Origin of the sequence: Tenacibaculum discolor, from assembly GCF_003664185.1 — a bacterium.
Taxonomy (GTDB): domain Bacteria; phylum Bacteroidota; class Bacteroidia; order Flavobacteriales; family Flavobacteriaceae; genus Polaribacter; species Polaribacter discolor.
The window spans coordinates 172,466-230,136 of record NZ_RCCS01000010.1 but is presented as its reverse complement, the minus strand read 5'-3'; the positions used below and the strand labels follow the sequence as shown (position 1 = coordinate 230,136).

The 57,671-nt window shown below is 31.7% G+C and carries 56 protein-coding genes and 2 tRNA genes (2 of these 58 running past the window's edge); 26 read left to right on the top strand and 32 right to left on the bottom strand.

Translation table 11 applies throughout. From position 1 onward, the window contains the following. The 11 genes from C8N27_RS14610 to C8N27_RS14560 form a co-directional block, all read left to right on the top strand. A protein-coding gene (locus C8N27_RS14610) for a nuclear transport factor 2 family protein (protein ID WP_121148412.1) crosses the window boundary here: on the top strand, positions 1-336 show its 3' portion. Its footprint begins 42 nt before the window's first position; only the last 336 of its 378 coding nucleotides appear in the window; its start codon lies off the left edge, out of view; its stop codon occupies positions 334-336. 46 nt (positions 337-382) lie between these two features. Then, positions 383-1,009, top strand: a complete 627-nt coding sequence (locus C8N27_RS14605) for a hypothetical protein (protein WP_147431749.1) — start codon at positions 383-385, stop codon at positions 1,007-1,009. Between the two features lie 164 nt (positions 1,010-1,173). After that, entirely contained in the window at positions 1,174-1,650 is a 477-nt protein-coding gene (locus C8N27_RS14600; protein WP_121148408.1) for a hypothetical protein, read from the top strand. 249 nt (positions 1,651-1,899) lie between these two features. Beyond that, the gene (locus tag C8N27_RS14595; RefSeq protein ID WP_208639326.1) at positions 1,900-2,718 is read left to right on the top strand and encodes a bifunctional helix-turn-helix domain-containing protein/methylated-DNA--[protein]-cysteine S-methyltransferase; all 819 of its coding nucleotides are present in this window, start codon (positions 1,900-1,902) and stop codon (positions 2,716-2,718) included. 115 nt (positions 2,719-2,833) lie between these two features. Next, positions 2,834-3,310, top strand: coding sequence for a DUF1203 domain-containing protein (locus C8N27_RS14590; protein WP_121148405.1), 477 nt, complete (start codon positions 2,834-2,836; stop codon positions 3,308-3,310). Between the two features lie 134 nt (positions 3,311-3,444). Beyond that, positions 3,445-3,891, top strand: a complete 447-nt coding sequence (locus C8N27_RS14585) for a MarR family winged helix-turn-helix transcriptional regulator (RefSeq protein WP_208639325.1) — start codon at positions 3,445-3,447, stop codon at positions 3,889-3,891. Next, positions 3,866-4,297 (top strand): organic hydroperoxide resistance protein, encoded by a 432-nt coding sequence (locus tag C8N27_RS14580; protein ID WP_394342571.1) that lies wholly within the window; start codon positions 3,866-3,868, stop codon positions 4,295-4,297. Before C8N27_RS14585 ends, C8N27_RS14580 begins: the two co-directional genes overlap by 26 nt. An 11-nt stretch (positions 4,298-4,308) precedes the next feature. Next, positions 4,309-4,944: a nitroreductase family protein gene (locus C8N27_RS14575; RefSeq protein ID WP_099214121.1), complete on the top strand. Its 636-nt coding sequence runs from the start codon at positions 4,309-4,311 to the stop codon at positions 4,942-4,944. A 184-nt stretch (positions 4,945-5,128) separates the two neighbouring features. Continuing rightward, positions 5,129-5,599, top strand: coding sequence for a DinB family protein (locus C8N27_RS14570; RefSeq protein ID WP_121148401.1), 471 nt, complete (start codon positions 5,129-5,131; stop codon positions 5,597-5,599). A 3-nt stretch (positions 5,600-5,602) separates the two neighbouring features. Then, positions 5,603-6,310, top strand: coding sequence for an ArsR/SmtB family transcription factor (locus C8N27_RS14565; protein ID WP_317125081.1), 708 nt, complete (start codon positions 5,603-5,605; stop codon positions 6,308-6,310). A 14-nt stretch (positions 6,311-6,324) separates the two neighbouring features. Then, positions 6,325-7,002: an SGNH/GDSL hydrolase family protein gene (locus C8N27_RS14560; protein WP_121148395.1), complete on the top strand. Its 678-nt coding sequence runs from the start codon at positions 6,325-6,327 to the stop codon at positions 7,000-7,002. Here C8N27_RS14560 and C8N27_RS14555 read toward each other — a convergent pair. Both C8N27_RS14555 and C8N27_RS14550 read right to left on the bottom strand, forming a co-directional pair. Next, positions 6,999-7,625 (bottom strand): tetratricopeptide repeat protein, encoded by a 627-nt coding sequence (locus C8N27_RS14555; protein WP_121148393.1) that lies wholly within the window; start codon positions 7,623-7,625, stop codon positions 6,999-7,001. The two genes, C8N27_RS14560 and C8N27_RS14555, sit on opposite strands and share 4 nt — an antisense overlap. A gap of 101 nt (positions 7,626-7,726) precedes the next feature. After that, the gene (locus tag C8N27_RS14550) at positions 7,727-9,883 is read right to left on the bottom strand and encodes a TonB-dependent receptor (protein WP_121148389.1); all 2,157 of its coding nucleotides are present in this window, start codon (positions 9,881-9,883) and stop codon (positions 7,727-7,729) included. 235 nt (positions 9,884-10,118) lie between these two features. Between C8N27_RS14550 and pdxH the strand changes: the two genes are divergently transcribed. The 3 genes from pdxH to C8N27_RS14535 are packed head-to-tail and all read left to right on the top strand — an operon-like array spanning position 10,119 to position 12,190. Beyond that, positions 10,119-10,766: a pyridoxamine 5'-phosphate oxidase gene (pdxH, locus tag C8N27_RS14545; protein WP_099214116.1), complete on the top strand. Its 648-nt coding sequence runs from the start codon at positions 10,119-10,121 to the stop codon at positions 10,764-10,766. A gap of 30 nt (positions 10,767-10,796) precedes the next feature. Then, entirely contained in the window at positions 10,797-11,285 is a 489-nt protein-coding gene (locus C8N27_RS14540; RefSeq protein WP_099214115.1) for a SixA phosphatase family protein, read from the top strand. Between the two features lie 8 nt (positions 11,286-11,293). Beyond that, positions 11,294-12,190 carry a Ppx/GppA phosphatase family protein gene (locus tag C8N27_RS14535; protein WP_099214114.1) on the top strand — a complete coding sequence of 299 codons (897 nt, stop codon included), beginning with the start codon at positions 11,294-11,296 and terminating at the stop codon, positions 12,188-12,190. Positions 12,191-12,313: 123 nt separating this feature from the next. Here C8N27_RS14535 and C8N27_RS14530 read toward each other — a convergent pair whose 3' ends face one another. The 9 genes from C8N27_RS14530 to C8N27_RS14490 all read right to left on the bottom strand — a co-directional run bounded on the left by C8N27_RS14530 (position 12,314) and on the right by C8N27_RS14490 (position 20,156). Then, positions 12,314-12,601: a YciI family protein gene (locus C8N27_RS14530; RefSeq protein WP_121148386.1), complete on the bottom strand. Its 288-nt coding sequence runs from the start codon at positions 12,599-12,601 to the stop codon at positions 12,314-12,316. Positions 12,602-12,609: 8 nt separating this feature from the next. Next, positions 12,610-13,020 (bottom strand): winged helix-turn-helix transcriptional regulator, encoded by a 411-nt coding sequence (locus C8N27_RS14525; protein WP_241210205.1) that lies wholly within the window; start codon positions 13,018-13,020, stop codon positions 12,610-12,612. A gap of 29 nt (positions 13,021-13,049) precedes the next feature. Beyond that, positions 13,050-14,498 carry a DUF389 domain-containing protein gene (locus C8N27_RS14520; protein ID WP_121148384.1) on the bottom strand — a complete coding sequence of 483 codons (1,449 nt, stop codon included), beginning with the start codon at positions 14,496-14,498 and terminating at the stop codon, positions 13,050-13,052. Positions 14,499-14,615: 117 nt separating this feature from the next. Next, positions 14,616-15,731: a C1 family peptidase gene (locus C8N27_RS14515; protein ID WP_121148381.1), complete on the bottom strand. Its 1,116-nt coding sequence runs from the start codon at positions 15,729-15,731 to the stop codon at positions 14,616-14,618. Between the two features lie 70 nt (positions 15,732-15,801). Next, positions 15,802-18,201 (bottom strand): TonB-dependent receptor, encoded by a 2,400-nt coding sequence (locus C8N27_RS14510; RefSeq protein ID WP_121148379.1) that lies wholly within the window; start codon positions 18,199-18,201, stop codon positions 15,802-15,804. Positions 18,202-18,315: 114 nt separating this feature from the next. Continuing rightward, positions 18,316-18,398 (bottom strand) — tRNA-Tyr (locus C8N27_RS14505). Between the two features lie 47 nt (positions 18,399-18,445). Beyond that, a tRNA-Lys gene (locus tag C8N27_RS14500) sits at positions 18,446-18,518 on the bottom strand. Between the two features lie 133 nt (positions 18,519-18,651). Further along, complete coding sequence (locus tag C8N27_RS14495; RefSeq protein ID WP_099214108.1) at positions 18,652-19,416, bottom strand: ABC transporter ATP-binding protein; 765 nt, start codon at positions 19,414-19,416, stop codon at positions 18,652-18,654. After that, entirely contained in the window at positions 19,416-20,156 is a 741-nt protein-coding gene (locus C8N27_RS14490) for an MlaE family ABC transporter permease (RefSeq protein ID WP_099214107.1), read from the bottom strand. Before C8N27_RS14490 ends, C8N27_RS14495 begins: the two co-directional genes overlap by 1 nt. Positions 20,157-20,274: 118 nt before the next feature. On the opposite strand from C8N27_RS14490, the gene pafA reads away from it, so the two are divergent. Continuing rightward, positions 20,275-21,912: an alkaline phosphatase PafA gene (gene pafA / locus C8N27_RS14485; protein WP_121148376.1), complete on the top strand. Its 1,638-nt coding sequence runs from the start codon at positions 20,275-20,277 to the stop codon at positions 21,910-21,912. Between the two features lie 91 nt (positions 21,913-22,003). Here the strand turns inward: pafA and C8N27_RS14480 are convergent, their stop codons facing one another. The 5 genes from C8N27_RS14480 to C8N27_RS14460 all read right to left on the bottom strand — a co-directional run bounded on the left by C8N27_RS14480 (position 22,004) and on the right by C8N27_RS14460 (position 26,897). After that, positions 22,004-22,159 (bottom strand): YqaE/Pmp3 family membrane protein, encoded by a 156-nt coding sequence (locus C8N27_RS14480; RefSeq protein ID WP_081728322.1) that lies wholly within the window; start codon positions 22,157-22,159, stop codon positions 22,004-22,006. A gap of 67 nt (positions 22,160-22,226) precedes the next feature. Further along, a complete protein-coding gene (locus C8N27_RS14475) occupies positions 22,227-24,725 on the bottom strand; it encodes a M14 family metallopeptidase (protein ID WP_121148374.1) in 2,499 nt (832 codons plus the stop codon). A gap of 115 nt (positions 24,726-24,840) precedes the next feature. Beyond that, a complete protein-coding gene (locus C8N27_RS14470; RefSeq protein ID WP_121148371.1) occupies positions 24,841-25,461 on the bottom strand; it encodes a thioredoxin family protein in 621 nt (206 codons plus the stop codon). A gap of 6 nt (positions 25,462-25,467) precedes the next feature. Continuing rightward, positions 25,468-25,980, bottom strand: coding sequence for a TlpA disulfide reductase family protein (locus C8N27_RS14465; protein ID WP_121148369.1), 513 nt, complete (start codon positions 25,978-25,980; stop codon positions 25,468-25,470). Positions 25,981-26,108: 128 nt separating this feature from the next. Beyond that, positions 26,109-26,897 carry a S1/P1 nuclease gene (locus C8N27_RS14460; protein ID WP_121148366.1) on the bottom strand — a complete coding sequence of 263 codons (789 nt, stop codon included), beginning with the start codon at positions 26,895-26,897 and terminating at the stop codon, positions 26,109-26,111. 122 nt (positions 26,898-27,019) lie between these two features. Between C8N27_RS14460 and C8N27_RS14455 the strand changes: the two genes are divergently transcribed. The 9 genes from C8N27_RS14455 (at position 27,020) to C8N27_RS14415 (ending at position 37,030) form a co-directional block, all read left to right on the top strand. Beyond that, positions 27,020-27,880, top strand: a complete 861-nt coding sequence (locus tag C8N27_RS14455) for an SPFH domain-containing protein (RefSeq protein WP_099214100.1) — start codon at positions 27,020-27,022, stop codon at positions 27,878-27,880. A gap of 18 nt (positions 27,881-27,898) precedes the next feature. Beyond that, positions 27,899-28,066 carry a DUF4177 domain-containing protein gene (locus C8N27_RS14450; RefSeq protein ID WP_121148363.1) on the top strand — a complete coding sequence of 56 codons (168 nt, stop codon included), beginning with the start codon at positions 27,899-27,901 and terminating at the stop codon, positions 28,064-28,066. A gap of 1 nt (position 28,067) precedes the next feature. Then, positions 28,068-28,568: a hypothetical protein gene (locus C8N27_RS16065; protein WP_208639324.1), complete on the top strand. Its 501-nt coding sequence runs from the start codon at positions 28,068-28,070 to the stop codon at positions 28,566-28,568. A 138-nt stretch (positions 28,569-28,706) separates the two neighbouring features. Beyond that, positions 28,707-28,874 (top strand): type II toxin-antitoxin system antitoxin, encoded by a 168-nt coding sequence (locus tag C8N27_RS14440; RefSeq protein WP_081728321.1) that lies wholly within the window; start codon positions 28,707-28,709, stop codon positions 28,872-28,874. A 96-nt stretch (positions 28,875-28,970) separates the two neighbouring features. Then, a complete protein-coding gene (locus C8N27_RS14435) occupies positions 28,971-32,165 on the top strand; it encodes a WD40/YVTN/BNR-like repeat-containing protein (protein ID WP_121148362.1) in 3,195 nt (1,064 codons plus the stop codon). A gap of 44 nt (positions 32,166-32,209) precedes the next feature. Continuing rightward, the gene (locus tag C8N27_RS14430; RefSeq protein ID WP_121148359.1) at positions 32,210-34,129 is read left to right on the top strand and encodes a S9 family peptidase; all 1,920 of its coding nucleotides are present in this window, start codon (positions 32,210-32,212) and stop codon (positions 34,127-34,129) included. Positions 34,130-34,269: 140 nt separating this feature from the next. Next, a complete protein-coding gene (locus tag C8N27_RS14425) occupies positions 34,270-34,935 on the top strand; it encodes a DUF2490 domain-containing protein (protein ID WP_121148357.1) in 666 nt (221 codons plus the stop codon). 42 nt (positions 34,936-34,977) lie between these two features. Next, on the top strand, positions 34,978-36,285 hold the full coding sequence (locus tag C8N27_RS14420) for a DUF819 family protein (protein WP_099214095.1): 1,308 nt from the start codon (positions 34,978-34,980) through the stop codon (positions 36,283-36,285). Positions 36,286-36,325: 40 nt separating this feature from the next. After that, positions 36,326-37,030: a DUF4369 domain-containing protein gene (locus C8N27_RS14415; RefSeq protein WP_121148354.1), complete on the top strand. Its 705-nt coding sequence runs from the start codon at positions 36,326-36,328 to the stop codon at positions 37,028-37,030. Positions 37,031-37,088: 58 nt separating this feature from the next. Here the strand turns inward: C8N27_RS14415 and C8N27_RS14410 are convergent, their stop codons facing one another. After that, on the bottom strand, positions 37,089-37,925 hold the full coding sequence (locus C8N27_RS14410) for a universal stress protein (protein ID WP_099214093.1): 837 nt from the start codon (positions 37,923-37,925) through the stop codon (positions 37,089-37,091). 129 nt (positions 37,926-38,054) lie between these two features. Here C8N27_RS14410 and C8N27_RS14405 point away from each other — a divergent pair, with 129 nt between their 5' ends. After that, positions 38,055-39,359, top strand: a complete 1,305-nt coding sequence (locus C8N27_RS14405) for a hypothetical protein (protein WP_121148352.1) — start codon at positions 38,055-38,057, stop codon at positions 39,357-39,359. A gap of 36 nt (positions 39,360-39,395) precedes the next feature. On the opposite strand, the gene C8N27_RS14400 is transcribed toward C8N27_RS14405, so the two are convergent. From C8N27_RS14400 to C8N27_RS14345, 12 genes are all read right to left on the bottom strand, one after another. Beyond that, positions 39,396-40,094: a sulfite exporter TauE/SafE family protein gene (locus C8N27_RS14400; protein ID WP_121148349.1), complete on the bottom strand. Its 699-nt coding sequence runs from the start codon at positions 40,092-40,094 to the stop codon at positions 39,396-39,398. After that, positions 40,094-40,540 (bottom strand): FixH family protein, encoded by a 447-nt coding sequence (locus C8N27_RS14395; protein ID WP_121148347.1) that lies wholly within the window; start codon positions 40,538-40,540, stop codon positions 40,094-40,096. Before C8N27_RS14395 ends, C8N27_RS14400 begins: the two co-directional genes overlap by 1 nt. Before the next feature lie 69 nt (positions 40,541-40,609). Further along, positions 40,610-42,031 (bottom strand): cytochrome c oxidase accessory protein CcoG, encoded by a 1,422-nt coding sequence (gene ccoG, locus C8N27_RS14390; protein WP_121148344.1) that lies wholly within the window; start codon positions 42,029-42,031, stop codon positions 40,610-40,612. Positions 42,032-42,062: 31 nt separating this feature from the next. Then, entirely contained in the window at positions 42,063-42,983 is a 921-nt protein-coding gene (locus C8N27_RS14385; RefSeq protein WP_099214088.1) for a cbb3-type cytochrome c oxidase N-terminal domain-containing protein, read from the bottom strand. A 14-nt stretch (positions 42,984-42,997) separates the two neighbouring features. After that, complete coding sequence (locus C8N27_RS14380) at positions 42,998-43,165, bottom strand: CcoQ/FixQ family Cbb3-type cytochrome c oxidase assembly chaperone (RefSeq protein ID WP_099214087.1); 168 nt, start codon at positions 43,163-43,165, stop codon at positions 42,998-43,000. A gap of 5 nt (positions 43,166-43,170) precedes the next feature. Next, on the bottom strand, positions 43,171-45,372 hold the full coding sequence (gene ccoN, locus C8N27_RS14375; protein ID WP_099214086.1) for a cytochrome-c oxidase, cbb3-type subunit I: 2,202 nt from the start codon (positions 45,370-45,372) through the stop codon (positions 43,171-43,173). Between the two features lie 33 nt (positions 45,373-45,405). Then, a complete protein-coding gene (gene ccoS / locus C8N27_RS14370) occupies positions 45,406-45,570 on the bottom strand; it encodes a cbb3-type cytochrome oxidase assembly protein CcoS (RefSeq protein ID WP_073184498.1) in 165 nt (54 codons plus the stop codon). A 112-nt stretch (positions 45,571-45,682) separates the two neighbouring features. Further along, complete coding sequence (locus C8N27_RS14365) at positions 45,683-46,018, bottom strand: hypothetical protein (RefSeq protein WP_099214084.1); 336 nt, start codon at positions 46,016-46,018, stop codon at positions 45,683-45,685. 89 nt (positions 46,019-46,107) lie between these two features. Continuing rightward, on the bottom strand, positions 46,108-47,469 hold the full coding sequence (hemN, locus tag C8N27_RS14360) for an oxygen-independent coproporphyrinogen III oxidase (RefSeq protein WP_121148482.1): 1,362 nt from the start codon (positions 47,467-47,469) through the stop codon (positions 46,108-46,110). A 51-nt stretch (positions 47,470-47,520) separates the two neighbouring features. Continuing rightward, entirely contained in the window at positions 47,521-48,219 is a 699-nt protein-coding gene (gene deoD, locus C8N27_RS14355) for a purine-nucleoside phosphorylase (protein ID WP_121148342.1), read from the bottom strand. 42 nt (positions 48,220-48,261) lie between these two features. Next, positions 48,262-48,927: a deoxyribose-phosphate aldolase gene (gene deoC / locus C8N27_RS14350; protein ID WP_121148339.1), complete on the bottom strand. Its 666-nt coding sequence runs from the start codon at positions 48,925-48,927 to the stop codon at positions 48,262-48,264. A 4-nt stretch (positions 48,928-48,931) separates the two neighbouring features. Then, positions 48,932-51,304, bottom strand: coding sequence for a heavy metal translocating P-type ATPase (locus tag C8N27_RS14345; RefSeq protein WP_121148337.1), 2,373 nt, complete (start codon positions 51,302-51,304; stop codon positions 48,932-48,934). Positions 51,305-51,407: 103 nt separating this feature from the next. Here C8N27_RS14345 and C8N27_RS14340 point away from each other — a divergent pair, with 103 nt between their 5' ends. Further along, positions 51,408-52,094 (top strand): Crp/Fnr family transcriptional regulator, encoded by a 687-nt coding sequence (locus C8N27_RS14340; RefSeq protein ID WP_099214079.1) that lies wholly within the window; start codon positions 51,408-51,410, stop codon positions 52,092-52,094. A gap of 56 nt (positions 52,095-52,150) precedes the next feature. Here C8N27_RS14340 and C8N27_RS14335 read toward each other — a convergent pair whose 3' ends face one another. The 3 genes from C8N27_RS14335 to rpoB form a co-directional block, all read right to left on the bottom strand. Continuing rightward, the gene (locus C8N27_RS14335) at positions 52,151-52,462 is read right to left on the bottom strand and encodes a DUF3467 domain-containing protein (RefSeq protein WP_047790111.1); all 312 of its coding nucleotides are present in this window, start codon (positions 52,460-52,462) and stop codon (positions 52,151-52,153) included. 91 nt (positions 52,463-52,553) lie between these two features. Further along, positions 52,554-56,828 (bottom strand): DNA-directed RNA polymerase subunit beta', encoded by a 4,275-nt coding sequence (rpoC, locus tag C8N27_RS14330; RefSeq protein ID WP_121148335.1) that lies wholly within the window; start codon positions 56,826-56,828, stop codon positions 52,554-52,556. A gap of 98 nt (positions 56,829-56,926) precedes the next feature. Then, positions 56,927-57,671: the 3' end of a DNA-directed RNA polymerase subunit beta gene (gene rpoB, locus C8N27_RS14325; RefSeq protein ID WP_099214077.1), read on the bottom strand. 3,065 nt of this gene lie beyond the right edge of the window; 745 of the gene's 3,810 nt are visible here — the last part of the coding sequence; its start codon lies beyond the right edge, outside the window; it ends in the stop codon at positions 56,927-56,929.

Below are 57,671 nucleotides of genomic sequence, written 5' to 3'. Positions count from 1 at the left end.
GAAAACGGAAATATAGAAAAGGTTATTGGTTTGTTTAGTAATAACGGAATTGTTGAATCTCCTATCTATGGAATTAAAAAAGCAGATGTGTTTTATCGTGAATTAAATAATGACACTTCTAATTCTGAACTTTTTCTAAAAGGAATTTTTGAACAAAATGATTCTAACAATTTGGCTCTTTACTTTACCTATAAATGGACTTTAAAAAACAATGAAAAAGTAGAGTTTGATGTAGTTGATATTATTGAACTTAACTCTGAAAATAAAATAACGAAGCTAAAAATAATTTACGACACAGTTACTTCTAGAAAGTTAGTCAATAAGTTAAATGAATAAAACCACAATTAGTCATTAAAAATCTTACCTATTAAAGTAATTAAAAATGCTCAATTTTTTAAAGAAGATATTTAGTAAATATACTAAAAAAGGCTCCTTTTTTAGAGCTACGAGCTATGAAATAGATAATATGATTTGTGGAATTGGAGAAGCTAGAATCTTAGAAAATCAAATTGAAGTTTTAGCATACCCATTTAAACCGTCAGTTGTGTTTCCTAATAAAAAAATTAAAGCTGATGAAATAACTGCTATTTGCCATCAATCCTATCCTCCTTTAATTAAAATTGGAGATGAAGTTATATTTATCTCTCGAGAACATACCAAGTCACTTAAAGAGTTTACAGAAAAAAACAACATAGCTACTTTTAAAGAAACAAAAAACTGGAACTGGTTATTAGAACCATACCTAGATACTGCTATTACTCCAGAAGAAGACATTAAGACAACCCAATTACTAAATAGGCATGGTATTTCAACTGCTGAAATAACACAAATAAGAAACGAAATAGGGAAACAAATGTATAAATACAATTACGACACTATGCTTTGGGATTGGTTTAGTTTAGGGTTACCAGATGTTTTAGCTGCTATGAGAGTTAAGTATGATGAAAAAGAATTTGCTGATTTTTATAAAAGAGCAATGGAAATTGAGCTTAGAAATAAAAACAAATAACATGCCCTAACAATGTATGACCGCAACTCCGAGAGGATTCGACTACGTCCGAATCCTCTCGGAATTGTTAACGACAGTACTAAACTAAAATTTAAAGTATATTTAAACCGATAACTGACGGTTATACGAGAGCGTTGTGCGTCAGCTTGAAAAACCGAAATCTAATGGCTATTTATCAATATTATTTAGCAGTCGTTCCGAAGAAAGGAATTCTAAAAAGACACAGACACGATTTGATTCCAAACGAAATTGGAGTTAGTACAGAAACTGGTTTCTTTGAATCTGATGCAGAATTATATTGGAAAGAAATTGATATAAAAGCGGATGAAATAACACCAAAAATTGACTCAATTGTGAAAAGGGTCGATTGGAGTAATAATAAAACCAGCTTCAACTGGAAAACATATTCTGAAACCTTGGACAATGATGCCTTTATTGGGTTAGATGAAAGAACACTCTCAATAACTGAATTTTCCTTTAGAGTTGATTTACGAGAAAACGGATTTACATTCTTGAAAAATATGATTGAATTGGGAAAAGAAAATGACTGGATGTTTATGGACAGAAAAGGTAAATTAATGAACGCTGATGTTGACGAAATTAAAGAAAGTATTCGGAATTCGGATGCCCATAGTTTTTAAAAAAAACCAATTGAGTTTTTAGAAAGTCTTGATAATAAAAATGAATAAAGCCGAACGCACAACATTAGCTATAAATAATTGCTTATTCTCGCCTTCCTCTGAAATTCCCCACAGATTTTCTATTCGGTTTGTTTTTATTAAATTAGGTGTTTAAATACCCAGCTAATCTTATACAAATAGGCTACACTCCTTTATCAAAACAGCAACAATCGGATTGAAAATTAAGTAAAATGAATTGACCTTTGTAGTATGGAAAATATATACCATCACGATATTATTGCAAAAGCAATCAAATTCATCAAAGATCACTACGAAGAACAACCTGATTTAGAGAAAATTGCAAATCATGTAAATTTAAGTAAGTTTCATTTTCAACGAGTCTTTAAAAAATGGGCTGGTATTAGTCCAAAAGATTATGTTCAATTTGTAACATTAGAAAAAGCTAAAGAATTATTGCGAAAAGGTCAATCTACTTTAGAAACCTCATATAATGTTGGGTTGTCAGGAAACAGTAGATTGCATGATTTATTTATTAAAATAGAAGCTTGTACTCCAGGAGAATTTCAAAAAAGAGGAAAAAATTTGAAGTTCTATTTTGGAGAAATTGAAACACCTTTTGGAAGTGCTATAATTATTGAAACCAAAAAAGGGATTTGTAACTTATCTTTTGATAATTTAAGTCTTGAAAAAATTAAGTCTGAATACCATCAGGCAATTTTTACTAAAGAACTACAAAGTAACGGTAAACTTGTTCAAGAATACTTCAAAAACTGGAAAATTCCCACAACTCCAATTAGTTTAGATTTACAAGGTACTCCATTTCAAATTCAAGTTTGGAAAGCCTTACTTCAAATACCTTCTTCAAATTTACTTTCATATAAAGATATTGCCGAAATGATAAGTAACCCCAAGGCTGTTAGAGCTGTTGGCAGTGCTATTGGCAAAAACCCTATTGCCTATTTAATTCCTTGCCATAGAGTTATTAAAAGTGATGGAAATATGGGGAATTATAGATGGAGTGCAGATAGAAAAATAATAATAAATAGTTACGAATCTGTAAAACTATAAAAGAATTTCTCACCAAAGCTACTCCATAAAGCGAAATATTAAAACAGAATCCAACCCTTTAGTAATTTTTCAAAACTAATATCGCAAACTATAAACCTATTTAAAAAATAAAATTATGACTCCTAACTTTAGAATTTCAGCCATAGAAAACACCTTCAATCATTTATTTGACTTAAACACAGAAAAACTTTTATCTAACAGTATTGTAAAAATGACAGTAGATAAAAGCCCTGGTTTTCCTTGCAGAGTAAGCCTTCAAGATGCAGAAATAGGAGAAGAAGTTATATTATTACCCTTTCAACATCATAAAACTAAATCACCTTATCAATCAAGTGGACCTATTTTTGTTAGAAAAAATGCTAAAAACCCAAAATTAGAAGTTAATGAGATTCCAAAATTTCTCAATCATAGATACCTATCTTTGAGGGGATATGATAATGGTGGAATGATACAAGAAATGGATACTTGTAGGGGTGATGATTTAAGAAATAAGATTCAATTATTTTTAAACAATCCTGAAGTATCTTATATACAGATACATAACGCAAGACCTGGATGCTATAACTGTCAAGTAAATAGAGTAACGAAATAAAGCTATGTCATTTTATTCATCAATCTATACCCCAAATTAACATTCTTAAAATAATTTTCACATAATTTTATAACAATTAAATTGCACACAATTTAATTGCACAATATATTTGTACCGTTATTTATAAGTCAATTATGTCAGAACAATTAAAATTAACCAATCAAGTATGCTTTCCGGTTTATACGCTAGCGAAAGAAGTAATTAGTTTATACCGTCCCATACTAAAAAAGCTAGATTTAACATACCCTCAATATTTAGTAATGTTAGTTTTATGGGAAGAAGGTGATCAAAGTGTATCAGAAATAGGTTCTAAACTTAATTTGGACAGTGGTACCCTTACTCCTTTGCTTAAAAGGTTAGAGCATAAAAAACTTATAGAAAGAAAAAGAGAGATAACGGACGAACGCGTTGTGAAAATTAATTTAACAAAACTGGGGGAAAATATCCAAGAAAAAGCAGAATGTGTTCCTGGTCAAATTATGACTTCTCTAAATATTTCTGTTGACAAATTAACAGAACTCAAAAATATAATAGAACATATATTAAATCAGATTAATGGAAAAAATAAAACCAATTTATAATATCAGCGCCAAAGCAACTGGCGGAAGAAACGGACATGTAAAAAGTGAAAACGGAGTTTTAGAACTTGATGTTAGACATCCTAAAGCGCTGGGAGGAGCTAATGACGATTATCCAAATCCTGAAATGCTTTTTGCAGCAGGATATTCAGCTTGTTTTGATAGTGCGTTAAACTTAGTCATCAAAAAATCTAAAATTAATACTGGTACAACTACTGTTAAAGCAACAGTAAGTATTGGTCAAATAGAAAATGGTGGTTTTGGACTTGCAGTAGCATTAGATGTAAATATTCCTGATGTTTCTTTAGAAGAAGCAAAAGCCTTAACCGAAAAAGCTCATAAAGTTTGTCCTTACTCAAATGCTACAAGAGGAAATATTGAAGTAAAATTAAATACAACAAATAATTAAATATTAATATAATGTCATTAATAGAAAATCTTAACTGGAGACATGCTGTAAAAGCTTTTGATCCAAATAAAAAAGTAAGTGAAGAAAATATTGAAAAAATTATTGAAGCTGCTAGATTAGCACCAACCTCATCGGGGTTGCAACAATTTAGAGTTATTTCAATATCAAATCAGGAGGTTAAAGAAAAGTTAGTACAAGGAGCTTTAAACCCTGATTCTATGAAAGACTGTTCGCATGTGTTAGTTTTTGCTGCTTGGGATAACTATACGGCTGAAAGAATAGACAAAGTGTTTGACTATACTACAGACGAAAGAGGATTACCTAGAGGTAGATTTAGTAGTTATACGGACATGCTTAAAAAAGTGTATTTAGATCTTCCTGATGAAGTTAATTTTGCACACACATCAAGACAAACTTATATTGCTTTAGGGTTAGCTTTAGCACAAGCTGCAGAGTTAAAAGTAGACACTTGTCCTGCTGAAGGATTTGACAATAAAGTAGTTGATGAAGTTTTAGAATTAGATAAAATGGGCTTAAAAAGTGTATCACTAATGTACATTGGTTATGCCGACGATGAAAAGGACTGGATTAAACCAATGAAAAAAGTTAGAATTCCTAGAGATGAATTCGTTATTGATGTAAAATAGTACAGCAATAAACACTGTTTTATTAAAAAAGTAAAACACTCAACAAAATGCTTTTCTTACAGCTTTGCCTGTTTATAGAAAAGCATTTGTTTTTTTATTAATGTAAAATCCATACTTCATTTTAAAATGAAGTAGAATATAAAAGCGTCATGTACTTTTACACTCTAACAAACAATAAGTAACTATGAACGCTATAGAAAATATACTATTAAACTTTTCAGAAACAAGAAGACGAAGTATAAAACTGTGGAAAGGGATTCCTGATGAATTTTTAAACTGGAAACCTGATTCAGAAGCTTTTTCGATTATCGAAATGATAAGACACACTCTAGAAGGTGAACATTTATTTCATACAATTATTAAAAACAGAGGTGATTTAGGCGACTATAAATCTCCTTGGGAAAATTTAGCATACTCAGATTTAAAAAATGAGCTTAGCTTTGCTGAAAAATATCATAACAGTTTTATAGAGATGATAAAAACACTTAATGAAGCTGATTTAGAGAATATACGCATTGAACGAAAAGAAGTTAATCAAAGTAAAACATTAGGAGATTATTTAAACAGAATGGTGTATCATGAAGCTGTTCATACTGGTCAACTATTAGGTTATTTAAGAACACTTGATGTTGAACGACCTTTAATATGGGATTAAAACATTATAAAATTTACTACTATCGAAGAGTTAGAACATCAGTTTAGTAAAATCGCTGCTATTTTAGGAGATAAGTCTCGCGCTATCATGTTGTGGAATTTACTAGACGGTAGAGCCTACACTGCTACAGAATTAGCAACAAGTGCTAATATATCGTTGCAATCGGCAAGTAATCATTTAAAAAAATTGGTTTCAGCAAACATCTTATCAGTTGAAAAACAAGGAAGACATCGCTACTTTAAATTTACTAACGAAGAAGTTGCACGGGTTATAGAATCAATGGCAAGTTTAATCTCTATAGATAACGATTACAAGAAAATTAAAACTCCTAAATTAAATAACTTCACATACGCTAGAACTTGCTATGATCATTTAGCAGGCAGCCTTGGTGTAAAAATGACAACTTCTTTATTAAACAATAAAATCATTAAAACTTCTGATAAAAATTATGTTGTTACTAAATATGGAGAAGAATGGTTTAATGAAGTTGGAGTAAATATTAATGCTATCCAGCAGAAAAAACGTTCTTTTGCTCATCAATGTTTAGATTGGAGTGAAAGAAAGCATCATATTGCAGGAGCATTGGGAGCTTCTCTTCTCGAAGTAATTATTAAAAAAGATTGGTTACGTAAAAAACCAAATTCTAGAGAAGTTATTATTACCTCTATTGGTAGAATAGAATTAAAAAATAGGCTAAATTTAGAGGTGTAAAAATATCATTATCCTTGAAAAAGCTACTCTACATACTACTCTTTTTTCAACTTTCAGTTCAAGCACAACAAATATTATTTGTTGGAAATAGTTTAACCTATACGAACAACATGCCTAAAATGTTAGAGTATATTGGAAAACAACAAGGAATTACTATTAAAACCAAAAGCTTATGTTTTCCTAACTATGCTATTATTGATCATATTAACGACGGAAAACTTCAAAAACTATTAGCAAAAAAACAATTCGATTATCTAGTTATTCAACAAGGTCCTTCCTCACAAGCAGAAGGAAGAAGAATGCTAATACAAGACGGAGCGACAATAAAAGCTCTTTGTGAGCAATACAACACTAAACTTAGTTACTTTATGGTATGGCCATCCGTTAGATATTACCATACTTTTGATAAAGTAATAGAGAATCACAAATCTGCCGCCAAACAGAACGATGCTTTTTTGTTTCCTGTGGGAAATATATGGAAAGAATATAACACTTATAAAGGTAAAGAGTCTTTATACAGTTTAGATAACTTCCATCCTTCTACTGCTGGAAGTTTTGTAGCTGCTCTTACTATTTTTCATCAATTATATCCAACAAAAAACCTTCAACAACTCCCTTTTAAAAAGTATAAAAAATGGATAGCTGATGAAGATTCTTTTAACTTATTAATTCAGTTAGTACAAAAGTATTAGGACTTCATACATTTTTTCAGTACCTGTTCTGCTCTTTGTACATTAAACTTAGGATAAAATTTTTCTTTTATTTTTTCTTCCTTTCCTAACTCAATAGCTCTTTTTACGTTATTACAAAAAGGCTCTGTAGATTGTCCAAAAAAACGAGCTGCTCCCATATCTGATTCTGCCTTACTTAAAATAACTCTCGGATTATTAGGAGCTATTTTCAATGCTTTTTCATACAACGCTGCATTTTTCATCGACATAGTCATCCCGTACTTCTGTCCATCAAAAGCCATATATGAAACATGTAATAATGCCTGTGTAATTAATATTTCCGGATTTTCTGGTGAAATAGATTTTGCAGTATCTAAAAACTCTTGTGCCTTATTTAATTTGGCAATTAACGATGCTTCTTCTTTTATTTGAAAACTCTCTAAGATGTTAATCATCCCTGCATAATAAGACGGTAACCAGTTGTCTTTTTCAGCTTTAGAAATTCGCTCGAATAATTGAGCTGCCTCCGTTGTTTTATTCACTTTCCAAAGCTCAAAGGCTTTTGCCATTCCTTTTTCATATTTATCTTGTGCTGATATACTTACTGTAAATACTAATACTAAAACTGTAATAATTTTCTTCATGTTAATTGATTTTAATTAATGCTTCAAATATCTTTTTATTGTTATTATTTATATAAAATACTATACTGAACTGTTGCTTTTTATAACTGAATTGTCATTGTTTAAAGGTTATTTAACTGGTTATCTTTTTTATTATCACTTATCGTCCAAAAGAATCCAACAAAAAAGAAACTATCAGCCGATGGTATTATAGCTTGTCGATTGTAAGTCCCTACTGAGTTTGGTGTGTTTTTATAATTATACCCAAATACGTTCTGCGTACCTAAAACATTATTTACCGAGAAATACAGTATTTTTTGTTGGCTAATTAGGTATGCCCAATTCAAGCTTACAGAATTATAATTCTTTGTTTTTTGGTTTAAAAACCCACCTTTATTAGGATTTGTATAACTTCTACCTGAAGCAAAATTATAACTCATCCCAATTTGACTTTTCCAATCTTCTATCCAATGTTTTGCTACGACCGATAAGTTGTGTTTTGATGCAAAATTTGGTGTAGCTTTTGTTGAGTAATTTTTATAATCTCTTTCTGTATCTAAAAACGAATAAGAAACCCAATAATCTGTGTTTTTTATATTTATATTATCTCTCCAAAAAACATCTATTCCTTTAGAAAATCCTTCTCCTAAGTTTGAGTAATTAGAATATGGCAACGCTCTATTAGTATCATATTTTACTAAATCTTGATACTTTTTATAATACCCTTCTATTCTTAAAATCTGTTTGTTTTTTACATACTGATAATTTGCTATAAAATGAGAAGTGTTTTCTGCTTTAAATTGTGTATTAAATTTTAAGTACTCATTCTTAGGGTTTTGATAAAAACGTCCGTAAGCAAATGAAAACTGTGCATTTTCTCCTGATTTGTATGCTATAGAAGCTCTTGGAGAAACTGTAAATTCATCTAACAACTCAGAGTTTTCTATACGCACTCCTACTTTTGTTGCTAGTTTCTTAGAAAAGAAGATATCTGCTTCAACAAAACTTCCAAAGATATTATTATTAAATCCATAAGTAGCATTCCCATTCGTTTCACTGTTATAATCTTCAGAAAAATCAGTTATAAAATATTCTGCTCCAAAACTTAATTTAAATCGATTTGAAAACCTCTTTTTTAATGTTGCTTTAACATGAGCTGAGTTTTCATTATCTACAACCTTATCATCTAGTATATTCATTTTTGAATTATCGTTAGTAAACGATGCTCCTCCTAAGACTGTCCAATTATTAGCTAGATGTTGTTTATAAGATCCATTGAAATACAAGTTTCTATTTTTTAATCCAAAACGAAATCCATCTTCATAATTAATATCCTCTTGAAACATATCAAAATCAGTATAACTATAAGCTCCATACAACTTCAACAAAGACTCATTTTTAAATCTAAAACGATATACAGCTTCACCATTTAATGATTGTACTGGTTTTTTCCAAGTATTCCTATCGGGAAATAATTTTTGATAAGGTGCTAAATTGATGTATGAAGCGTTTACACTTAGTGAATTTTTTCCAAATACCTGAGTATTTCCTACTCCTAAACCAACCGTCATTAATGAGATATCAGTTTTTTCTTTTATTGCTTCGTCATTCGTGTTTAATAATAAAACACTCGATAGCGCTTGACCGTATTCTGCTGAATAACCTCCTGTAGAAAATGTAATTCCTTTAAATAAAAAAGGAGAAAATCGTCCGCGGGTAGGAATGTTACGCGCAGAAGGACTGTACGGTGTAAATACTCGAATTCCATCAATAAAAATTTGTGTCTCGTCTGCCTCTCCTCCACGAACAAATAAACGCCCATCTTCACTAACCGAGGAAGTACCAGGCAAGGTTTGTAGTGCACCAACAAAATCTCCCAAAGCGCTTGCTGTTGTTACTACATCTAAAGGTTTTAACGCTGTTACTTTGGCATTATCTCCTGCTTCAAAAGTTCCTGCATTTATATTTACAGCATCTAATGTATTAACATCTTCTCGAAGTACTATTTTTAAGTTTTTGAACATTGAAACATTCGCCGTTTTTATATACGTTTCAAATGAAATAAAAGACACCGTTAATGTTTGTTGTCCTTTCTCTGAAGTTTTAAATGAGAAATTTCCTTTTTCGTCAGATGAAGTTCCGTCGTAAGTTCCCTCTAAATATACATTTGCTCCTTCAATAGGATTACCTTTAGTATCCGTTATTTTTCCTGAAATAGTTGTTTGTGCAATTAATAGTGTATGCATTAAAAAGCATATAGCAAGTAATAAATGTTTCATTCTGTTTGTTTTTGACACCACAAAACTGCTTTCTTTTTAAACTTCAACACAAAAAGAAATACTCAACTGTATAATTTTACGGATGAATTGTTTTACGCATCAAAACTAAAACTACTTAACTATCTTCATTTTACCTTTCTTGCTTTTGATTATTCAAATCTTGCTAAATTTTAATACCTAACACTTACAATACTTTTGATAATGTTGTACTTTTACATAGTATAAATTAACAAGAATGGCACACGATTTAAGTGACTATAGAAAATCTTACGAAAAAAGAGAGTTACTAGAGAATAACTGTCCTGAAAATCCTATTGAATTATTTAGGGATTGGTTTTTTACTGCAGATGAATCTGAAATGGTAGATGAAGCAAATGCTATGACAATTGCATCTATTGGATTAGATGGTTTTCCAAAAAGTAGAGTTGTTTTATTAAAGAAATATACATGGGAAGGCTTTATTTTTTATACCAACTATAATTCAGAAAAAGGAAAGGCTATTTTAAATAACAACCATGTGTGTTTATCATTTTTCTGGTCTGGTTTAGAACAACAAATTATTATTAAAGGGAAAGCTGAAAAACTTGCTGAGAATTTATCTGATGGTTATTTTGAATCGAGACCAGACGGAAGTAAATTAGGAGCTTGGGCTTCTAATCAAAGTGAAGTAGTAACTTCTCGCAATGAGCTAGATAACAATCTTACTTCCTTTGAAAAAAAGTTTGAAAATCAAGAAATACCTAGACCAAAACATTGGGGTGGTTTTCTAGTTAAACCTGTTTCTATTGAGTTTTGGCAAGGACGACCTAACCGTATGCACGATCGTATTAGATATACTTTACAAAAAGATTTTTCTTGGAAACTTGAACGTTTAGCTCCTTAGTTTTATATTTACATAGCATTTTATAATTAAATGAAAACACTTTATATCGTTCGTCACGCGAAATCATCTTGGAAATATGAGAGCGTTAAAGATATTGACAGACCATTAAAAGAGCGTGGTATTAACGATGCCCATCTTTTATCTAAGTACCTAGCGGGAGAAATACAAAGACCCGATGTATTTCTTTCTAGTAGTGCCAATAGAGCACTTCATACGGCTGTTATTTTTTGTGAGAACTTTGGATATCCTTTATCCAATCTTAAAATAAAACGCCAGCTGTATAGCTTTAGTGATGGATACTTGGTAAAAACTGTAAAGGCACTTGATGATAGCTTTAACAGTGCTATTGTATTTAGTCACGATCACGGTATTAATAGTTTTGTTAATAAATTTGGAAATAAGCCTATTGCCCACGTAAGTACTTGTGGCGTTGTTGGAATAGAGTTTGATACTAAACATTGGAAAGACATTAAAAAAGGAAACACAGTTTTAGTAGAGTTTCCTAAAAACCATAGATAAATCAATACATTTTGAAGATAAAAAAGTACGGCGCTATTGATATTGGATCTAATGCAGTGAGGTTATTAGTAGCCAACGTTATTGAAGAAAAAAACAAAGAACCACAGTTTAAAAAATCATCCTTAGTTCGCGTGCCTATTCGTTTAGGAGCTGACGCTTTTGTTTCTGGAAAAATTTCAGAAGCTAATACACAAAGAATGCTTGATGCAATGCAAGCTTTTAAATTGATCATGAAAATTCATGGTGTTGAAAGGTACAAGGCCTGTGCAACATCGGCTATGCGAGAAGCAGAAAATGGTGAAGAAGTTGCTGCTACTATTTTTAAAAATACTGAAGTTAAAATTGATATTATTGATGGTAAAAAAGAAGCTGCAATAATCTCATCAACTGATTTAAATCAATTAATAAAATCTGAATCTACCTACTTATATGTAGATGTAGGTGGTGGTAGTACAGAGTTTACCTTATTTTCTAAAGGAAAAATTATAAACTCTAAATCCTTTAAAATAGGTACAGTTCGTGTACTTAACAACACCAAACCTGAAAATAAAGCACTTTTTAAAAAGGTTCAAAAATGGATTGAAGAAAATACAAGCGAATACAAACGTATTTCTTTAATTGGTTCTGGTGGAAACATCAACAAGCTATTTAAAATGTCTGGTAGAGATGCTGGTAAACCTATTTCTTATATTTATCTTAACGCTCAATATCAGTTCTTAAAAAAGATGAGTTATCAAGAACGAATTTCAGAGTTAAGTTTAAATCCTGATAGAGCTGATGTAATTATTCCTGCTACAAAAATATACTTATCTGCCATGAAATGGAGCGGAGCAAGAAAAATATATGTTCCTAAAATTGGACTTTCAGACGGAATCATAAAAAGTTTATATTTCAATAAGCTTTAACTTTATTTGTGACTCTTTTAATATTATAGTGTCATATAATAGGTAATTAGAGTTTTCTCTTATTTACTATGAATACTCTAACAAGTAATCAAAAAATAAAACCGAGCTATACAGCTCGGTTTTTTATTTTACATAAGAATTTAAATTTTCTATACTCATCATTGGCGAGAATTCAGTTAAACTATATTCAGCTAATCCTTTAACTATTAAAGGATCTTTACTTAATATTTCAATGACCTCTTCTTTTGTACATGAATTAGACAATACTATTCCTCCTTCACGTGGTACTTTGGGTCCACCAATAATAAACTTACCTTTTTCATATTGTTCAGCTACATAATCTCTATGTGATTCTGTGTATTTATTAACCTCTTCTATAGGTTTAATAAAGTTAAAGTTGATTATAAACATATCTGTTTTTAGTTAAATTTTTCTGACCATTTTGACGACCATTCTCTTAAAGGCTCAAACAGAACAAATAGTTCTTCTCCTATATCTGTTAGCTTATATCCCTCTACAACTCTTTCTATGATAAAGGTTTTCTGAAGTTCTTTTAGCCTTGTATTTAAAGTTGTAGGAGAAATATCATCACAGAGTTTCTCTAAATCACTAAATGATTTTGGAGCATCATTTAAATACCAAATGATACTCATTGTCCAATTACGTCCTAACAAATCAAAAAGTGCCATAATAGGTTTTCCTGATTTAGAACCTCTTACTGATTTTCCTGGTTTGGGTATATTCATATTGCTTTCAAAACTACAATTTTTGTAGTTAACTACAAAAATTGTAGTAATTATTTTTAAAATAAAGCCGAATAAATAATTCATTCGGCTTTGTTTAATAATCAGAAGACTATTTATTTTCTTCTTAGTTGAATTTTATCTGTCTTTAACTCTTTTTGTATCCAGCTTCTTAATTCATTTTCATTTTTCACAATGACAGAGTCTTTTAGTTTTGTATTCCATTTTACAGAAACTACAGTAGTTGTGTCAACTTTTATAAAATCACTTGATGATAATACTTTAGCTAAACTCATTTCTTTTATATCATTAAATCGAATTTTTGCTTCTGTACTAATTTTACTAAAAGGAATTGAGTTTTTATCCCTGTATAAAGCATCTTGTTCAATGGTTTGATTTAAATTAGAAATTGTTCTTTTTAAATCATCAATCTCCATGTGAAGACCTTTTATAACATTATCTTTTTCATCTAACTCTTTTACTGCCCTATCGTACGCATCTACTACCCTATCAACACTTTTTGCTTTGTTTTCATTTATTACCAGAGAATAAGAGTCTATTTTAGGGAAGGTTTTTAATTCATTTCTCAAAAAAGATTCCGTTGCATCGCTTACATCACCGTTAAAAAATAATTTTATTGTTTTTTCTTTAACTTCTAGCTTTTCACGCTGTAACCATAAGTTAGGGTTATCATATACTTTCGCTTTTAAAAACCTTTTATAGCTTGCATCAATTACACTTTCATTATATACTCCTACGAAAGTAAACACAGCAGGAACCATTACTAAAAAGGCAATAAAAGATGCTATTTGTGCTATTCTTTTACGTTTAGCAGAATTTACATAACGAATCATTGTAAACCCTAATAACTTCAACACTAAGAAGGTTGCTAAAGCAATAAAAATGGTGTTGATTGTAAATAAATACATCGCACCAAGAAAGTAGTCAAAATTACCTATTGCTAAACCATACCCTGCTGTACACAATGGTGGCATTAATGCTGTTGCAATTGCTACACCAAAAATTACAGAAGCAATCGTTCCTTTTTTAGTTCGTGCAATAATTAATGCTAAACCACCAAAGAAAGCAATTAACACATCTCGAATATCAGGTCTTACTCTACCTAATAACTCTGAAGTTTCTTCACGAAGTGGAAATATAAAAAAGAATAAAAACGCTGTTAATAAACTTAACACAATCATTGTAGCTAGGTTTGTTAACGATTTGCGTAATGTATCAATATCGTTAATAGCAATTGACATTCCTACTCCTAAAATAGGTCCCATTAAAGGAGATATTAACATGGCTCCAATTACTACTGCTGTTGAATTTGCATTTAACCCAATAGACGCCACAAAAATAGAACATATTAAAATCCACGCTGTGGCTCCTTTGAAAGAAATATCGCTTTTTATTGCTTCTATTGTTGCCTCTTGGTCTGTATCATCTCTAAAATCAAGAAGTTCTAATATAAACTTCTTTATCTTTTCCCATAAACCTTTTGCATCCTGCTGTATCTCCTGCTTTGACTGCTCTGCAGCTTCTTCTTGTTTATTTTCTTCCATAAATTTTGATTTTTGTTAACTCTGGAAAGATACGAAATTCCCAAATTAGAAAAGATATAAAAAACGCTTGAAGATTCTGAACCTTCAAGCGTTTTATATACTCTTAAAAAGTTTTTCTTATTTAATACCTAGCTTGTTTTTCAATTTTGGTGAAATTCCATCTTTATGTAATAAAACAGATATTGTTTTTAATTTGAAGTAAGGAACTGACATATACACATACCCCTGATTTCCTTGATTTTTACCCCAAGAATTCTTTACTTTAAAATAGGTGTTTCCTTTTTGGTCTTTTACCAAACCTACAATATGCATTAAGTGATCATCGGTTGTGTTAAAATTTTCAAATTCTGTTTGACGTAAACTTGGTGTAATTGTTTTTTCTTCTACAATTTCTGTCAACGCTTTTTTATTTTCTGTACTACTCGCAGGAATTACAGCAACTCCACTTTTTGATGAAAATGTTTTTTCTGAAACATCACAGTCTAACTCTACTGTATATCCTTTTTTAATAGCTTCTTCTGTTACAGCTACTAATTCGTCTAAAGAAACATTATAAAATGCTCCATTTGAAAAATTATCAGGAATGTTTAAAATGAACTGATCGTATTTTTTTGCATGCTTAAAAGAACTAATCGTTACATAGTTTGAAGGATCTATTTTTACATATTCTGCAAACGATTTAGGAGTATATTTTTTTCCTTTGAAAGTGAACTCTTCTTTATTTTTTCCTAAATACACATCTAAAACACTTTCTACCGATTGCTTCCATTTTGGACTTAATTCTCCTGCTGGGTTTTTAATGTAAGCATCTAACATCGATTTTAACACCGCAATCATTTCAGCGTGATTATGTCTGTCTTGCCCAAGATCTAAACCAGTAAAAACTTGCTCAGGTACTAATCCGTATTTTTCTACTGAATTAATTACATCGTGCGCTAAACCTCCTTCGCTAAATTGTGCTTTTCCTTGACGGTATAAATAATTATTTGCTTTATCTGAATACGTATTACGAACCGTGTACATTTCAGATAAATCAATGTTTTTACCTGTTAATCTGATAATTTCTGATTCTAAAAAAGAGGTTGTAGAAAAACTCCAACATGTTCCTGTTCTTCCTTGACTTTTAACTTCTGTATCTTCAATATCTTTTACTGTTGAAAACTGATACTTTTGTGCTGAAGTTGAAGTTATACTTAAAAAAGTTAATACCGCTCCTAATAGAATTTTTTTCATGTTTAAAAATCTTATGATAATTTAAGCAAGCAATTTACTCTTTTTAAAAGATTATTAAACTTCAAAAGTGTTAAAAATCTACTATAACGCCAATACGTGGTAAAGCTCTTCCTGTTGTACTTTCTATTTCCTCTAGTAAATACCTTGAACTATCATTAGGATCGGTTACTCTACCATTTCCATCTTCAATAGGTAATAAAAATGGTTGCTGTTTAGAGCTACTAGCATATATATTTTGAACATCTAAATATAGGTTTATGGCTGCTTTTTTTAAGAACCATGTTTTATCTACACGTATATCTAGTTGTGTATACGTATCTAATCTTTCTGTATTAAGTTTGGTATAATCTAAAATTCCGCCGTTTTGCACATCGTAATTATCTTTTAAAGAAGAAGCACCTAAATCATATGGTGTATAAGGTTTACCACCAACTAATCGAAACTTAGTTCCTATTTCCCAATTTCTGTTTAGTTTTTTTCCTGCTGTAATTGTTAACAAGTGTTTATTATCCCATGTTGAAGGAATATATCCACCTTGTGCATCTTTAAACTCACTTCTTACAAAGGTATACGACGCTATTCCATACAGTCCGCTATATGATTTTTTCTGTGCTAATAACTCGAATCCATACGCTCGCCCTTCAGATGTTGAACTCACTGCTTCATTTCCTATAATGCCAAAGTCAGCGCCTAGGTTTGCTAAACTTATCTGATTTCTTAACGAGAATGGATAGTCTTTATATCCTTTATAAAACCCTTCAAAAGTAACTTTTGAACTTGTATTAGGCTTATAACTTAATCCACTTACAAAATGATCTGATTGTATATACTTCAATCCATTTTTGTTCTCAAATTCGCCTATATCGTTTTTATATCCTAATACTGTATAAGACGGTAATTGATAGTAACGACCTACTGAAGAACTCACCATCCATTTTTCAGACAAATCATAGCTCAACGACAATCGTGGTGAAAATTGATTGAACGGATTTTTCATTTCTGAATTATAATCTATCCCATCCATTCTAAAGCCAAAAGAAACTCCTAATTTTTCATCTAAATATCTTTTTGATACTTGTCCGAAAACTCCATATTTAACAAAATCAATCGCTGAATTAAAATCGTAGATGGTTACTCCATCTGAATTAGCATTTTTCTGATAATTACTATTCGTATATCTTGCTGTTTCTAAATTAAAACCTAGATTAAAATCAATCTTATTGCCACTTTCAAAACTGTTTTCATATCGTAACTTATTCTCTATTTCTTTTGATGAATAATCTAACAATAAATTCACTGGTATTTCTTCATTTAAAAAATATTTTACCGCCTTGTTTTTCCATTCATTTCGACTAAGCACAACTAAGTGTGTGGAGTTTGGTGCAAAATACTTGTAACTGGCTCCTACAGTATAATTCCATTGACTATTTACTGGTACTGAATTAAGTATAACTTTATTCCTTTTAATGGTTTCTAGGTCTGTTTCACCATCATTTACCTCTTTATTTATTTCAAAATCATCAATAGCCCCCAAAGCAACTATTGATAATTCACTGTTTTTTGATAATTGTGATTTAACATTTACTTGAAAGTCGCTATATGTTGGTAAAAAAGGAAGTTTTATCAACTTAAATAAAAACTGTAAATACGATTGTCGAGCAGAAAAAATAAAGGTTGTATTCTTCCCTAATGGACCATCTAAGGTAATTCCTGCGTCTGAAGTTCCAATAGTTGCTCTTGTGTTTAGTGAATTTGGATTTCCTCTTTTTTGAGTAAACTCTATAACAGAACTTAAAGAGTTACCTCTATTTGCAGGAAAAGCACTTGAATAAAAATCTACCTTACGAATTAAATCTGCATTCATAATTCCTACCGGTCCACCAGTTGCCCCTTGAGTTTGAAAATGATTTATTACAGGAACTTCAATTCCATCTAAATAAAACTTATTTTCAGAAGTTGCTCCTCCTCTAATAATAATATCATTTCTAAATCCAGGATTGGAGGCTACTCCAGGAAAAGATTGAATAACCTTTAAGACATCTCTATTTCCTCCCGGGTTCTTTTCTATTTCTGCTATTCCTAAACTTTGAAGTGATAATGGGCTATCTACAGACTCTTTAAATAGTGGTGCTTGTATTTGAACTTCTTTTAACTGTGTTGCATCTTCAATCAACTCTAGGGTTATATATGGCGAATTATCTTTAGTAACTAAATACTCATCAGAAATTAACGTCTTATAGCCGACAAACGAAGCCTGTATTTTATTATACCCCAAAGGAACATTATTCAATACAAACTCTCCTTTTTCATTTGAAACTGCTCCTATTTTTGTTCCATATACCAAAACATTAACAAAAGGAAGTACTTCTCTTGTTTTAGAATCAATAACCTTTCCTGAAATTCCTCCTTCATTTTGAGACACTCCAGTAAACGACTGAAGTAAAACCAAGATTATCAACACTTTTCTCATATCAAAACATTTAAGACTTAACAAAAATACATATTTTGTTTAACAAAAAACAAAAAAAGATAAACAAAAATATATTAGAAACAAAAAAACTCAATCGTTATGATTGAGTTTTCGTGGGGAGAGCAGGATTCGAACCTGCGAAGTCGTAAGACAACGGAGTTACAGTCCGTCCCATTTGGCCGCTCTGGAATCTCCCCAAAGCTTTTAAAAAAAGCTTCTCAGTAAAATCGAGAAGCTTTACTAGTGACCGGGCTGGGGCTCGAACCCAGGACCCTCTCCTTAAAAGGGAGATGCTCTACCAACTGAGCTACCCGGTCATTTTTTGCTTTTGCTTTTCTGCGTTTGCGGGTGCAAATATAGAAGGTTTTATTGTTCCCACAAACATTTTTTAGAAGTTTTTTTGAAAAATTTTTAATGTTTTTTGTTACCTATTAATTAACAGAAAGTTACCTAAAGATCATTTAAGTATGCTTTTCTAACTTTTTTAAATAAATTTGATGAATACACAAAATCTACCACTGCTTCATTATCTGTTTTGAAGATTTCTTTGTGAGATCCTTCCCATGCTTTTACTCCATTTTTGAGAAAAACAATCTTATCTCCTATCTCCATCACCGAATTCATGTCGTGTGTATTTATAACTGTGGTAATTTTATATTCATCCGTAATTTCTTGAATTAGGTTATCTATAACAATAGATGTTTGTGGGTCTAATCCAGAATTTGGCTCATCACAAAATAAATATTTAGGATTCATTACAATCGCACGAGCAATTGCTACACGTTTTTGCATTCCTCCTGATAATTCTGCTGGAAACTTTTTATTAGAGTTCTCTAAGTTTACACGTTTTAAAACAAAATTTACCCTATCTAACATTTCACTTTCAGGCTGCTTTGTAAACATTTTTAAAGGAAACATTACATTTTCTTCTACTGTTTGCGAATCGAACAATGCACTTCCTTGGAATACCATTCCTAATTCTTGACGGAATTGACGTTTGTCTTCTATCGTCATATCAATATTGGCTAGTCCATCATACACAATTGTTCCTTCCTCTGGTGTGTGTAAACCAATTAACGATTTTAAAAACACTGTTTTCCCAGAACCACTCTGTCCAATAATCAAACTTGTTTCTCCTGGTTTAAATGAGGTTGTAATTCCTTTTAAAATCTCAACACCATTAAATCCTTTATGTAAATTATTTACTTTTATCATTAGGTTAATAACATTTGAGTTAAGAAATAGTTGGCTATTACAATAAGTACAGTTGTCCAAACAACCGACTGTGTACTTGCCTTTCCAACTTCTAATGAACCTCCTTTTACATAGTATCCGTGATATGAAGGTACTGTAGCAATTAAAAATGCAAAAACTACTGTTTTTACCAATGCATAAGTTATAAGGAACGGATCAAAATCTAATTGAACTCCTTCAATATAATCTGCGCCTGAAAACAGACCAGATAAAACTCCTGCTACCCATCCCCCAAAAATCCCTAAGAACATTCCTAAGATTATTAAAAAAGGATAAAAGAAAACGGTTGCTATTATTTTTGGCAACACTAAATAATTTAGTGAGTTAATACCCATTACCTCTAAGGCATCAATTTGCTCAGTTACACGCATTGTTCCTATACTTGAAGTTATATACGAACCTACTTTACCTGCTAAAATAATAGAACAAAATGTAGGTGCAAACTCCAAAATTACAGATCGTTTTGCTGCAAAACCAATCAACGATTTTGGTATAAACGGACTTTCTAAGTTCAACGCAGTTTGTAGAGCGATTACTCCTCCAATAAAAAATGATATGAAAGCTATAATCCCAATGGATTTATGCCCTAACTCATCTATTTCTCTAAACAAAGCTTCACGAAATACTCTTGCTCTTTGAGGCCTTGAAAAAACCTGTTTTAGCATTGTAAAGTATTTACCTATATGCTCAATGTAATTCATTAAATGAAATATATTTTCTTTTTTGCTAAAGTATTAAAAAACCATTAACTCATCGCCTTATTTACAAGTTTTAGCTTGCTTTTTGTGTACCTTTGAGTTTTAATTTTCAAAAAACAAAATGAGAAAAATAGCTTTTTTAGCAGCTATAATATGTTTAACAAGCTGCTCTGTTAACAAAAAAACAAATACTCAAAAACCAAAACTTGTAGTTGGTGTTGTTATTGACCAAATGCGTTACGATTACCTTACTCGTTTTGCTGATAGATATGGAAATGACGGTTTTAAACGTTTGCTTAGAGAGGGGTACTCTTTAGAAAACGCACACTACAATTACATTCCTACCTACACAGCTGTAGGACATACTTCTATATATACAGGAACAACTCCTACTAATCACGGTATTATTAGCAATCATTGGTACGATAAGTATTTAAAGAAAACCATTTATTGTGTTGATGACAATAACTACAACACAGTTGGTAACGATGGTGAAGGAGGTAAAAAATCTCCTTACAGAATGTTTACTACAACTATGACTGATCAATTAAAATTAGCTCAAAACATGAATGGTAAAACTATTGGTGTTGCTATAAAAGATCGTTCTGCTATTTTACCTGCAGGACATACAGCTAATGCTGCTTATTGGTTTGATGGTGGCGATAAAGGACAATGGATTTCTTCTTCTTTTTATTTAAATGAGTTACCTAATTGGGTACAAGAATTTAATGCTTCTGGAAAAGCAGACGAATACTTAAGTAAGCCTTGGGAAACTTTATATGATATTAGTACCTACAAACAAAGTATAGAAGATGATAATAACTTTGAAGCTACTTTTAAAGGGGAAGAAAAGCCAGTTTTTCCACACGACATTCCAACGTTAAGAAAGAGTAATAATAACTATAGTATTATAAAAGGTATTCCTGCTGGTAACTCTATCACAACCGATTTTGCTAAAGCAGCAATTATTGGTGAAAACCTAGGAAAATCAGCATATACTGACTTTTTAGCGGTTAGTTATTCTTCTACTGATTATGTTGGACATCAATTTGGAGTTGCTTCTAAAGAAATTGAAGACACTTATTTACGCTTAGATCAAGATTTAGCAGAATTATTTAAGTTTTTAGATACACAAGTTGGAAAAGGGAATTATACCTTATTCTTAACTGCAGATCATGCTGCTGTACAAGTTCCTTCATACTTAGAGTCTTTAAAAATACCTGCTGGTTATGTAAAGCCTGTTGCTTTTAAAAACTTTTTAAATGAAATTACCTTAAAGCATTTTAAATCTGACGAAATCATTGAAAATGTTTCTAACTTCCAAGTTTTCTTAAATAAAGATAAGATTAGAGAGTTAAACCTTAACTATGAAAATGTGGCACAAACCATAGCGGATGAAGCCATTAATCATAAAAAGATTTATAAATCGGTAACTGCTAGAACCATGCAGACTACTACTTTTACAAACGGAGTTTTACATGTATTACAAAATGGTTACAATCAAAAGCTTTCAGGTGATGTTATTTTAGTACCTAATCCATCAACTATTGCAAGTAGTTCTAGAAAAGGAACCACTCACGGTTCTGGGTACTCATACGACACGCATATTCCTATGATTTTCTATGGAAACGGAATTAAACACGGTGTTTCTAAAAAGAAATATGAAATTGTAGATATAGCTCCTACCATTTCTAATTTATTACAGATAGAATTCCCTAATGGATGTTCTGGAAAGATTATTGAAGAAGTTCTTGAATAGAAAAACTTAGAAGATGAAAATAGAAAACGCCATTTTGAGTTTATCAAAATGGCGTTTTTAATTAATTCATATTCTCAAATCAACACATCGTTTAATTTGGGTTATTTAATATAATTAGTGCAGCAATTACTCCAGGAACCCATCCGCAAAGTGTTAATAAAAACACTATTAAAATAGATCCACAACCTTTACCTATAACTGCTAAGGGTGGAAAAAAAATTGCTAATAAAACTCTTAATAAACTCATAGTACTTTTTTAGTTAGTATACTTAAAAGACGAGTTAATTAGAATTTTGTTACACTTAAACTTCTTTCTACATCAACTTTCCAAAAAAAATGGCATTCATCAATAGTTTATTGGTTCCAAACCAAAAACCTCTAAAATTAGTATTGTCTGTAAAAACGATTACTCTTCCACTACCTAAGCGTCCTGCTTTAAACGGAACGGTGTTTTTCAATTCCTTTAAGTTCTCTTTTGAAATATAACCACTCAATAACGGATTTTTGGTATACTGAATTGGGTTGTTATAACTCTTCGTATCTGCTTGTATAAATTGCTTTGTATTTCTAAACAAAGCTATCTTATCGTTTTTATATCCAAAATTGATTGGATGTGAACGGTCAATCTTTGCTTCAAAAATCGCTCCTCCAATTACTTGTGCTCCTGATTGTAACGAACGGTTTTCAAATGATACATCTTTTATAGAATCTATTTTAGTTTTATTAAATTTTACATTAACAAACCCTCTGCTATATAACCAATTTACTGTATTTCTATATCCAATTAACACTCCTCCATTACGAACCCATACTTTTAGTTTCTCTACTAAGTTCTTATCAATAGAGCGACTATTTGGAACAATAATCGTTGTATACTTATCAAGGTTTACTCTTGTAGCGTACTGTGTATCTAACTTTGTTAGTTTCATATCGTAACGTTGGTCTAACAAATGCCAAATTTCTCCTGCATCGTAACTTGTTACTCCATTTCCTACCAACATCGCTACTTTTTGCCTTTTTACAGCTTCAAAATTTCTACTTCCTAAATCAATTCCTTCATTCAACCCTGTAGATACTCCTTTAATTTCAATATGGTTTTCATTCGCTATTTTTCCTAAGAAATCGAACAACTCATTTCCGTTTAACTCTTGATTTTGAGCAGGGATAAAAATGGTTCCATAATCGTATGAATTGCCGTCGTTTGTAAATTTTTTCATCGCTACTTTCGCTCGTAATCCTTTTTCTAAAATAGAATTTAAAGCTTTAGGAGTGTTATATTCATTCCAAGGAAATAAATATCCCACACTACTTTTTTGTTGAATTCTCCCTTTCTTAGGTTGCAATTTAGTCACCTCAACTCCTGCTTTCGATAATGAAACATTATCCGCAAAATCAACTCCAAATGCATAATTAAAGGTCCAAGCGGATACATCATAAAACAAGCTATCTTTAAATGTAGTTCGCACATCAAACATTGCTTTTACCAATCGATGATTTTTCTGATTCATAGGCACGACATAGCTATACCCTTTTTTGAAGCGTTTTCCATTCGATGTAAAATCTTCTTTTAACTCATGGAGTTTTATTTGATGACGTTGTAAAACCTCAGCTAAGTGATTTGTTTTCGTTGCGTCTTTTTCATCACCAAATACTATCGCTTTGTTTGTTTCTGAGCTTCTTGAATTTTTATAAAAATCTTGTTGATACTGTAAGATTTTAGTTCGCATATTTTTAGCTGCTTCCAAAGTTGACAATGCTGCTGTAAACTGATTTCGAATGGTAAACTGAAACGTTAATACTCCGTTCTCACTTTCTTGCGCATGTCCACGGGAGCTTCCTTGTTCAAACAAAATTCCGATACCTCCATTAATATCTGGGAAGGTTGATCCTTTTCCGTAGTAAAAATCATCAAAACTTTCTTCTGAATAATATGTTGACCCTATTTTATCGAATGCTTTTGCATGATAGGTTGCTATTTCTTTTGTTAACTCTTGATTCATTTTTGGAGTTAACGGATTTGTTCTGCTAGGAATTCCTGGCTGAAAAAAGAAGGTTGAATTCGTACCCATTTCATGATGATCGGTCAAAATATTTGGTAACCATTTATGGAAAGTTTTAATTCGTGCTCTACTCTCTGGTAATTGCACAGGTAACCAATCACGGTTCATATCAAACCAATAGTGATTAGTTCTTCCCCCTGGCCAAACTTCGTGATATTCTCTATCATTCGGATCAGGATTGATATTATTTGCCTTGTTTGTATTTGTCCAATATGCAAAACGTTGTAACCCGTCAGGATTCATTGCTGGATCAAAAAGAATAACTGAATTATTTAGTAGCTCCTCTATTTTCTGTCCTTCTGCTGCTGCTAAATAATAGGCTGCTACCAACGCTGCATTTGAACCACTTGCTTCGTTTCCATGAATAGAAAAACCTTGATATACCACAATTGGGCTATTAGAAACATCAACAGAAGCATTGTTCGTTGCTTTTATATGATTTTCTCGTATTGCTTCTAAATTTTGATGATTTTTAGAGGAAGTAATTGTTAGCAATACTAAAGGTCTTCCTTCATAAGTTGTTCCTCTATTTTCAAGCATCACTCTATCAGAAGCTTTGGCTAGCGCCTTCATATACTCTACCAACTTATCATGTGTTACATGCCACTCTCCTACTTCATGTCCTAAAACAGATTTTGGAGTCGGAATACTTTGGTTATATGAAATACCTTTTGGTAAATAATAACTCAAATCGACAGTTTGAGCTGTTAATGTAGCACTGATAAATAGTAGTGATAGTAATAATTTCTTCATTATTTTCTTGGTTTCATTTTACGATTGATTATAAAATTAGGCAGTAAATAGCACTAATAGACAAAATCCCGCATAAACCGCGGGATTTATCAATTTTTAATCTTTATCTATTTAATTATCTGTTTCTTTTATCTTTTATAGAACAACCTATTGCTCTTGTATCCGTTTTTGTGGGTTTTTCTCCTTTTAACAAAGCTTCTACAGCATTCTCAACAAAACGTTCTTTTACCTTGCTTTCATCACGAGAATTATCATCAATAGCGCCTATATATTCAACAATTAATCTGCCTTTCTTTTTATTTAAAATATATACATGAGGGGTTCTTGTTGCTCCATATTTAGGATATACTTTCTGTCCTTCATCAAACAAATAAGGAAATGTAAACCCTTTTTCTTTAGCACGCACTTTCATTGCTTCAAAACTATCTCCTTTCGATACTTCTGGGTCGTTCGGATTGATAGCTATTACAGGAAATCCTTTTTGTTTATACTTTTTATCTAGAGCAATTAATCTATCTTCATTAGCTACAGAATATGGACACATATTACAAGTAAACACAACTATAAACCCTTTTGCTTCTTTATAATCTGCCAAAGAAACCATCTTACCATCAATATTTTTTAATGCAAAGTCTGAAGCTTCATCTCCTATTTTATAACCTCTAGAAGTATCATTAGTAAATGCTGAAATTGTAGCAACTACCAATAACATTAGTATTATTTTAAATGTCTTCATAATTATTTAGTTTAAAAAGGTTTGTAATTCGTTTTGTAACTCTTTATAGCTAAAAGTTCGTTCGTAAAATTTTCTTTTGTTAGAATTGTAAATTAACGTAGCTGGTATAGCTCCAGACCAATTTTTAGCAATATCTGGTATCCAAAATTGCTCATTTGAATCTTCAAAATGAAGTATTTTAGATTGTAGTTTTTTCTTTTGTATAAATGGTATAAGGTTTGTTTTTATTTGTTTAGAAAAATCTAGACTTACCAAAATAACCTCAACATCTTTATTTTTATATTCCTTATAAAGTTGTTCAAAAGCGGGCAGCTCTTTTACACAAGGCATACACCATGTAGCCCAAAAATTAACCACATAAGTTTTATCATTATTTTTATGTAAAAATGGTTTTAACTCTTCGTAATTTAACGTGTTTATCTTAATGGTTTTAGGTATGTTTTTAACTTGAGCTTTAGTTATTTTTCCACTAAAAAGAGCAATTACTATAATTATTAGTAAGAATTTACTTCTAAACATTTTTAAAACGATTTCTCTCAAAATTAACTGTTTATCACATTAAAAAGATAGAATTAACTAAATATTAACAAGAAAAAAGCTCGGAAATACAATTTCCGAGCTCTTCTTATTATCGTTTATTTGTTCTACTAACAAAAAATTTCATTCAGTAATTTAGCTAAACGTAAACCTCCTTTTTGTAACTGTTCTCTAACTACAGGAAAATACACATACGAATAACGGTAACGTAAGTTTTCTCCTACTTCAGCAGACTTGTACACCTCTTTAGTAATTTTGTGTGTATCATGTAACCAATCTACAACAGTTCCTTTTTGAATTACTTTGATTTGCTCTTTAGATAAATCTCTTGCATTATCAGCTAATTCAACATAACTCATATCCCACTTATTAATCAAGTTTTCATCCCAAACTCTGTGTAAATTAGACCCTTTTCCATGCCATTGAACCTGAATTTTATTACCTCCTAAATCTTCTTTTTGTCCAACATGCATAGGTTGATGTAAATCACCTACTAAGTGCACTAACATTTTTAAGTAAAAACGTTTGTCTTCAATTGAACTATTTTCATCCTTTAACACTTTTACACATTGCTCTATACCAGTAATCATATCTCCTTTCGGATTTTTCTCTGTTTCTTCGTAACGAGCATCTAATGGCATATTTACATAGTGCCAAGTATAAAACTTACCATATTTCTTTCTATCAGACTTTATTTCATCTGCATAAGTAGATACAAACGCTAAGCTCTCACCTTGTAGTAATTTTTCAATTTTCTTTCTAGCTTTTTTAGTCAAATGTTTTTCTGCAATTTTTCCAGTAGCTCTATGACCTGTTGGTCCCCAAACATCTTCGTTGTTGGCTATTGACGAAATACTCACTAACAATGCAGCTAGTACTATTAAAAATTTTGTCTTCATGAACGGTTTAAATTATAATCGGAAGCTAAATTATAAAATATAATCATCAAAAATTTGGATTTAACAAAATTTAATTTATATCTTTATGATATCATTTTAATATCACTTTAAATAAAACAAACATGAAAGCAGAAAAAATCATCAAACCAGCAAATGGGTACGTAATGTTTTTTATTGTACTTATTCTTTTTATTGGCGGAATCGCTTTAACAGTAAAAAACGAAAACCCAATTTTTATATTAATTTCAGTATTAGCATTTATTTTGGCGTTAGGTTTCATTTTAGTGAACCCTAATTCTTCAAAAGTTCTATTATTCTTCGGTAAATATGTAGGTACTGTGAAACAAAATGGTTTATACTGGGCTAATCCATTATACAAAAAGAAAACTGTTTCGTTAAGGGCTAGTAATTTTGATAGTGAGCGTTTAAAGGTTAACGATAAACTAGGAAACCCAGTAATGATAAGTACCATTTTAGTTTGGAGAGTTACAGAAACCTATAAAGCTGCTTTTGATGTTGATAATTATGAGAATTTTGTTCGTGTACAAACAGATGCTGCTGTACGAAAACTAGCTAGTATGTATCCATATGACAATTTTGCTGATGAGGGACACGAAGAAGATATTACACTACGCTCTAGTGTAAACGAAGTAAGTGAAGCATTAGAAAAAGAGTTAGAAGAACGATTAGCTATTGCAGGTATTGAGGTTTTAGAAGCACGAATTGGTTATTTAGCCTATGCACAAGAAATAGCAAGTGCAATGTTAAAACGCCAACAAGCTACAGCCATCGTTGCAGCTCGTCATAAAATTGTACAAGGTGCAGTTGATATGGTTGATATGGCTTTAGAGGAATTAAACAAAAAAGAGATTGTTGATTTAGATGAAGAACGTAAAGCTGCTATGGTTAGCAATTTATTGGTTATTTTATGTGGAGATAAAGAAGCTTCTCCAGTAGTAAATGCAGGAACTTTAAATCATTAAAAAAACTATTACTTACTAATGAAAGAATATAAAATTATACATAGAAAATTTAGTTGGTCTAACGGAAGACAAAAGTTTGAAGATGAAATTAACAATTATGCGAAACAAGGTTGGCGAGTTGCTAGTACATACCAAGTAAGTGACGGTAATATTGAAGTCATTTTAGAAAGAGATAAAAACCGATAAAATGAAAGTTTTTAAAGAAGAACAACAATTTACTCAACTATGGCTGTTAGTGTTATTAGCACTATGCCTAATTGTACCTGTTACACTTATCATTAAAGAATATACACAACAAAATTCAACAATGAGTTCTACTGAGTTTATATTTGTTCTTCTTGGAATTGTTGCTTCTTTTGCTTTTATCTTTATTTTTAAACTAACGACAAGAATTGATGAATATGGAATTCATTATCAATTTTTTCCTTTTCACTTTTCTTTTAAAAAAATAGCTTGGTCTGAAATTAATAAAGCATATATCAGAACCTATGATCCTATTGGCGAATATGGCGGCTGGGGATTCAAAAGCGGTTTACTTTGGAATAGAAAAAAAGGAACTGCTATTAACATTTCAGGAACCATTGGTATTCAACTAGAACTTAAAAACGGAAAAAAGTTATTGATAGGAACAAAAAAAGAACAAGAAGCTAAACATGTATTAGAAAACTATCAATACAAAATCAACTAATAATGATACAAGTAATAACTATTACAATAGTATATATTTTAACCTTTATAATGTCTTTACTGTAAATTAAAAGAAATTTGAAATTGTATTTTTGCAACCATTTTAGCGTTTCAAAAAAACACTATTATAAAACACAACATGGCAAAGAAGAAAGCTTTTGCACTCCGCATTAATGAAGATATGTTAAAAGCCATTGAAAAATGGGCTTCAGATGAATTTCGATCTACCAATGGGCAGATTGAATGGATGCTTATGCAAGCACTTAAAGAAGCCAAAAGAGAACCTAAAAAGAAAGAAGAAGAATAACAAATCTTAAGAACTTGTTAAAAAAAACGTCCAATTTTATTGGGCGTTTTCTATTTTGTACATTGTACAAACTTAAATTACAAGCAACTAACTATTATGAAAAAACTTTTTTATCTCCTATTTATAACCTTCTCTTGTGCTGCTTTTTCTCAAGAATTCTCAATGGATTTAGTCAAAAACATGAAACCAAGAAATATTGGTCCTGGTGGAATGAGCGGACGTGTAACAGCCATTGATGTTGTAGAATCTAACCCTGATATTATGTTTGTTGGTACAGCTTCAGGAGGTATATGGAAATCTACTTCAGGAGGTATTAAATGGGAACCCATTTTTGATAAAGAAGTAACTGCTTCTATTGGTGCTTTAGCCATACAACAATCCAATCCTAGTGTAATTTGGGCAGGAACTGGTGAAGGAAATCCTCGTAATAGTTTAAATGGTGGTTATGGAATTTTTAAATCTCTTGATGGTGGTAGATCATGGAAATCAATGGGATTAGAAAAAACACGTCACATACACCGTGTAGTTATACACCCAAACAATCCGGATGTTGTATACGTAGGTGCTATCGGATCTCCTTGGGGAGAACATAAAGAACGTGGTGTATATAAAACTACCGACGGTGGTAAAACTTGGAAACAAATTTTATTCAACAATAACAAAACTGGTGCTGCTGATTTAATTATGGATCCATCCAATCCTAATAAACTAATAGCAGCTATGTGGGAACACAAACGAGATCCTTGGTTTTTTAAATCTGGAGATGAAGGAAGCGGTTTATACATTACCCATGACGGTGGCGATAACTGGAAGAAAATTACCGAAAAAGAAGGCTTCCCTAAAGGCGAACTAGGTAGAATTGGCGTAGCAATCGCTCCTTCGAATCCAAATACTGTGTATGCTCTTGTTGAAGCAAAAAAAAATGCTTTATATAAAAGTGAAGATGGTGGTTTTTCTTGGAAAAAGATTAATGATAAAAAAGGCATTGGAAATAGACCTTTTTACTATTCAGAAATTTATGTAGATCCTCAAAACGAACATAAGTTATATACTGTTTTTACGTACATAAATGTTTCTATTGATGGAGGAAAGAACTTTAAACAACTCATGCCTGCATATGGAGTTGATAACGGTATTCACCCAGACCATCATGCTTGGTGGATTCACTCAAAAAATGGAAAGTTTATGATTGATGGAAATGATGGAGGAATGAATGTTACCAAAGACGGTGGTAAAACTTGGCGTTTTATTGGTAATTTACCAGTAGCTCAATTTTATCATATTAATGTAGATAATGAGTTTCCATATAATGTGTATGGCGGTATGCAAGATAATGGTTCTTGGAGAGGACCAGCTTATGTATGGAAAGCACAAGGAATACGAAATTCTTATTGGCAAGAGATTAGCTTTGGAGATGGTTTTGATGTTATTCCTGATAAAGACGACTCGCGTTATGGCTGGTCTATGAGTCAACAAGGATATGTATCTCGTTACGATTATAAAACAGGTAATAACTATACCGTTCGTCCAACACATCCTGATGCTGATATAAAACTACGCTTCAATTGGAATGCTGCTATTAATATTGATCCTTTTGATAATTCTACACTATATTTTGGAAGTCAGTTTGTACATAAATCAACTGATAAAGGGTTAACATGGAAGGTAATTTCTCCAGACTTAACTACAAATGATAAAAGTAAACTCAAACAATCTGAAAGTGGTGGGTTAACCATGGATGCTACTGGTGCAGAAAACCACTGTACTGTTTTAGTAATTGAACCCTCTCCTACTGAAAAAGATATGTTGTGGGCTGCTACTGATGATGGACAAGTACATATTACTAAAAATGGAGGTACAACTTGGACAAATGTTGCCAAAAACCTAAAAGGATTACCAGAAAACAGTTGGATTACGCAAATAAAAGCATCTAACAAAAATAAAGGAGAAGCTTTACTAGTTGCTAACGATTATCGTCGTTTTAACTATAAACCTTATGCTTACAGAACTAAAGATTATGGAACAACTTGGGAACGTATTGTTGATGAAAATGACGTAAAAAGCTTTACACAATGTATTATTGAAGACCCAATTGAGCCAATTTTACTTTTCTTGGGAACTGATGATGGCTTGTATATTTCTATTGATGCAGGAAAAAAATGGACTAAATGGACGGAAGGTTTCCCTACAGTTCCTGTAAAAGATTTAGTAATTCACCCAAGAGAACACGATTTAGTTATTGGTACTTTTGGTAGAGCAGCATGGGTATTAGATGATATTCGTCCATTAAGAGCTTTAGCTAAAGACAAAAATATTCTTACCAAAAATATTGAGTTATTCACACCACCAACAGCATATCAAGCAGCATACCAACAACCCACTGGTAGCCGATTTGGTGCTGATGCTATGTTTAATGGAACTAACAGAGGTCGTGGTGCTTTGGTTCAGTTTTATGTGAATAAACCAAAATCAACAAAAAAACCTGATGAAAAAGATAAGAAACCACTAAAAAAGGAGGATGAAAATACTGTAAAATGGGATTCTATCAAATTTGAAGTTTTTGATGGTAACAGGCTTATTCGAACTTTTAAAAGAAAAACTCCTAAAGAAAATGGAATTCACAAAGGTGTTTGGTTTATGAGTGAAAAAGGTGTTCCTCGACCTTCAAGAACAATCAGAAAACAAAAAAGAGAACCTAGGGGTGTACAAGTAAAACCTGGTACTTACAGAATAAAAGCTACGTTTGGTAACCAAACATCAGAAAAAAATATTACTGTAAAGTTTGATCCTAGACTTCGTATTTCTCAAAACGCAATCGATCAAAAATATGCAACAGCCAAAGACTTAGAGTCTCAACAAAAAATTATAGCTGATGTGGTAAAACAGTTAGTTGAAAGTAAAAATATAGCCAACAGCTTCAATCAAAAACTATCTAAAAAAGATAAAAAACTTTATAAAGAATCAATTAAAGGCTCTAAAAATATTGTTAAGAAAATAGATACACTTTTAGCTGTTTATTTAGGAAAAGTAGACAAAAGACAGGGGATTACACGAAACCCAGAAATGAATGTTACGCAACGTTTAGGAATAGCTAACAGATACGTTAATAGTAGATTTGGAGAACAAACTTCTACAGAAAAACAATTAATTATTCAATTTAAAGAAGCATTAAAACCAGCACTAGAAAAAACCAATGCTTTCTTTGATAAAGATTGGAAAGAATATAAGATTGAAGTTGAGAAAATAGACTTGTCTCCTTTTAAAGAAACCAAGCAATTTAGTTTAGAATAAAAAAGCTTACTAAAAACAAAAATTAATAACCCAAACATACACTTATGAAAAAACATTTCTTACTACTTGCCATTGCCTTTTCGGTAGTTGCCTGTAAAATGGATAAAAAAGATTCTGACAAAGCCATCATAACACTCAAAAAATACTCTATTGAGCAAATGATGGATAACGAAAATGTTTTTGGAGGAAGTTTTTCTCCTGATAACTCTAAATTACTAGTAACTAGTAATCGTTCAGGAATTTATAACATGTACACTGTTTCAACTTCTGGTGGTGAGTTAGAGCCTATTACAAAATCAGATAGCTCTTCAGTTTTTGCAACCTCTTATTTTCCAAAAGATGAAAGAATGCTGTTTAGAATGGATAATAATGGTGATGAAATTTACCACATCTTTTTAAGAGAACTTAATGGTTACATTAAAGATTTAACACCAACCAAAGGAGCTAGAGCTAGCTTTTTTGGGTGGGCTAAAGATGAAAAAAGTTTCTTTTTTACTTCAAACAAAAGAGACAATCGCTTTATGGACCTCTACGAAATGGATCTTGAAACTTTTACTCCTAAAATGATTTATGAAAACAAAGAAGGTTATAACGTTTCGGCTATATCAAACAACAAAAATATGTTAGCACTAAGCAAAACAGTTAACACCAACGATAGTGATTTGTTTTTGTTTGACAGAACCACCAAAGTAATCACTAAAATTAACCTAAGATTAAGTGGTAATTCAGCAGCTGATTTTTCTATTGATGATACTGAGTTTTACTATACAACAGATGCGGAAGGTGAATTTGCTACCTTAATGAAATATACTATTAATACCAACGAAACAGAAAAAGTATTAGCTAAAGACTGGGATATTTCTGGAAGTTACTTTACCAATAATGGTAGCTACAGAGTAACATATATTAATGAAGATGCTAAGAATGTAATTGAAGTTTATGATGTTAAAGCTGGTAAAAACATAGAACTACCTAATGTTAACGGAAAAAGCATTACTAGTGTTGGTTTTTCTAGAGATGAAAGCATGATGCGTTTTTATGCTGGTGGCTCTAACACTCCTTCTAACTTATATGTGTATGACTTAAAAACAAAAAAGCAAACACAACTAACTGATGTATTAAATAAAGAAATTAACCCCGAAGATTTAGTAAAAGCGAAAGTAATTCGTTACCCTTCTTTTGATGGAGTAACTATTCCTGCAATCTACTACTTGCCACATCAAGCTTCAGAAGATACTAAAGTGCCTGCTTTGGTTTGGGTTCACGGAGGTCCTGGAGGGCAATCACGTCAAAACTTTAGTTCAAGAATTCAATATTTAGTAAACCACGGATATGCTGTTTTGGCTGTTAATAATCGTGGTAGTAGCGGATATGGTAAAACCTTTTTTACTATGGATGATTTAAACCACGGAGAAAAAGATTTGCAAGATTGTGTAGAGGGTAAAAATTGGTTAGCAAAACAACCAGAAATAGACGCTGAAAAAATAGGAATCATAGGAGGGTCTTACGGAGGTTATATGACAATGGCAGCTTTAACATATGCTCCTGAAGAATTTGCTGTTGGAGTAAACATTTACGGAGTTACGAACTGGATGCGCACCTTAAAAAGCATTCCTTCTTGGTGGGAGTCTTTTAGAGAAGCTTTATACAAAGAGTTAGGTGATCCACACTCTGCAGACTCGGTAAGATTGAAAAGAATTTCTCCTTTATTTCATACAGATAAAGTAACCAAACCATTAATGGTATTACAAGGAGCTAAAGATCCAAGAGTTTTACAAGTAGAGTCAGACGAAATTGTAGCTGGAGTTAAGAAAAATGGTGTTCCTGTAGAATATGTTCTTTTTGATGATGAAGGACATGGTTTTGTTAAAAAGGAAAATCAAATAGAAGCTAATAGTAGAATTTTACAATTTTTAGATACTTATCTAAAAAAAGAGGAACCTATTAAAAATGATGAATTATAAACAAGTTGGCGCAATTTTAACATTCTAATTTTTCTTAAGAAAACTCTGGTTTTTATTTTTGCTCATATAACAATTGAATCTCCTACATATACCGCATATGTAGGGGATTTTTAATATAACAAACAACCACTTTAACAATTATGAAAAAGTTAACTTTATTAATTATCACTTTATTTTCATTAAACAATTTCGCTCAACAATCAGTAGCCCCAGACCCAACAAAAGAATTAGGTGTATGGTATATGTACAACGGATCTCATCAAATTTCTGAGAAGTTTAGTTTAAAAAGCATGGCGCATTTCCGTTTTTTTGAAATTGGAGACGATATACAGCAATTCATTGGACGTTTAGGTGGTAATTATAAATTCAACAAAACTTTAAGCGCTACCGTAGGATATGCTTTCTTAAATACAGATAGAACTTTTGGTATTGACGCGGGCGATTTTAACGAACATCGAATTTATGAAGACCTAAATGTAAAGCATAAAATAGCTAGCTTAAATTTAGCACATCGTTTTAGAGGAGAACAACGTTTTTTTGAATCAACAACTGGTAATTTTTTCCGATATCAATTAGCTTTAAGTCATCCTATCGATAAAAAATGGTCTACATATTTGTATAATGAAACTTTTTTAGATTTTAAGGGTGAATCCTATAATCAAAACTGGTTTGGAGCTGGTTTTAAATACAAAGTATCTGACATAGTTAAGCTTCAAGCAGGATATCAACTGATAAATCTAAATGAGGTTGGCAACTTTAATAGAATTCAATTAGGAGTTGCAATCAGCACAGATCATAGAAAATAGAACTAACTATTATTTCATACTTTAGCGACAAATTATTTTTAAATGGAAGCACCTCTTTTTACAAACGATGCAATCGTATTTGGTATTTTAATGATTTCGTTAGGTTTTGTATTTTATACAGAATCAAAAACTTCAGGGTTTTGGCCTAAGTTTTACAAAATAGTCCCAGGGTTATTTATGGCTTATTTTATCCCTGCTATTTTTACAACACTTGGTATTATTTCTCCTGAATGGGAAACTACTAGTGCTGCTGGCGAAGTCGTAAAAAACAAATCACAACTATACTATGTTTCTAGTAGATTTTTATTGCCTGCTGCCTTAGTTTTAATGACTTTAAGTATCGATTTAAAAGCTATTTTTAACTTAGGTTCTAAAGCATTAATCATGTTTTTTACAGGTACTATAGGAATTGTAATTGGAGGGCCAATAGCTATTTTATTAATATCTTCTGTTTCACCAGAAACAGTTGGCGGTGCAGGTTTTGATGCTGTTTGGAGAGGACTTTCTACCTTAGCTGGTAGCTGGATTGGTGGTGGAGCTAACCAAACTGCTATGTTGGAAATTTACCAATACAATCCTGCTAAATATGGAGGAATGGTATTTGTTGATATTGTAGTAGCTAATATTTGGATGGCAATCATTTTAATTGGAATTGGTAAAAAAGACAAAATAGACAAATGGTTAAAAGCTGATACCTCTGCTATTGAAGATTTAAAACAAAGAGTTTCTAACTTTACTCAGAGTGTTAAAAGAAATCCAACTTTAACCGATTTTATAATTATGCTTGCTATTGCCTTTGGAACTGTTGGTTTTGGCCATTTTGCCGGAGCATATTTAAGTGATGTTTTTGCTTCTTTAACAGCGAGTATGGAGTCTCAAACTATGAGAAACATTTTCTCTTTCTTAGGTTCAAATTTCTTCTGGTTAATTAGTATATCAACAATTGCTGCTGTTGTTTTATCTTTTACTAAAGCTAAAAATTACGAAGGTGCTGGTGCTAGTAAAATAGGAAGTATTTTTATTTATGTTTTAGTAGCAACTATTGGTATGAAAATGGACTTAACGCTAATTTTTGATAATTTCAATTTAATTTTTATTGGTTTAGTATGGATGGCTATTCATGCTGGGTTATTAATATTAGTAGCTAAATTAATTCGTGCTCCATATTTCTTCCTAGCTGTAGGAAGTCAAGCAAATGTAGGAGGAGCTGCTTCTGCTCCAATTGTAGCACAAGCTTTTCACCCTTCTTTAGCTACTGTAGGTGTTTTATTAGCCGTTTTTGGATACGCTATCGGTACTGTAGGTGCAATCCTATGTACAATTTTAATGGAAATAGCCTCAAAAGTTTAGGAGAAATCTGCATATTTGCAACAGACAAATTTTGAATTCAATGAAGAAAATTATTGCTCTTTTCGCAATTGCACTTGTTGCTTTTGCTTGTTCCTCTAAAAAAGAAGGGAACATGGTTGTTAAAGGTCAAATTAAAGGATTAAAAAAAGGTACTTTATACCTTCAAAAAATGAAGGATACATTATTAGTATCTGTTGATTCTATGGCGTTGTTAGGTGATGATAAATTTATACTAACAGATAATGTTGAATCTCCTGTAATATATTACTTAACTTTTGATGGTAATACCACAGACAAACACATAATGTTTTTTGGTGAAGAAGGTGAAATTACTATAAACGATAAAATTGAAGAATTTGGTTTTAAGCCTGAAATTAAAGGTTCTAAAAACCAAGAGGTAATGGATGAATACCGTAAAATAAACCAACGATTTATAGATCAACGTTTAGACTTTGTTAAAAAAGAAGTTGAAGCTCGTCAAGCTCAGGATGAAGTACAATTAGAGCAGGTAGAAGCTGATTACAAAAAAATGATCCGTCGTCGTTACCTATTCTCTACAAACTTTGCCATTGCAAACGCTGATAGTGAAGCTGCACCATATATTGCATTATCTGAATTATATGATGCTAACATTCAACTTTTAGATACTATTAATAATAGTTTAACAGATAAAGTTAAAAGCTCTGAATATGGTAAACGTTTACAAAAATTTGTAGATGATATAAAAGCCAAAGAAGAAAAGTAAAATTTTCCTCTTATAAAAAAAAGCTCATTCAATTTGAATGAGCTTTTTTTTCTGTGCATTAAATTTTAAAAGACAGCACTGGTAATTTACTATGATTAGCAATATCTTCTGAAATGCTTCCTTCAAAAAAGTGTGCTACTCCTTTTCTACCATGTGTAGCTACCATTAAGGCATCTGAGTTTATTTTATTGGCGTAGTAAAACACTCCTTTTTCTACAGTGTAATCAGAAATAATTTTTACTTTCTGTGCGCATTCTTCATAACTTTCATTAGTTTGATTGAAAAAACGCTTCATTCTTTCTTCTAACTCTTTTGTACTTTTAAATTTAGAGGTTGGAGTACTCACATACACTAGTTCTATTTCTGCATTAAATTTCTTAAGAAATTCTTTTGCTTCTTTATATGGTTTCACATCGTCATCAGAAAAATCGCAAGCAAACAATACCTTTTCTATTTGTTTTACTATTGGCTCTTCTTTAATTACTAATACAGGTACATGTGCGTAACGGATAACCTTTTCTGTATTAGAACCTATAAACATTTCTTTTAAACCACTAGTTCCTTTAGATCCCATAACTATCAAGTCTGCCCCTTCATTTCTTGCCAACTGATCTATTTCACTAAAAATTTTAAAGTGCTTTATAATTGGGGTTACTTTTATATCTGATAAATAATCTTTCTGTAAAAATTCTGCTAATTTCTTCTCAGTCATTTTTAAGTAAAACAGCATTTCTTGCTGTAAATAACTTTCTGATTGACTTAAGACAGCGTTAGACAACTCAAGCATATGTACTACCAATACCTCAGCATCTGATCTTTTTGCTAAAAAAGCTGCTGTTTGTAAAGCATTTTCAGAATATTCAGAAAAATCAACTGGGACTATAATTTTTTTCATGATTTATTACTTTTAGGTTTAATGTTTCCTATAAAGTTACCTAAATTTTATTAGTAAAACTATGATTTTTGTCACTTTATAAACCACTATATATTCTATACATTTGCTTTCTTAAATTTTACATTTGTTATGAATAAAAACTCTTCTAAATTTGTGGGCGTTATTGTACGTGCCTTTATTTCTTTAATGGTCGTTTCTATTTTAGGTATTTTATTAAAGTTCTTTATTACCATACCCAATCGTCTTTTTTTTAATAGACCTATAGCATATACCAGTACACATTATTCATATAAACCAGGACAAAATGGGTGGACTTTTGATTTTTTTGTATTAAATAATGATGGTTTATATATAGCCCTTCCTTTACTTTTAGTGATTTTTATTGCTCTAATTTTTTACTTTGGAGTATTTTCTGCTGTTGCTGCTTTTTTAAATTTTAAAGCACAAAACATGCAATTAGCCAAAAGAGATTTTATTTTAACACTACTTGTTGTTAGCTTCTACTTTATGCCCAAATTCATAAATATTGATTCTTTTTTAAACATTAATGAAAGAGGTGCTTATGTACTTAAAGAGCGTATATATAATCCTAATAATGAAATTTGGGAAATAGGTATACAAAAAATAAAAGGTAGCTATATTAAAGAACACAAAACCGTAAGCAATGACTCTTCATTTTTAGTTGTAAGAAAATTTAACACCACCAAAGTAGATACTGTTTTATTTGAAAAATTAGTTATTCCTGGTAGTAGTATTCACACTTTTAATGCAAAAAATACCCTGTGGTTATTTGAAGCTTCTAATGATTATTTAAAAGCTTTTGACATGGTTAACAGCTCCATGATTATAAAAAACAAAGAGGATTTAAATCGTATGATGCCAGAAAAATATCAAAAAAAAGGTATTGCCGAATTAAGTTACTCTTCTGCTCAAAAAAATAGTATTTATATAAAAACTAACTATGGTGAGGTATTATACTTGCATACAGATGATAATTTAATCACAGATCAATACAAATACACTAACAGCACATACTATTTAAGACGCATAAACGAACATAGATATAAATTATTAGCAAAAAAGAAACAACTAGCTACTACTTTACAAGAAGCTGTGTTTTTAAATGCTGAAATTATTTCTTACACAAATAATGTTGTTATTATTAGACACAAAGTCAACATAAAAAAAGAAACTCCTTATACCATTTCGGCATATGATACTATAACAGGAAATAAACTATGGGATTTTAATGAACAAAACAATTCTTTTTTAAATGATGCTTATGGTAAAGTTACTGTGGATGCAACTTTTTTACCAAACAAAACAATTCTTAGTTTTTATGATGCTTTTACATTAAAAGAAAATGTAATAATAGATAATCAAGGAAACCATATAACACAAGGTACTGGCATAACTAATAAACAAAAAAACTAACTAGTAAATAAGTATTTAGACTGTTTTTAATTATGATTAATGACAACCTTCAACTGAATTATGAATATCTGTTACAGGGAGTGGAGAAACATAAGGTATTCCTAACCCTAACCCTCTAAGAATAAACAATACTCCAATAAAAACTACAACATAAGGTATTGCTTGTTTAATTCTTTTTCGCACCAAGCCATTTGCAAAATTACCTACATAAACTACTGCTGTCATTAACGGTATAGTTCCTAACCCGAATAGAAACATATATAGGCTTCCTGACAACATATTTGTTGTAGTTAGTGCTCCAAAAACTGCCATATATACTAAGCCACAAGGTAAAAAACCGTTTAAAAAGCCAATTGTAAAAAAGGTATCGTTTCCTTTTTTCTTTAACTCTTTTCCCAGAGAAGATTTTACCTTCATTACCAATTTATTTATTGGATTTGAGAAGTTGTATTTTTGAAAGGTTTTGGGAACAAGGATTGCCAAAATCATTAATACTCCAACAATAATAGAAAGTTGTTGCTGAAATCCGAAGAAATAAAACCCTTTTCCTAATAAACCAAACAAAAAACCTATTAAACTATAAGTAAATAAGCGCCCAAAATGATAACTGGTAATTTGAAAAAACTGCTTTACTTTATTCGTTCTATCTACAGGTAACATAAAGGCTATAGGACCACACATACCAATACAGTGGAAGCTTCCTAATAAACCAAATATAATTGCTGAGAGAAACATTAATACACCAACTCTTTCTGAAATAAATAATCTTTATTTTTGTAGTTCCAGGAAACTGTTATGTTCCAACGACCACCCAACAAACGTTTCTCAGGCACGAGCAAATATGTTTCGGAAATCGAAATAGGCATTTCGAAATCCAATTGTTTATCAGATGGTCTGTATAGGAACACTTTTCCTTTTATATCTTTAGGATTAAAGTCCGTTGGAAAATGGACTTTAATTCCTTCAGTTACTTTTTCTATTTTAATACTTTCTTTTAATGCTTTCGCATTTTTAGTAGCATCTAATTTGTTCTGAAATTCTAATTCTTGTTGATAATATTTTTCAGTTACCAAATCGTGGTTATAATTTTTACCTGTACTCATAGTGATTACAAAATACATGATAAAGCCTATAAAGCCTATAATTGCTATTACTATACCCGTGCCCCAGTTTAGTTTCATTTTATTTATTTTTTTGTCTTTGGTTTTTTGTCTTTAGTATTACTAAAACCTACTAACCTTTAGACTGGTTTATCTATAACTTCTTGGTCCTAAAAAGTTGGTTGTAGTTGTTTCAATAAGTTTATCGCCACTATACACTCCTATTTTTAGTTTTTCCTTGTCGTTTTTCATTTCAGACTGATGTAACTCTATAAACAAAGTTCCTTCTGCCAACCCTTGTTTTGGTACTTCAAAATCTTGATGCGTTACAGTCTCTATTTTTCCTTTATGAGACAATAACTTATAACTCACATTATCAATCTGTTTTGTCGTTTTATTTACTACTTTAAAAGTGTAAATATTACTAATAACCCCATTTTCTTTATGTTGGTATAACTGACCTGGTAATCGTAAAATTGTTGCTTCTACATCATTTCTTAAAAACAACATTCCTACTAAAATCCCTATTAAAATGAATAATACTGCTGTGTATCCTTTCATTCTTGCAGTGAACTTAAAAGGTGCTTTCTTAACAATATTTTCTTCACTTGCATAACGGATTAATCCTTTTGGTAAGCCTACCTTTTCCATCATGTGATCACACTCATCAATACAGGCGGTACAGTTTACACATTCTAATTGTGTACCATTACGAATATCGATTCCTGTAGGGCATACATGTACACATTGAAAACAATCTATACAATCTCCTTTTCCAGTTGCTGCTCTATCTTCTTTTTTATTAAATTTTCCTCTTCCTGTTTTACCCTCTCCTCTTACGTGGTCATAAGCAACATTAATAGTTTTATTATCTAACAGTACTCCTTGGAGCCTACCGTAAGGACAAGCTATAATACACACCTGTTCTCTAAACCATGCAAAAATAAAATAGAAAACCCCTGTAAAAATTAGCAATGATATTAAAGTACTAATATGGTCTAATGGGTTACCAGTTATGTAACTTATTAATTTATCACTTCCTATTAGATACGCTAAGAAAACGTTTGCTATAATAAAAGAGATGATAAAAAAGACTACCCATTTTAAAATTCTTTTTCTTATTTTTTCAGCATTCCATGCTTGTTTAGCTAAACGAATTTGTTTTCCTCTATCTCCTTCTATTAAATATTCAATTTTTCTGAAAACCATTTCTAAAAAAATGGTTTGTGGGCAAATCCATCCACAGAAAATTCGACCAAATACAACAGTAAATAGAATGATAAACACCACTCCTATTATCATTGAAATCACCATTAAGTGAAAATCTTGAGGCCAAAAAGGAAATCCGAAAATATTAAACTTACGTTCTAAAACATTAAATAGTAAAAACTGATTTCCGTTGATTTTAATAAAAGGTGCTAGTAATAAAAATGCCAATAAAAAATAGCTTACATAGCTTCGGTATTTATAAAACTTACCACTTGGCTTTTTTGGAAACACCCAGGCCCTTTTTCCTTCATCATTTATAGTACCAATACTATCTCTAAATTGTTCGTTCTTGGGTGTTTCCATAATCAACTATTAAAAACTAATTTGTAACTATTTATTGAATACTGTCTTTTGGTTGTTCATCAGGTTCAGCTACAGCAGGAGCTGCCCCTTCTTCTTTATATAACTCTCCTTGTGGTTCTTTTGGTTTTGCAGGAGTAGTTCCTTGTAAAGAGAGAATATAACTTGCTACTTTTTGAATATCTTTTGGCTTCAACGTTTTATTCCAAGCTACCATACCTTTACCGTCTCTACCACCATTAGAAATTGTATTAAAGATATTTTTTATACCTCCTCCTAAAATCCAATATTCATCGGTTAAGTTTGGTCCAATACCTCCACCTCCATCTGCAATATGACATGCAGCACAGTTTAAGTTGTATACAGCTTTACCTCTACTTAAATCACCAGCATCTGTTAAAACTGTTACTGTTTCGGCATCGATAACTGCTTCTTTAGAATTTGATTTAAATGCCGCTAACTCTCTTTTAGCTTCTGCCACTGCCTGAGCATATTCCATCTCTTGATTATCTGCTCCCAGTACATGGTATCTTACTAAATATACGGCTGCAAAAATTATTGTTGCGTAGAACATATATAGCCACCATGGCGGTAAATTATTATCTAACTCTTTAATTCCATCATAGTTATGATCTAGTATAATTTCGTCCTCTTCCTCTATGGCTTTAGCTTCTGTCCATTTATTTATAATTTTCTTAGCCCAAGCCCAGTTATCAACTTCTTCTGGCTGAATACCATCTTTTTCCATTTGAAGTTGCTCCGCTTTTTGTTGTGATACAATATTTAAAGCTTCTTTTAACACAACTACTGTTACAAGCCCTACTATTGCTATCCATACTAACGGATGTTCATATAGACTAAATGGATTTTCGTATGATTTAATCGCAGTAACTATAGCAAAAAAGGTAACTGCAACAAAAATGATATATACTATAGATTGAAAATATTTTTTCATCTTGTTTAATTTTACTAATTATCTAAAGGTAATTTACTTACTCTACTTATATACTCTCTTTTGGCCGTAAATACCCACCAAAACAACACTACAAAAAATGTAAAGAATATAGTTAGCGAAATAATTGGGTATATTTCAATACCTGCAATTGTTTCCATATGGTTTTTTACAAACTTTAACATGCTTTCTAGTTTTTAGCGCTTAATTGATCTTCAACATCTTTAATCTTAATATCGGTACCTAGTCGTTGTAAATAAGCGATTAGGGCTACGATTTCTCTATCTTTCATTTCAATGAAAGTTTGTCCGTTTTCTTGAGCGTACTTTTTATCTGCTTCATAATTTGTTGCAAAATCTGGATCAGCATATAAGTTCTCTTGAATTTTAGCCCCTTGTTCTTCCATACTTGCTTGCGCATTAGCTATATCTTCTTCAGTATAAGGAACACCTAGGCTAACCATTGCTTTCATTTTTCCTTCTGTATCACTCTTATCTAGTTTATCTCTTACTAACCATTGATATGAAGGCATGATAGAACCAGGTGAAGTACTTTGCGGATCGTACATGTGATTTAAGTGCCAGCTGTCGTTATATTTTCCTCCAACTCTTAATAAATCTGGTCCTGTACGTTTAGAACCCCATAAGAATGGATGATCGTATACAAACTCTCCTGCTTTTGCAAATTCTCCATAACGCTCTACTTCTGACCTGAATGGACGAACCATTTGTGAGTGACATCCTACACACCCTTCACGGATATAAATATCTCTACCCTCTAATTCTAAAGGTGTATATGGTTGTACGCTTGTTATAGTTGGAATATTTGACTTCACTAATAAAGTTGGTATAATTTGAACAACACCTCCAATTAAAATTGCTACTGTAGCATAGATTGTTAATTTTACAGGTCTTCTTTCTAACCAAGTGTGCCACCCTTCTTTAGAAGTTCTATATTTAGACACTTTTGTTAATGCTGCTGCTTCTGCTAATTCATCTGTTACTTCACTACCTGATCTTACAGTTTTAACAATATTGTATAACATTACGAATGCTCCTAGTATAAATAAACTTCCTCCGATAGCACGCATCCAGTACATTGGAATAATTTCATTTACTGTTTCTAAGAAGTTACCGTATGTTAAGGTTCCATCAGGGTTGAATTGTTTCCACATTGATGCTTGTACAAATCCTGCTACATACATTGGTAATGCATACATGATAATACCTAAGGTACCTATCCAGAAATGGAAGTTTGCTAATGCTGTAGAGTATAATTTTGTTTTAAACATTCTTGGTACTAACCAGTATAACATACCGAAAGTTAAGAATCCGTTCCATGCTAAGGCTCCTACGTGTACGTGAGCAATAATCCAATCACTAAAGTGTGCAATTGCATTTACATTCTTTAATGATAACATTGGTCCTTCAAACGTTGCCATACCATAACCTGTAATTGCAACTACCATGAATTTTAATACTGGGTCTACTCTTACTTTATCCCAAGCTCCACGAAGTGTTAGTAGTCCGTTGATCATACCTCCCCAAGATGGTGCAATCAACATTACAGAGAATGCTACTCCTAAATTTTGAGCCCAATCTGGTAATGATGTATATAATAAGTGGTGAGGCCCTGCCCAGATGTAGATGAAAATTAACGACCAGAAGTGTACAATAGATAATCTATATGAATATACCGGACGGTTAGCGGCTTTAGGAACAAAGTAGTACATTAACCCTAAGAACGGAGTCGTTAAAAAGAATGCTACCGCATTATGTCCGTACCACCATTGTACTAATGCATCTTGAACACCTGCGTATACTGAATAACTTTTCATAAAGCTTACAGGTAATTCTAAACTATTAAAAATGTGTAATACTGCTACGGTTACAAAAGTTCCTAAGTAGAACCAAATTGCTACATATAAATGGCGTTGTCTTCTTTGTAAGATTGTCCAAATCATGTTAGCTCCAAAAGCTACCCAAACTAATGCTATGGCTATATCAATTGGCCATTCTAATTCGGCATATTCTTTTGAAGTTGTATACCCTAACGGAAGTGTTATGGCTGCTGCAACAATTATTAACTGCCATCCCCAAAAGTTAAAGTTACTTAAAAAATTACTCGCCATACGCGCTTTCAGTAATCGTTGTAGTGAGTAGTAAACTCCTGCAAAAATGGCATTTCCTACGAATGCAAAAATTACTGCATTTGTGTGTAATGGTCTTAAACGCCCAAAACTTAACCACGAAATTCCGTCAGTTAAATTTGGGAATAAAAACATAAAAGCCAATAACAATCCTACTGAAAAACCTACTATTCCCCATAGTAAGGTTGCGTAGATGAATTTTTTTACGATCTTATTATCGTAATAAAATTGTTGCATTTCCATAATCTATTTGAATTTAATATCTATTGTTAATTGTTAGTTCTTTGTTTCTTCTTTTACCAGTTCATCATCAAACAACATGCGAACTGATGGCGTGTACGAGTCATCGTACTGCCCTTTTTTTACTGAAACAATAAATGCTATAAAGAAAATAATAGCCACTAAAATACTTAGTGATAGTAGTAAGTAAATAACGCTCATATCTTGCCTGATAATTATAGTTCAAAGGTAACTGTGAAGGTTTTCTTAAAATATGACTTTTGTCATGTTTGAGTTTTTTTTCAAAAAAAATAAAGAGAACGAAAAGTTCTCTTTATTTAAGTAATCTTTGTAAACCTCTTAGAAGATTTTTCTCTAAAATAGCATAACTACCATCTGATAGAAATAATTCTTTTATTTCTTCAAATAGTTTATTTACTTCTTCTTTACCGTAGTTTAATTTTTTGAGTGATTTATTAATTTTTTGAATGCTAGCATAGTCATTATCTTTTTCAAACTCTTTATGCATCTTCTTATACGTTTCTTGGTTTGTTCTTAAAGAAATGGCTTCGAGTTCTTCTTTTGTTTCTTTAAAATCTGCATTAATACAATAGATAAAAAGATAGGTATGTAGCTCTTCCTTTGACCAATTTACTTCAAATGATTCCATAACGCCTGGTTTTTAGGTTCACTCAAATTTAATCATTTTTTTAGTAAAAACACAACAATACTCATTATAAAACATTAATTACCAACAAATTAAATAGTCATTGAAAACAATTTTGTTTCTGGTTGTTTTTCATGTAATTTCTTGTCAAATGCCATACAAATATTACGTACATAGGGTCTTGCCTTCTCAGGAACTGTTAACTTTTTCCCTTTAATAGAAACCAATCCATCATCTATCATTTCTTCTAACTTTCCTATATGTGCTTCTACATTTTTTATCTGTAATTGCTCTTCTTCCCACGAAGTGGAGAAATGACACATAATATTTAAAATATGCTTTCTTATTATTAAGTCTTCTTCTGATAATATATGCCCTCTAAACACAGGGATTTCTCCTTCGTTCACAATTCTTTCGTATTCTTTTACAGTTTTTACATTTTGTGCAAATCCATACCAAGAATCAGAGATTGACGACATTCCTAAACCTACCATTAACTGTGTTTTATTAGCGGTGTATCCCATAAAGTTACGATGTAGTGTTTTTTCTTTGGTAGCTTTATATAAGCTATCAGTAGGTAATGCGAAATGATCCATTCCTATTTCTACATAGCCCATTTCGGCAAATAATTCTTTACCTATTTCATACAACTCGCGTTTTTCTTCATTTTTAGGCAAGTCATCTTCATTAAATCCACGTTGCCCTACTCCTTTTACCCATGGAACATGCGCGTAACTATAAAATGAAATTCTATCGGGTTCTAATTCTTTTGTTTTATTAATGGTATAAATTACGTTTTCTTTTGTTTGGAATGGAAGTCCAAATACTAAGTCGTGACTGATAGACGTGTAGCCTATTTCTTTTGCCCAATTGTGTACTTTTTCTACGTTTTCAAAAGGTTGTACTCTATGAATAGCTTCTTGTACTTTTGGATTATAATCTTGTACCCCAAAACTTACTCTTGTAAAACCTAAATTGTACAATGTTTGCAAGTGTTCTTTTGTAGTATTGTTTGGGTGCCCTTCAAAACTAAATTCGTGGTCTGGGTGTTTTTCAGCATTGATAAAAATTCCATCAATTAACCTTTTTAATTGTTTCTCTGAAAAGAATGTTGGCGTTCCCCCTCCTAAATGTATTTCTTTTATTATAGGTGTTTCGTCAACTAAATCAACATATAACTGCCACTCTTTTAAAACGGTTTCTATATACGGATCTTCCATTTCATGTCGTTTTGTAATATGCTTGTGACAAGCACAAAACGTACATAAACTCTCACAAAATGGTAAATGAATATATAAGCTAATTCCTTCTGAGGAATTGCTTTCTATAAACGAACGCTTAAAAGTTTCTATCCATTTTTCTTTTGAAAATGTTTCGTTATCCCAATATGGAACTGTTGGATAGCTTGTGTATCTAGGTCCTGGAATGTTATATTTTTGAATAAGTGAGTTCATGTTCTTGATAATGTTTTGTTTCATTCTTCAATAAAATCACTCTAACTGACATTACGCCAATTCTAGAGCAATTTCAATCATTTCTTTAAAGGTTTGTTCTCTTTCATCGGCTGTGGTTCTTTCTCCTGTGACCAAACTATCTGAAATGGTTAAAATTGATAATGCATTTACTTTATGCTTTGCTGCAACTGTATACAATCCGTTGGTTTCCATTTCAACGCACAACACACCATAATCTGCCCATTTTTTATAGCTTTCAAATTCATCTGCATAAAATTCATCTGAGCTTAAGATGTTTCCTGCTTTTAGTGGAATTCCTTTTTCTTTTGCTGCATCTACGGCTTTTTGAAACAACTCAAAACTTGCTGTTGGCGCAAAATCGGCTCCGTTAAAACGAATGGTATTTAATCCTGAATTGGTAGAAGCTGCCATAGCAATAACAATGTCTCGGATTTTTACTTCTTTTTGATACGACCCTGCAGAACCTACTCTTATTAAGTTTTTAACCCCATATTCATTAATTAATTCATGAGCATAAATTAAAGCAGAAGGAATTCCCATTCCTGTTCCTTGTACGGAAATCCGTTTTCCTTTATAGGTTCCAGTGAATCCTAACATACCTCGAACATCGTTATAACAAACTGGATTTTCCAAAAATGTTTCTGCAATCCATTTTGCACGCATAGGATCACCTGGTAATAAAACAGTTTCTGCTATTTCTCCTTTTTTTGCTTCTATGTGTATGCTCATTCTTTACTATTTTTAGGTTTTGAACTATTAAGATTCAGTTTTTTAATATTGGTTTTTATCAGAAACACCGCTAGTTACTAGAGCTACTCCTGAAGAGGTTCCTAAACGAGTTACTCCATTTTCTATATACTTCCTAGCTGTTTCTATATCTCTAATACCTCCAGCTGCTTTAATTTGAGCTTTTCCATCTACAACACTATCCATTATTGCAACGTCTTCAAAGGTTGCTCCTCCAGTACCAAAACCTGTAGAAGTTTTTACAAAATCAGCACCAGCTTCAACAGCCAATTTACTTGCTACTTTAATTTGCTCTTTTGATAAATAACAGTTTTCAAAAATCACTTTTAATATAGCATCTCCAATAGCTTCTTTTATTAATCGAATTTCGTTTTCTACATAATCTTCATCTCCTTCTAACAACTTGCCTATATTAATAACCATATCTATTTCTGAAGCTCCATTTTTTATACAGTTTTTAGCTTCAAAAACTTTAGTTTCTGTAGTCATTGCTCCTAATGGAAAACCTATTACTGCTGCTACTTTTACATCAGAACCTTTTAATTCTTTAGTTGCTAACTCTACATTACATCCATTTACACAAACTGCATAAAAGTCATACTCTTTAGCTTCATTACATAGTTTTATAATATCAGTTTTTGTAGCTGTGGCTTTTAGTAGCGTATGATCTATATATTTATTAATCTGCATCTTTTTATTTTATTTTTCTTCCTAAAATATTGGTAGCTATAGTTGTAAATACTACCACACTAATTGAACTCAACGGCATTAAAATTGCGGCTATTACTGGCATTAATTGACCAGTTACTGCAAAATAAAGCCCTACAATATTGTACATTAAAGATAATAAAAAGCAATACTTAATAATTTTTATTGCTTTTTGTGATGCTTTAATATAATTGCCTATCTCACTAAATTTTGTAGCATCTAAAATAGCATCACAAGCAGGAGAAAATACATTTATATTTTCTGATAACGCTACCCCTACATTACTTTGCGCTAGCGCTCCTGCATCGTTTAATCCATCACCTATCATTAATACACTTTTCTTTTTCTCTTGTAATTCTTCTACGTAGTGTAATTTATCTTGAGGTTTTTGATTGAATAAAAATGTAGTTTCCTTTGGTAATAACTCTTCTAAAAATTTCTTTTCTCCTTCATTATCTCCTGAAACTACTGATAGACTATATTTTTTAGTTAAGTTAGAAAACAACTCTTTAACTCCTTTTCTATAAGCATTCTTAAATACATACTTTCCTTTGTATTCATTATTTATACTAATATGAACAGAAGTATCAAGATTTACTTGTTCTTTTGCGTTTTTCACAAATGATGATGAGCCTATTTTTAAAGTTGTATGCTTATAACTTGCTTCAATTCCTTTTCCAACGTATTCTTGATAGCTTTCAACTGGTAACATTTCTTCTTCTAAAGAAGTGTATAACATTCTACTCAGTGGATGATTTGAAGATCTTAATGAACTTTTTAATATCGCTCTTTGAGTTTTATCTAAGTCTTCTCCTTCATACGTTATCGTATTCTCTTTATTAGTGGTAAGCGTGCCTGTTTTATCAAAAATAACTGAGTTTACAGCTGCTAACTGTTCTACGACTGTAGCATTTTTTAAATAGAACTTCTTTCTTCCAAAAATTCGTAAAATATTCCCTAAAGTAAACGGTGCTGCTAATGCTATTGCACATGGACAAGCTATAATAAGTACTGATGTGAATACGTTTAATGCTACACTTGAATCATAATACAACCAAAAAGCTGTAGACAAAAACGCTATAGACAGTACAGTTATGGTAAAGTTTTTACTGATTTTATCTGTTAAGGTTTTAAATGATGAGTTTTTATCTTTTTGAAATACATCGTTACTCCATAACTGTGTTAAATAACTCTGTGAAACTGAAGCTAGCACTTCCATTTCTATACTTCCTGACAGTTGCTTTCCTCCTGCAAATAACTTATCTCCTGACTTTTTATTTACAGGAATGGCTTCACCTGTAACAAAACTGTAATCAATTTTTGCTTCTCCGTTAATTAAAATTCCATCAACGGGTATTAGTTCTTGATTTCTAATTAAAAGTCTATCTCCTTTTTTTACATCATAGATTTGTGTGTTCTCTTCTTTTTTATCCGTTGTTATTTTAGTTACTGCGATTGGGAAGTATGACTTATAATCGCGTTCAAATGAAAGAAAGTTATAGGTCTTTTGCTGAAAAAATTTCCCTAGCAATAAAAAGAACACCAATCCTGTTAAGCTATCAAAAAAACCTGTTCCTAAATCAAGAATTATTTCTGCTGTACTTCGCACGAATAATACTAAGATTCCTAAAGCAATAGGAACGTCAATATTCAAAATTTTTGAACGAAGTCCTTTATAAGCTGAGATAAAATAATCCTGTCCTGCATAAAAAACTACTGGGAGGGAAAATATAAACATTAACCAACGGAAGATTCCTTTGTATTGTTCTAACCAATATTCTGATACTTCAAAGTATTCTGGAAACGACAAGAACATCACATTTCCAAAGGCAAAACCTGCTATTCCTAATTTATAAATTAAACTACGGTCTACTTTCTTTTTACCTACCTCGTAATCCTCAAGACTTATATAAGGCTCATATCCTATAGAACTTAGTAACAATACTATTTCTTTAAGTGATGTTTTTTCTGAATTAAAGGTGATTCGTACTGTTTTCTTAGGAAAATTAACTTGTGATGAAGACACATACTCTTGTAGTTTGTGTAAATTTTCTAATACCCAGATACATGAGCTACAATGTATATGTGGAATATATAAATTTACTACTTGTACATTACCATCGTTAAACTCTAATAGTTTATCTACAATGGATTCATTATCCAAGAAATCATATTTTCCTTGTATCTCTTCAGGTATTGCTCCTGGGTTGTTTTGAAAATCGTAATAACAAGTTAAATCGTTCTCTGAAAAAATTTCATAAACTGTTTTACACCCATTACAGCAGAAAAATTTATCCTCTATTGTAATTGTTTTTGTGTCGCACTCGTTACCACAATGAAAACATGTTGTGCTTTCCATATTTACTCTTTTGCCTAGTACAAATGTCCGATAAGATATTAAATAAAAACATGATAATTGTCAGGTTTTCCGTATATTTGAGTAGTAAAAAAAGGGCATATCTATGAGCAAGTGTGAGCAATGTATCATTCGAGAATTTAATTCTTTGAAGGCTTTAACCAAAGATGAATTGATAAGAATTACTGGGTGTAAAACGTCTAAAAAAATAAAAAAAGGTGAAGTTCTTTTTGATGAAGGCGAATACATTAATGGTGTTTTTTGTGTTAAAGATGGTGTTTGTAAAGTGTCTAAAATGAGTGATAATGGTAGAGACCAAATTATTCACTTAATAAGAAAAGGTGATATTTTAGGTGAGCGTAGTTTAATAAACAATGAGGCTTCAAACTTAAAAGCTATTGCCGTGAATGATATGGAGGTTTGCTTTATTCCTAAAGAAGAAATTCTTAGAGATTTAGAAAACAATTCTAACTTTTCTATGGATGTTTTAAAGAAAATGGCCAATTCTTTAAAGAAAGCTGATGATGTTATTGTAGATATGGCTCAAAAGACTGTTAAACAACGTTTGGCTGCCACTCTATTATTACTAGACTCAAAGTTTGATAAAAACGAAAATGGCTCTATAAATATTAATTTATCAAGAGAAGATATAGCTAATATTATAGGTACAGCAACTGAAAGTGCTATTCGTTTACTTTCTGAATTTAAAAAGAAAAAACTAATCGATTTAAAAGGTAAAGAAATTTTTATAACTGATGTGAAAGCTCTAAAAGAACTTTCTGAAGGTTTTTAAACCTTATTAATATTATTACAAACAAAAAAATCGTCTAAATAGACGATTTTTTTGTTTTAAGCTTCACCTGTGGTTCCTCCAAAATTCATTGGAATTGGTGGTTGCTCATAATCTTTTATTTCTCCATGAGCTTGTTCAAACTTACGAATATTGTCTGCTAAAGCTTTTGATAAACGTTTTGCATGTTGTGGAGTTAAAATAATTCTTGATTTTACTTTTGCTTTAGGAACTCCTGGCATAATATTTATAAAATCAACAATAAACTCTGATACAGAATGGTTTATGATAGCTAAATTACTATAAGTTCCTTCTGCTATTTCTTGATCTAACTCTATATTTAATTGTGGTTCTTTCTTATTATCTTCCATAATTAAGTCTCTTAATATTATTTAGTTAAAAAATAAGGGTTTAGAGTTCTAAGAACTCTAAACCCTTGATATTATTTATAAACTTAAGTTTTTATAAACTTTGTTCAATCTCATCCTTAGGTCCAACTACTATATCTTCGTAAGCTCTCATTCCTGTACCTGCTGGTATACGTTTACCAACAATTACATTTTCTTTTAATCCTTCTAAGGTATCAATTTTACCGTTTACAGCAGCTTCATTTAATACTTTAGTTGTTTCCTGGAATGATGCAGCTGAGATAAATGACTTCGTTTGTAACGATGCTCTTGTAATACCTTGTAATACTTGCTCAGCTGTTGCTGGTTGTGCATCACGTGCTACTACTAAGTTTTTATCTTCTCTACGTAATAAAGAGTTTTCATCTCTTAATTGACGAGCTGTAACTATTTGTCCTGGTTTTAAGTTTGCAGAGTCTCCAGCGTCTTCAACAACTTTCATTCCGTAAATAGCGTCATTTTCTTTGATGAAATCAGTTTTATGAACTAATTGATTTTCTAAGAATAAAGTATCTCCTGAATCAATAATTCTAACTTTACGCATCATTTGACGTACTACTACTTCAAAATGCTTGTCATTAATTTTTACCCCTTGTAAACGATATACTTCTTGAATTTCGTTTACTAAGTATTCTTGAACTGCTGAAGGTCCTTTAATATTTAAAATATCAATAGGAGTAATTGCTCCATCAGATAATGGCATTCCTGCTTTAATAAAGTCGTTTTCTTGAACTAAGATTTGATTAGATAACTTAATTAAGTATTTCTTAATCTCTCCTGTTTTAGATTCGATAATAATTTCACGGTTACCACGCTTAATTTTACCAAATGACACAACTCCATCAATTTGTGCTACTACAGCTGGATTAGAAGGGTTACGTGCTTCGAATAACTCTGTTACACGTGGTAAACCTCCTGTAATATCTCCTGCTTTACCGGACTTACGAGGAATCTTAACTAATGTTTTACCTGACTCTACTTTATCTCCATCACTTACCATTAAGTGTGCTCCTACTGGTAAACTGTACGAACGTAAAGCATTACCATCAGCATCCTCAATAATTAATGAAGGAATAATTTTCTTGTTTTTAGAATCAGTAATTACTTTTTCTTGGAAACCTGTTTGTTCATCAATTTCTACAGAGAAGTTAATTCCTTGTTCTAAATTGTCAAACTTAACTTTTCCTCCAAACTCAGAAACAATAACTCCGTTAAATGGATCCCATTGACATACTGCATCTCCTTTCTTTATTGTCTTTCTATCTTTATCAAAGATGATAGAACCGTAAGGAATAATGTTAGTACTTAATACAATTCCTGTTTTCTTATCGGTAATTTTGATTTCTGCAGTACGAGAAATAACGATATCTACTTCTTCTCCTGCTGTATCTTTACCTTTTACAGTACGTAAGTCATCAATTGTTACAGCTCCATCGAATTTAGAAATTAGCTTGTTATCTTCTGAGATGTTTCCTGCTACCCCTCCAACGTGGAATGTACGTAATGTTAACTGTGTACCTGGTTCTCCAATAGACTGTGCTGCAATTACACCAACTGCTTCACCTCTTTGAACTTTTTTACCAGTAGATAAACTTTGTCCGTAACATTTTTCACAAATTCCTCTTTCAGATTCACATGTTAATGCTGAACGTACTTCTACTTTATCTACTCCTGAAGCTTCAATTTTATCTGCTAAAACTGGAGTAATTAACTCACCTGCTTCAACTAATAATTCATCAGATGCTGGTGCGTAAACATCATATAATGCAGTACGACCTGTAATTCTTTCACTTAAAGGTTCAACGATTTCATCGTTTTTCTTTAATGGAGAAACTTCTAATCCTCTTAATGTACCACAATCTTCTTCGTTAACGATTACATCTTGAGATACATCTACTAAACGACGTGTTAAATATCCTGCATCGGCTGTTTTTAATGCGGTATCGGCAAGACCTTTACGTGCACCGTGCGTTGAGATAAAGTATTCTAAAATTGATAAACCTTCTTTAAAGTTCGATAAAATTGGGTTTTCAATAATTTCTCCACCTCCTGCAGTCGATTTTTTAGGTTTCGCCATTAATCCACGCATACCTGTTAACTGACGAATCTGCTCTTTCGATCCACGTGCTCCAGAATCTAACATCATAAATACAGAGTTAAATCCTTGTTGATCTTCACGTAAACGTTTCATTGATAATTCAGTTAATCTATTATTAGTAGATCCCCAAACATCAATTACCTGGTTGTAACGCTCTTTTTGCGTTAACATCCCCATGTTATAGTTCATAACGATTCCATCCACTTCTTTGTTAGCTTCGGCAATCATCGCATGCTTTTCTTCAGGAATAATGATATCTCCTAATGAGAACGATAAACCTCCTTGGAAGGCAAACGTATACCCCATACCTTTAATATCATCTAAGAATTTACCTATAGATGGAATATCTGTTACTTTTAAGATATTTCCAATAATTCCACGTAACGATTTCTTTGTTAATACCTCATTAATATATCCTGCCTGCTCTGGTACTACTTCATTAAATAATACTCTACCTACAGTAGTTTCAATTATTTGAGTTACTAACTCTCCGTTTTCGTTGAAATCTTTGGTTCTTACTTTTATTCCAGCATTTAAGTCTACTCTGTCTTCATTATAAGCAATAGTAACTTCTTCTGGAGAATAGAAAGTTAATCCTTCACCCTTAATAGGCACTTCTGGAGTTGACTTTCTTTCTTTTGTCATATAGTATAACCCTAAAACCATATCCTGAGACGGTACCGTAATTGGTGCTCCGTTTGCAGGGTTTAAGATATTATGAGAAGCTAACATTAATAACTGCGCTTCTAAAATAGCTTCTGGTCCTAATGGTAAGTGAACCGCCATTTGATCCCCATCAAAATCGGCGTTAAATGCCGTACATACTAATGGGTGTAAACGAATTGCCTTTCCTTCGATTAATTTTGGTTGAAAAGCTTGAATACCTAAACGGTGTAAGGTAGGGGCACGGTTTAATAAAACTGGATGTCCTTTAATTACATTTTCTAAGATATCCCAAACAACTGGTTCTTTTCTATCTATTATTTTCTTTGCAGATTTTACTGTCTTAACAATTCCTCTTTCGATTAACTTACGAATAACAAAAGGTTTGTATAATTCAGCTGCCATATCTTTTGGCAATCCACATTCGTATAATTTTAATTCTGGTCCAACAACAATTACCGAACGTGCAGAGTAATCAACACGCTTACCTAATAAGTTTTGACGGAAACGACCTTGTTTACCTTTTAAACTATCAGATAATGATTTTAATGGTCTGTTAGACTCTGTTTTTACTGCAGATGATTTACGTGTGTTATCAAATAATGAATCTACTGATTCTTGTAACATACGTTTCTCATTACGTAAAATTACTTCCGGTGCTTTAATTTCCATTAATCGCTTTAAACGATTGTTACGGATAATTACACGACGATATAAATCATTTAAATCAGAAGTTGCGAAACGACCTCCATCTAATGGTACTAATGGACGTAATTCTGGTGGAATAACCGGAACTACTTTCATTATCATCCATTCTGGATTATTCTCTCTATTTTTTTGAGAGTCTCTAAATGCTTCAACAACATTTAAACGTTTTAATGCTTCATTTTTACGTTGCTTAGATGTTTCAGTATTTGCTTTATGACGTAACTGATATGATAACTCGTCTAAATCAATTCTTTCTAATAAATCAATTAAACACTCTGCTCCCATTTTAGCGATAAACTTATTAGGATCAGAATCTTCTAAGTACATATTTTCCTGTGGAAGTTCATCTACGATATCTAAATACTCTTCCTCAGTTAAGAAGTCCATTTTTTGTAATGGCTCTCCTTCAGCATTTTTAGCAATACCTGGCTGAATTACTACGTAACGTTCGTAGTAAATAATCATATCTAACTTCTTAGATGGTAACCCTAAAAGGTATCCCATTTTGTTAGGTAATGATCTAAAGTACCAGATATGTGCAACTGGTACTACTAAGTTAATATGACCTACTCTATCTCTACGTACTTTTTTCTCAGTAACTTCAACACCACAACGGTCACAAACGATACCTTTATATCGAATTCTTTTATATTTACCACACGCACACTCATAGTCTTTTACAGGACCAAAGATACGCTCACAAAATAACCCATCTCTTTCTGGTTTGTGTGTACGGTAGTTTATAGTTTCTGGTTTTAACACCTCTCCTTTAGAAGCCTCTAAAATAGACTCAGGTGATGCTAAACCTATTGAAATTTTGTTAAACTTCTTAACAGTGTATTTTTCGTTTTTTCTTGCCATGATAATGGATTCGAATTAAAAATAAATGTCTTATAATAAGACTGATATTGAAAAAATGATTTGCCTCAGAGCTTTTGCTCTGAGACATTTCACTGTGATTATTCTTCTAACTTAACGTCTAATCCTAAACCTTTAAGTTCGTGCATTAATACGTTAAATGATTCTGGTAAACCTGGTTCTGGCATTGCTTCTCCTTTAACGATAGACTCGTAAGTTTTTGCTCTACCTAATACATCATCAGACTTAACAGTTAAGATTTCACGTAAGATACTTGATGCACCGTATGCTTCAAGTGCCCAAACTTCCATCTCACCAAAACGCTGACCACCAAACTGTGCCTTACCACCTAATGGTTGCTGAGTAATTAATGAGTAAGGTCCAATAGAACGCGCGTGCATCTTATCTTCAATCATGTGACCTAACTTAATCATATAAATTACCCCTACCGTTGCTGGCTGATCAAAACGTTTACCTGTACCTCCATCATATAAATATGTATGTCCGTAACGTGGTATTCCAGCTTCATCTGTTAAAGCATTAATTTGATCTATTTTAGCACCATCAAAAATAGGTGTCGCATATTTTTGACCTAATTTTTGACCTGCCCATCCAAGAACAGTTTCATAAATCTGACCAATATTCATACGAGATGGTACCCCTAATGGATTTAATACGATATCTACTGGTGTTCCGTCTTCTAAGAAAGGCATATCTTCTTGACGTACAATACGTGCAACAATACCTTTGTTTCCGTGACGTCCCGCCATCTTATCACCAACTTTTAACTTACGTTTCTTAGCTACGTATATTTTAGCAAGTTTTAAGATTCCTGCTGGTAATTCG

Excerpts from the sequence above, each read along its gene's own strand:
- C8N27_RS14575 (WP_099214121.1), top strand. The coding sequence starts at position 4,309 with ATGTCATTAATAGAAAATCTTAACTGGAGACATGCTGTAAAAGCTTTT.
- C8N27_RS14525 (WP_241210205.1), bottom strand. The coding sequence starts at position 13,020 with ATGAATTATTTATTCGGCTTTATTTTAAAAATAATTACTACAATTTTT.
- C8N27_RS14365 (WP_099214084.1), bottom strand. The coding sequence starts at position 46,018 with ATGGAATCATTTGAAGTAAATTGGTCAAAGGAAGAGCTACATACCTAT.
- C8N27_RS14440 (WP_081728321.1), top strand. The coding sequence starts at position 28,707 with ATGGCAAAGAAGAAAGCTTTTGCACTCCGCATTAATGAAGATATGTTA.
- C8N27_RS14430 (WP_121148359.1), top strand. The coding sequence starts at position 32,210 with ATGAAAAAACATTTCTTACTACTTGCCATTGCCTTTTCGGTAGTTGCC.
- C8N27_RS14520 (WP_121148384.1), bottom strand. The coding sequence starts at position 14,498 with ATGGAAGAAAATAAACAAGAAGAAGCTGCAGAGCAGTCAAAGCAGGAG.
- C8N27_RS14605 (WP_147431749.1), top strand. The coding sequence starts at position 383 with ATGCTCAATTTTTTAAAGAAGATATTTAGTAAATATACTAAAAAAGGC.
- rpoC (WP_121148335.1), bottom strand. The coding sequence starts at position 56,828 with ATGGCAAGAAAAAACGAAAAATACACTGTTAAGAAGTTTAACAAAATT.
- C8N27_RS14340 (WP_099214079.1), top strand. The coding sequence starts at position 51,408 with ATGAGCAAGTGTGAGCAATGTATCATTCGAGAATTTAATTCTTTGAAG.
- C8N27_RS14410 (WP_099214093.1), bottom strand. The coding sequence starts at position 37,925 with ATGAAAAAAATTATAGTCCCAGTTGATTTTTCTGAATATTCTGAAAAT.
- pafA (WP_121148376.1), top strand. The coding sequence starts at position 20,275 with ATGAGAAAAATAGCTTTTTTAGCAGCTATAATATGTTTAACAAGCTGC.
- deoC (WP_121148339.1), bottom strand. The coding sequence starts at position 48,927 with ATGCAGATTAATAAATATATAGATCATACGCTACTAAAAGCCACAGCT.
- C8N27_RS14580 (WP_394342571.1), top strand. The coding sequence starts at position 3,866 with ATGGAAAAAATAAAACCAATTTATAATATCAGCGCCAAAGCAACTGGC.
- C8N27_RS14595 (WP_208639326.1), top strand. The coding sequence starts at position 1,900 with ATGGAAAATATATACCATCACGATATTATTGCAAAAGCAATCAAATTC.
- C8N27_RS14460 (WP_121148366.1), bottom strand. The coding sequence starts at position 26,897 with ATGAAGACAAAATTTTTAATAGTACTAGCTGCATTGTTAGTGAGTATT.
- C8N27_RS14450 (WP_121148363.1), top strand. The coding sequence starts at position 27,899 with ATGAAAGAATATAAAATTATACATAGAAAATTTAGTTGGTCTAACGGA.
- ccoN (WP_099214086.1), bottom strand. The coding sequence starts at position 45,372 with ATGGAAATGCAACAATTTTATTACGATAATAAGATCGTAAAAAAATTC.
- C8N27_RS14400 (WP_121148349.1), bottom strand. The coding sequence starts at position 40,094 with ATGTTTCTCTCAGCAATTATATTTGGTTTATTAGGAAGCTTCCACTGT.
- C8N27_RS14380 (WP_099214087.1), bottom strand. The coding sequence starts at position 43,165 with ATGTTAAAGTTTGTAAAAAACCATATGGAAACAATTGCAGGTATTGAA.
- C8N27_RS14475 (WP_121148374.1), bottom strand. The coding sequence starts at position 24,725 with ATGAAGAAATTATTACTATCACTACTATTTATCAGTGCTACATTAACA.
- C8N27_RS14480 (WP_081728322.1), bottom strand. The coding sequence starts at position 22,159 with ATGAGTTTATTAAGAGTTTTATTAGCAATTTTTTTTCCACCCTTAGCA.
- C8N27_RS14470 (WP_121148371.1), bottom strand. The coding sequence starts at position 25,461 with ATGAAGACATTTAAAATAATACTAATGTTATTGGTAGTTGCTACAATT.
- C8N27_RS16065 (WP_208639324.1), top strand. The coding sequence starts at position 28,068 with ATGAAAGTTTTTAAAGAAGAACAACAATTTACTCAACTATGGCTGTTA.
- C8N27_RS14490 (WP_099214107.1), bottom strand. The coding sequence starts at position 20,156 with ATGAATTACATTGAGCATATAGGTAAATACTTTACAATGCTAAAACAG.
- C8N27_RS14540 (WP_099214115.1), top strand. The coding sequence starts at position 10,797 with ATGAAAACACTTTATATCGTTCGTCACGCGAAATCATCTTGGAAATAT.
- pdxH (WP_099214116.1), top strand. The coding sequence starts at position 10,119 with ATGGCACACGATTTAAGTGACTATAGAAAATCTTACGAAAAAAGAGAG.
- C8N27_RS14600 (WP_121148408.1), top strand. The coding sequence starts at position 1,174 with ATGGCTATTTATCAATATTATTTAGCAGTCGTTCCGAAGAAAGGAATT.
- C8N27_RS14435 (WP_121148362.1), top strand. The coding sequence starts at position 28,971 with ATGAAAAAACTTTTTTATCTCCTATTTATAACCTTCTCTTGTGCTGCT.
- C8N27_RS14550 (WP_121148389.1), bottom strand. The coding sequence starts at position 9,883 with ATGAAACATTTATTACTTGCTATATGCTTTTTAATGCATACACTATTA.
- ccoG (WP_121148344.1), bottom strand. The coding sequence starts at position 42,031 with ATGGAAACACCCAAGAACGAACAATTTAGAGATAGTATTGGTACTATA.
- C8N27_RS14395 (WP_121148347.1), bottom strand. The coding sequence starts at position 40,540 with ATGAAACTAAACTGGGGCACGGGTATAGTAATAGCAATTATAGGCTTT.
- C8N27_RS14465 (WP_121148369.1), bottom strand. The coding sequence starts at position 25,980 with ATGTTTAGAAGTAAATTCTTACTAATAATTATAGTAATTGCTCTTTTT.
- C8N27_RS14335 (WP_047790111.1), bottom strand. The coding sequence starts at position 52,462 with ATGGAAGATAATAAGAAAGAACCACAATTAAATATAGAGTTAGATCAA.
- C8N27_RS14385 (WP_099214088.1), bottom strand. The coding sequence starts at position 42,983 with ATGAAAAAATATTTTCAATCTATAGTATATATCATTTTTGTTGCAGTT.
- C8N27_RS14510 (WP_121148379.1), bottom strand. The coding sequence starts at position 18,201 with ATGAGAAAAGTGTTGATAATCTTGGTTTTACTTCAGTCGTTTACTGGA.
- C8N27_RS14420 (WP_099214095.1), top strand. The coding sequence starts at position 34,978 with ATGGAAGCACCTCTTTTTACAAACGATGCAATCGTATTTGGTATTTTA.
- C8N27_RS14425 (WP_121148357.1), top strand. The coding sequence starts at position 34,270 with ATGAAAAAGTTAACTTTATTAATTATCACTTTATTTTCATTAAACAAT.
- C8N27_RS14415 (WP_121148354.1), top strand. The coding sequence starts at position 36,326 with ATGAAGAAAATTATTGCTCTTTTCGCAATTGCACTTGTTGCTTTTGCT.
- C8N27_RS14530 (WP_121148386.1), bottom strand. The coding sequence starts at position 12,601 with ATGTTTATAATCAACTTTAACTTTATTAAACCTATAGAAGAGGTTAAT.
- C8N27_RS14590 (WP_121148405.1), top strand. The coding sequence starts at position 2,834 with ATGACTCCTAACTTTAGAATTTCAGCCATAGAAAACACCTTCAATCAT.
- deoD (WP_121148342.1), bottom strand. The coding sequence starts at position 48,219 with ATGAGCATACACATAGAAGCAAAAAAAGGAGAAATAGCAGAAACTGTT.
- C8N27_RS14555 (WP_121148393.1), bottom strand. The coding sequence starts at position 7,625 with ATGAAGAAAATTATTACAGTTTTAGTATTAGTATTTACAGTAAGTATA.
- C8N27_RS14570 (WP_121148401.1), top strand. The coding sequence starts at position 5,129 with ATGAACGCTATAGAAAATATACTATTAAACTTTTCAGAAACAAGAAGA.
- C8N27_RS14585 (WP_208639325.1), top strand. The coding sequence starts at position 3,445 with ATGTCAGAACAATTAAAATTAACCAATCAAGTATGCTTTCCGGTTTAT.
- C8N27_RS14495 (WP_099214108.1), bottom strand. The coding sequence starts at position 19,416 with ATGATAAAAGTAAATAATTTACATAAAGGATTTAATGGTGTTGAGATT.
- C8N27_RS14405 (WP_121148352.1), top strand. The coding sequence starts at position 38,055 with ATGAATAAAAACTCTTCTAAATTTGTGGGCGTTATTGTACGTGCCTTT.
- C8N27_RS14455 (WP_099214100.1), top strand. The coding sequence starts at position 27,020 with ATGAAAGCAGAAAAAATCATCAAACCAGCAAATGGGTACGTAATGTTT.
- ccoS (WP_073184498.1), bottom strand. The coding sequence starts at position 45,570 with ATGAGCGTTATTTACTTACTACTATCACTAAGTATTTTAGTGGCTATT.
- hemN (WP_121148482.1), bottom strand. The coding sequence starts at position 47,469 with ATGAACTCACTTATTCAAAAATATAACATTCCAGGACCTAGATACACA.
- C8N27_RS14515 (WP_121148381.1), bottom strand. The coding sequence starts at position 15,731 with ATGAAAAAAATTCTATTAGGAGCGGTATTAACTTTTTTAAGTATAACT.
- C8N27_RS14345 (WP_121148337.1), bottom strand. The coding sequence starts at position 51,304 with ATGGAAAGCACAACATGTTTTCATTGTGGTAACGAGTGCGACACAAAA.